Here is a 57,671-nt window from a genome sequence, read left to right on the forward strand (position 1 = left end):
GTGTGTGGCACTGATGACATTGTCTTCCCCACCAAGCAGTGGGATCAACTCTTTCGCTATCTTGTTATAATTCATTATGAGCACCTCTTTTTCCTATTAGTTTTATAAAAAAACAAAAGACCTAAAACCTGCAAGAAGGTAGAGTGGTCCCTACGTGTCCTTGCCTGTTTTAGGTCTTGCCTGCATTACCAGTCACAATCCTGTATATACATGTTAGCGAATACGTTTTCATTTTACGCAGTTGAACAAAGTTCGTCAACAGTCCAACGCTTCTTATTTTCCTGTTAATCTTTGGATGTGGAGCGTGATGTATCCTACCTCTGATAACGGGAAGTGAATGTTATATTCTGCATCCAGAAAGTCCGCGATTTTTTGCGCCGTTCCGAATGCCTTTCCAAATTTCATCTGAAGTAATTCCAGCATTTCAGGGTCCATGGAGTGAAAGGGTTCTCCCTCTTCCACACGGTTAATCGCAAACCTTAGGTGTGTCAGCAGACGTTGATAATTTATGGAGGTTTCCTCAATTGTCACACTAAATTCCTTCTCGATCATCTCAATCGCGTCACGGATGATGGAAGCCAGCTGCATCGTGTTTTCCATGCTTTTTGAGCCCATTTTCGCCGTGTGAAGATGAAGGGCAATATGTCCCACTTCATCATCAGGAATACTGACGCCCAACCGTTCCTTAATCAAACCTTGTGCCCATTGCCCGATTTCATATTCCGGCTTATAAAGGACTCTTATTTCATTCAGCAATTTATTTTGGATGGTGTATCCTTTTTCCAACCGTTCAATCGCAAAAGAAAGATGGTCTGTCAAAGAGATATGGATGTGGTTGCTCAACGGAACCATCAGCTTGCCTTCTGCAAAACTGATAATTTCCTCCGCCACATCGATATGCTCAACAGGAAGGGTGGAAAGCAACTCCTGAAACTTGTCGCTTTCCTCTTTCATCACAAAAATCTTTTCAATTTTGTTGCGGTCCACCAGATCGTTCTTCCGCTTTTGGAAGCCGACACCAAGGCCCATCACAATCTTTTCCTGGTCATCCTCTTTGACGACAACCGAGTTATTGTTTAACACTTTACTTATTCTCAATCTTGTCTCTCCCCAATGTAACCGCCCTATTTTATCTTTTATTATAACCAATCAAACGGGCTATACAAAGCAGTTACATGCTTCCGGGAAAGAAAACAAGACGGCAACGGAAGATTTACGCTTTCAAATTCCAATCCAACAATGCTGTTTCACCTTTTGTAGCTGTTTTGGCAGCATGTTTGGTTACTGTATCAATGATATCTCCGTTTGTCAGGATAACAGGTGTTACAATGCTTTTTGCTTTTTCTTTAATAAGGTCGATATCAAATGTTAAAAGTGGCGTTCCGACTTTTACTTTGTCGCCGACTTCCACAAGTCCTTCAAAGCCTTCCCCTTTCATGCCGACTGTTTCAAGACCTACGTGGATCAGTACTTCCACTCCTGTTTCTGACTTGATTCCGATAGCGTGTTTTGTCGGGAAGAATTGAACGATTTCTCCGTTTACCGGAGATACAACGGTTCCTTCTGTTGGCTCGATTGCGATGCCGTCGCCCATCATTTTTTGCGCGAATACAGGGTCTGGAACTTCTTCAAGTGGAACGATTTTCCCTGTGATCGGTGCTACTAGGATCTCTTCTGTTTTGGTTTCTTCTTTACCGCCGAATAGTTTTTTAAAAAATGACATATGTGTTTCCTCCTATTGTCGGAATTGTGCGGAAATAGAAAAAGACCCAATACGCTACTCTTTTGGGGAGTAAGCGTATTAGGTCTTGCCTGCGTTACCAGTCACAATCCTATATGTGTGTTTATTTATTTATGATATTAAGGTAAGACAGATTAGCATGTTTGTCAATTAATACGTGAGGCTGCCTTTGACAAGTTTCTCCCAGTCCGGGTACAGGTCGTTGCGGCGATCTCTCCAGGTGGTGACGGAGCCGGCTTCCCTTACTTTGTGTAAGAGGGTCAGGTCTAGATCACCTGTAACAATCATATCGGTGTTCAGCTCCCCTTCTGCCACAATCCCTCTTGGCGGGAACGGAACGTCGTTTGGTGAAATGATGGCAGCCTGTCCAAAGTTGCCACGCATAAAGTCTACCGTTGGAAGAGAACCGATTGTCCCTGTCGTCACCACATAGATTTGGTTTTCAATCGTGCGCGCATGACAAGAGTATCTTACGCGGTGGAAACCGTGACGGTCATCTGTGCAGGAAGGGCAGAAAACCACATCCGCACCCATCGCTTTCACAAGCCTTACCGCTTCTGGAAACTCAATATCATAGCATGTCAGCATCGAAATGGTGCCAAAGTCGGTATGGAAGATTTGCAAGTCCTCACCAGGGGTCAGACCCCATTCATACACTTCTGTTGGTGTTAAATGCAGCTTTGCTTGTGTGGCAATGCGGCCATCAGGGTAAAAGAGGTGGGCTGCGTTGTAAAGTTTACCTTCTTTTTCAATGATGTGTGTGCCGCCGATGATATGCATACCAGTTTGCACGGCAATACCGCTGAACAATTGTTGATAGTGTTCGGTGTATTTGGGCAGATCATGAATCGTCTGCTCTCTCCCATCCACTGGAAAAGAAATTAGTTGGGTCGTCAAAAACTCTGGAAACAGGACAAAATCCGCGTCAAATTCAGCGGCGGTTTTCACATAATGAATGACTTGATTAGCAAACTCATCAAAGCTTGAGATCGTGTGCAATGGATATTGCACGGCAGAAGCACGAAACTTCATGACAGCAGGCCCCCTTATATATGTAAATCTATTAGTTTGAATACCGAAATTCTTTTGTTGCAACTAATCTATTATAAGGGATTGGTAGAGAAAGTCTCAATGGTGAGTTTGTGGGATATTATGGCAGAAAAACACCAGCACATCGGTAGTCATTATTACCTAGCAAAAGGAAAGAATTTACTCTAAAATAGAAATACAAGGAATTTTTTGCAGAGGGGCTTGATACATGTTAAGCAATACAACGAGTTTTAATGTGAGTACACAAATACTAGAGGAAAAATCCGTTTTAGCCGCACTTGAAAGAAATCTAGCCATGATAGAGTTTAATTTACATAAAGAGGTTATTTGGGTAAACGATAATTTTGCAAAGGCAATGGGCTATTCTGCTTATGAAATGAAGAATATGTCTCATAAACAGTTTTGTACGCCAGCATATAAAAATAGTAGAGAATACGAAGAACTATGGACAAATTTGAGTAAAGGGCTCAAATTCCAAGAGAAAATTGAGAGAGTGGATAGACGCGGAAATATCCTTTGGTTAGAAGCAACGTATATCCCTGTTGTAAATGACGAAGGACAAGTAGAAGCTGTCCTGAAAATAGCCACCGACATAACAGACCGGGAGAGCAACTCCTTGCAAATATTGTCTCAGTTAAAAGAAATGCCTGTTGAATTAGTAAACATAGTTGTCAATAACTCCAAAGAAAAGTTGGAAGCATTGCAAGCGTTGAATAGTCAAACCGACTTAATCAGCGACGTTTCCAAACTCATTAAAAATATCTCTTCCCAAACAAACATCCTGGCATTAAATGCAGCGATTGAAGCTGCACGTGCAGGCGAACATGGAAGAGGCTTCAGCGTGGTGGCGGAAGAAGTCCGCAAATTGGCCGCCAATGTCGCAAAATCCATCAATCAAGTGAATGAAAATGTAGATAACATCCGAGAAGAAGCCCAAAGAGTCAATCACATTACCGACGACCTGCAAAAACTAATCCGTGAAACAGAATCAAAGTTCCAAACCATCGTAACCGAACTGGAGAATTTGAATAAGTAGAAAAGATTTTGAGAACCGGTTAAAGCCGCTGTTCCTTTCCGCAAATGGCTTCGCTTTCCTAGGGGCGCTGCTGGAGCCTCCTCGGCTTTCGCCTGCGGGGTCTCCACCTAGCACTATCTCCCTCAGGAGTCTTCGCCTTTTGCTCCAAGTCACAGCTAAAAATTACTTTAAAGAATGATAATTCTATTACCTAGGGTTAATAGGTTTTCATTAACCTTAGTTGAATGAAACAACCTTGTTGATTGTAGTGGAAGGCGCGTAGACGCCCGCGGGAGGAAGGGACAGGTGAGACCCCGCAACGGAGTGAGGAGGCTCACAGACCGCCCGCAGGCAAGCGAAGCGCCTGGAACGGAAATCAACAGTTCTATAAATTATCCTTTCTTTTATAAAAAAACCGGGTAGCCCTAAAGCCGCCCGGTTTCACTTATCCAACCTCACTCTTCGCCAGCGCCTCAACGATTGCCTTCGCCACACCGCTATTTACATTCGTATCCGTTACCATATGCGCCTTCTCCTTCACGCCATCCGGTGCATTACCCATCGCAACGGCTCTGCCCACACGCACTAACATCGACACGTCATTATAATTGTCCCCAATTGCCATGGTGTCTTCCATCGAAATCCCTCGCTCTTGAGTGAACGTAGTCAATGCAATTCCCTTCTGAGCGTCCACACTTGTAATTTCCAAGTTGTCCTTACCAGATGAACTCACCGCAACCGTGCCAAGATCCAGCAATTCAGCGCGTGCCGCTTCCAAATTTTCTTTATCCATGGAGAATGCCAGAAGCTTGTAGATAACTTTAGACTCATCCTGCAAAATAGGCTCAAAACTGTCTACCATTTTCACATTCCCATCTTCCATTCTTTCTTGTGCCGCCTTTAAGACTTTATCGTAATCATTATCGTCACTTGCTGACATGAAAACATCCATTATGGTGGCAATCGCCTTATCATAATCCTTTGAGAATGTTCCGTTCTGCGTATAAATCTCAAAGTAGATTTCATGCTTGTCCAATATACGCGCAAGCTCTCTTCCAAGGTCCATGCTAATCGGATTTGTCGCTACGATTTCCCCTTCAGGCGTACGTGCCTCGGCTCCGTTTACACAGATAATCGGCGTATGTATCCCCGCTTCTGCCAAAACATCCTTGGCTTCCGAGTAGGATCTTCCGGTGGCAATCACCACTTCCACCCCATTGTTCCTTGCAAGCTTAATTGCATCCGCGTTCTCTTCACTAACTACATGGTTATTGTTTAATAATGTTCCGTCCATATCTATGGCAATACATTTTACCAAGTGAATTCACCTTCTTATATGTATGATTTTTTGTATATACCCTATCCTAGTTAATCTTTCTTCGTATTACAAACATTATACTGCAAAAGCATTTTGCTAAAAATTTCGAAAAGTATAATTAATCCTGTTTTATATACTGTAAATCCCTTATAATAAAGGTATTACACGCGATCAGGTGAGGTTGAACTCTATGAACATTTCCTCCAATCATATTGGTAAAATTCTAAAAAATGATATTTACTCTTTGTCGGGGAATCTTTTGTTGAAAAAAGGGACGGTCCTGAATGAAAAACATGTAGAAAGCCTGCAAAAGCATGCCTACTACTTTGACCAGGCCTTTATTTTGGACGAGCCCCACCATTTATCTAAAGAGTATTTTCAGCATGTCAAAAATATGTATGAGTCGAGCATCCATACTTTCCAATCCATATTTGCCAATCTTGAAGGGGAACAGCTGCCTCCACTAGAGGAAATTCTAGGAATGTTGACGCCGCTAATAGATAAGCTTGTGGACGATCCTGTTTTCACCCGTTACATAGAACAAGTGAAAAGTTATGACAATTACACCTATACCCATAGTTTGAATGTGGGAATCTATTCTTCTTTAATCGGAAAGCTGCAAGGGCTTGAGAAAAGCAACATCAGCTTACTCGGTCAAATGGGGATGTTTCACGATGTCGGAAAGTTACTTATCGACAAAAGCATTTTACAAAAGCCAGGACGCTTGACGGAAAAAGAGTGGCTGGAAATACAAAAACATACCACCTATGGATATGATTTGCTTAAAAAGAACAGAACCATCGATCCGCATATACTGCAAGGTGCCTTGCTGCATCATGAACGCCTGGACGGAAGTGGTTATCCAACAGGAATCAAACATTCGAAGATTCCATACTTTGTTCAGATCCTATCTGTTGCGGATATGTATGACGCACTTTCATCAGAAAGAAGCTACCGACCGAAGCAAAATATTTTTACCACTACTAAAATTCTTATACAAGAGGCAAATTACAATAGATTGAATCCAGCCATCGTTTATCCCTTTGTCCGATATGTTCTTTCCAATCACCTTCGCGATGAGGTCGTTTTGAATAATGGAAAGCTTGCGGAAATTATTTTCATCCATTCTGATGAACCGCATCTGCCGATAATCAAGGTGGATGACCACTTTATTGACCTTAGAAAAAATAAAGAGTTGGAGATTTTGGATTTTGCTAATTAAGCCTGTAAGCCAGGTTTGCCAACACTAATTTAGGGGTATCCAAGTGAAAGATAATACATAATTCCAGTAACTACCTTTGAAAAGTCCGAGAAATGTATTAAAATAACTAACGTTGCATATTTACGCATAAGGAGATTATTATATTGAAAAACCATTCATCTTTCAGAACAGCAGATAAATTAAAATTCATCATACCTTCTATTATCGGTATTTTATTATTCATGTTTCCTGTTATGTACAATGACGAATTAACGATTCCAATCGCCATTCTAGCTGGGTTGTTAGGGGACCTTTTAGGAAGTAGCATTCCCTACATTATGACAGCGGTTATTACTATCACTGCCATCGCAACGGTAGTGACAAAGCTGGCGAAACCCGCTTTTACAAAAAACCAAGGATTCTTTAACACTTTACTAAACGTCTCTATTTTCTGGACGGTTGTAAGGGTCCTAGCGATGGTCTTGGCCATTATGACCTTATTCGAACTTGGTCCAGAGGTTGTATGGAGTGACGTTACAGGTTCTGTTATTCTGTACGATTTGCTGCCAGTGCTATTTACTGTATTCCTTTTTGCCGGATTATTTTTACCGTTGTTATTAAACTTTGGACTGTTGGAGTTGTTTGGCGCACTATTGACGAGAATTATGCGACCACTATTTAAACTTCCGGGTCGATCTTCTATTGATGCCTTAGCTTCATGGCTTGGAGATGGAACAATCGGGGTACTTTTAACAAGTAAACAATATGAAGAAGGTTATTATACGAAAAGAGAAGCAGCGGTTATTGCTACTACTTTCTCAATCGTTTCGATTACATTCAGTCTTGTTGTTATTACGCAGGTGAAACTTGGGTCGATGTTCATCCCATTTTACATCACGATTGGTGTGGCCGGGCTTGTAGCTGCCATTATCATGCCGCGTATCCCTCCTTTGTCCAGAAAGGCGGATACTTACTATAACGGAGACGAACAGGATGAAAAAGAATTGATTCCTGCCGGCTATTCACCGTTAAAATGGGGCTACACTCAGGCGGTAGAGCGCGCTGCAAAAAATAAAAGCGCAGGAAAGTTTTTCCGTGACGGCGGACGCAATGTCCTTGATATGTGGATGGGTGTCGCACCGATTGTTATGGCATTTGGTACTATTGCCTTGATACTCGCCGAAAACACAGACCTATTCGTTTACCTTGGAATGCCGTTCATTCCGTTGTTAGAATTACTGCAAATTCCAGAGGCGGCTAAAGCGTCTGAATCCCTTATTGTTGGTTTTGCAGACATGTTCCTGCCAGCTCTTTTAGCTTCAGATATTCAAAGTGAGTTAACTCGTTTTGTTGTCGCGGCAGTTTCTGTTACACAGCTTATTTATCTCTCCGAAGTAGGGGGCGTGATTTTAGGTTCTAAAGTTCCTGTCTCGCTTTGGGAGATGTTCGTGATCTACATTTTACGTACGTTGATTACTTTACCTGTTATCGCGCTGATGGCGCATGTGTTTTTCTTTTAATAGTGGAATGTAAAAAAGCTATCCGTAGGGTCCGGTTGGGACTTGCGGATAGCTTTTTTCGTGGGAACCCTCTGTAGAGTGTAGCGCAAGGTGTGAGACTCCTGCGGGGGATAACGGTTGGTTGAGACCCCGCAACGAAGTGAGGAGGCTCAAGCATCGTCCCGCGGAAAGCGAACACCTGGAGCGAAACTCTACAGTTGTTTAACAGATCCCTCTAGCTCTTTGCCGAGTAGTTTGGCTAGCTCCAGCATGCCGTATTTTCCGGCAGCTTTTTCGGCGTCAGCGTTATAATTTGTGTTGGTGTTGACATCATAGGTGAAAATCTCACCCTGACTGTTGCGGATAAATTCAATACCTGCCACCTGGATCTCGTTTTCTTGCAGGAACTGTTCATACTTTTCAATGATTGGGTCGGCAAAGCCTTCCACGATACGGAATTTCGGCTTCTCTTCGACTTCTTCTCCTACCGGGCAAAACAGGTCCCCGATCTGGCAGGCATCGGCCGGGCACAGCTCAAAGCCTTCTGACGTATCGACCTGCACCGCATAAACAAATTTCCCGCCAATAAACTCACAACGGGTAATAAAAGGCTCTGGTGCCTGAATGTATTCCTGGATAAGCGTGATTCCATCTACCGGCTCTTCAAAATCTGGTCCAAACAAGTATTCTTCAAGGGAAGCTGTTGAATGGAATAGCTGTACCCCAAGTCCTTTTCCTGCTCGATTATGTTTGGTAATAAAGGAGTCAGAACCAATTCGCTTTGCCGCCTGCAAGATATGTTCTTTGCCTACCGCCGCAATGGTTTTTGGTGTCTTGACTCCGGCTTTTTCAAGGGCCGTATACTGATTGACCTTGCTTAGTTCCAACTGAAGAGCGCGACTTCCATTCAGGACTTTCCGTCCATGGTGTTCGAGCCATGCAAGCACAGCCCCTGTTAACTCAGGTGCAAAACGATGATCTCTTGTATGAGAAGAAGCGCTCATTCTGTTGTAAAATACGCCTTCAGGTGGCTCTTCCGTCAGAGGTACCACTCCTTCATCTAAGTGCCATTCTTCATATGGCAAACCTAACTCTTCCAATCTAGTTGTTAAATGTGTCGTCCACTCTTTATTTTCATGAATAATATAAATTTTTTCCACGATGATTGCCTCCATTTTATGCATATATAGTAGTGTATTCTCTGCTAGGTTTTATGATTGGGCAAGCTCTTCTGGTTGCGGATGTACTAGGGGCATCACTTTTTTGGCGAAGCGCTCCATTTCTTCAAGCTGCGGGGAAAATTGTAATAACAATAATTCCACGCCAGCTTTCTCGAATTCTTGTATTCTAGTAGCAATCTGCTCCGGCGTACCGATTAGATTTGGACGCAATCCCCTATTTGACACAGAATAATCCTGCAGTTGTATTTGTTGTTCAAGCTGTGATTTGCTTGTGAAGTCCTTAAATCCAGCATACGCATCAGATTCTTTAACAGCTGTAATCCTGGCGAGTTCTGCCTGTGCTTCCTCTTCTGTATCCCTGCAAATAACATAGGCAGCCATCCCAAACGATTGAAATGGAGGATTCGATGTCTTGGCTCTCTTTTCTTTCATATCGTTAATCTTCGCCGCCACTTCCTCCACCGTGCCCCCGTGCATGACATAGGCATCACAGTGCGAGGAGATAACTTCCTTCCCTTTCGGACTTTCGCCGCCTGCATAAAGGATGGGATTAGGGCGTTGTACCGGTTTTGGGTGGAGTTTTGTTTCTTTCAGCTGATAGTATTTTCCCTCATAGGTAAAAGAATCTTCTGTCCATAAACCTTTAAGAACATCAATAAACTCTTTCGTGCGGTCATAACGCTCATCATGCTCGGTAAAGATCCCGCCATACTGACGGGCCTCCTCTTCCCACCAAGCCGACACGACATTGAGGGTGAATCGACCGTTGCTGATGTGATCGATGTTTGCTGTTGCTTTCGCGGCAATAGCAGGGTTATGAAATCCAGGCCTGATCGCCGTCATTATTTCTATCTTTTCGGTTACTGCTGCCAAGGCTGCGGCAGTAGACCAAGCCTCCAATGTGTCCTCTTTCGGGCCTTTAATATCATTTAGGAAGAGCTCCGCAATTAAGGTTGTATCAAACCCAAGCTGTTCTGCCTGCTGAATTACCTTTTTGGCATAGTCAAAAGTCGGAGGCATCTGTTCATCCTCCACATTTCGCAACCAACCGCCGAATATCGGCAACCAAAATCCAAACTTCATCTCACGCTTCCCCCTTTTGATGTTTGTGTATGTAGACAAACAAAAAACTCCTTCGATAAGAAGAAGTTTGAGTACAAGCCCGTAACATCCACTTATCTTCCAAGAACGTTTGTCTTGCTGGAATTGGCACCTATACAGTTGTCCGTACTGTACGGTTGCCGGGCTTCACAGGGCCAGTCCCTCCACCTCTCTTGATAAGAAAACTTACTATTCAATTATTGTTATCTAGACTAATCCTATCACGAAACTTGGGAATGGACAAGTCTTTCGGATAGCTAAATACTCTGGTTATATTACTAGCTTATTAGCTGGGGGAGGAAAAATGAACTGGTGGTTTTGGAGTTATTTAGGGGATTGGGGTGGATGGCGCGGGGATGAAGACACTTTTGAGCTTGTAAACCACTCAGTGAGGTCTTCATCCGCCTTATGAAGACACTTCCAAGCCTAAAATTCTCTCACGGAGGTCTTCATCCGCCTTATGAAGACACTTCTGAGCCTAAAATCCTCTCACGGAGGTCTTCATCCACCTTATAAAGACCTCTCTCATTACTTTTCCTGCTCACTCAGGTCCTCATAGACCCCATGAAGATCCCTTGTGGGTCTAGACTATAAAGTAGACACGGTTTGGAGAGACTTGTAAAAACAAGTATCTGGAACGGAGCGTGTCATGATGAGTAAAAGATATGACCCTGAATTCAAGGAATACATTGCCAAGCTAGTAGTAGAAGAGGGAAATAAAGCAACAGATATTAGTAAAGAAATGGACTTGTCACCAAAGAACATATCACGTTGGGTTAGCATTTATCGAAAGAAAACGCAAGCTGGGGAGAGTTACATTACTCCTAGCGAGTTTAAAAAACGTGAAAAAGAACTATTGGATCAAATAAACGAATTGAAAGAGGAAAATGAAATCATAAAAAAGGCGGCGCACATCTTCATGAAAAGCCAGAAGTAATTTACCGATTTATTTTTCAACATCGGAAAGAGTTTCGAATTGTGAAGATGTGCACGGTATTAAATGTATCCAAGAGTGGGTACTACAAGTGGATTAATAAAAAGGAGTCCCCTAGAAAAAAACGAAAAACGTGGATGATGGCAAAAATTCGTGGTCTATTCTTTCAGAATAAAGAAGTCTATGGGAGTCCTAGAATTACGAGAGAATTGTATAAAGATGGGTTTCTGATTTCAGAGAAAACCGTCGGAAGATATATGCGTGAAATGGGGCTTTGTGCTATACCGGAACAACGTTTTGTGGTTACGACAGATTCCAACCATAATCAGCCAATTTATCCGAATCTACTTAATCGCGAGTTTAATCCAGAAAAGCCTAATCAAGTGTGGGTAACAGATATCACATACATTTGGACGTTAAAAGGATGGTTGTATTTGGCTACAGTAATGGACCTGTTTTCTAGAAAAATTGTTGGTTGGAGTTTGAACAAAACCATGACAAAGGAGCTTCCTTTACAAGCGTTAAACAGAGCTATAAATCAAAGAAAGCCTCCTTATGGCCTGATTCACCATTCTGATCGTGGTAGCCAATATACCTCCAGTGATTACATCGCACGCTTGAAGGAATGTAACATGGAAATAAGTATGAGTCGAAAAGGAAACTGTTATGATAATGCATGTATGGAGTCCTTTTTTGCGACTCTGAAAAAAGAGCTTGTGTATCGAAGAAAATTCGCAACTCGAGAAGAAGCAACGAAGGAAATTTGGACCTATATTATGAGCTTTTATAACGAAAGAAGAAGTCACTCTAAACTAGGATATATATCACCAAATGAATACGAACGAAGCAATACGAAAAAACAAGTACTAGATAAAGAAGCTGCATAAAGAGTAACCCCACTTAGCAACTTTACATGGAGGGGCGGGTAGGATAGCCTACCTGGCGAGCCACTGGTTCCTACCCAGGTGGCTTTGTGGCTCGAGGTCATACCCGCAGAGGCTCCATGTCAAGTTGCGGGACACTGAGAATTCTCTATTTGGGATCTTTCATACAAGATACAAACTAGATACGAGGAAAATAGCTTTTTTAAAAAGTAAAGCTGTACCAATATTGAAAAACATAAGAAGATTCTCTCTAAAAAGTTGTCCACTTTCTTGACAGAAGACCACTTGCGCTAACGGTACCAAAAAACGCCCCCCAAACCAGGAAGGCGTCCACTTAAAACCTATTATTGTATATCCTTTTCGAAATTAGGAGCATGCAAGCCTTCTGCTTCAAACGTTTCTCCTATTTTCTGATGAAAACTCTCCAATGCAGCTGTCACTTCTACACCATCTGAACCTTCAGACAATGATGCGGCACGTTCTTCAAAATATAAAGCCAACAGTTCAATGGAATCCTTCATATCGACCTGAAGATCCTCATCCAAATTCTCAGGGATCTCAATGCCACGAAGTTCATTTGCAATACGGTTGCTAGCTTCCACGGCCGCCTCAAGGTCTCCAGCGCCATCTGACATTTCATAAGATGTTACAGGTTCAAGGTGCTTGCGGATGGTCTGAATCATTTCCATTTGTATATTCATAAGGACGGTTACCGTCTCCCCGCTCTGGTCAGCAGGAACTTGTTTGGAATCGGCAGTGTCCACATTGTTCGCTTCCTCTGTGCATGCAGATAGCACAATTACTAAAACAAGTATCATAGAGAAAATCCACTTTTTCATATCAAGTCTCCTTTTCTTCATACATTACGGAAACAGTGTACTCGTTTTCACCCCACCTGTATATACCTCCACCCAAAGTTGCATTCTTCTATTTATTCTTACATCTCTATTTAGTTTGTTAAAAATTTATTAAAATAATATTTTCTGCTTGCATTGTTTCTTAACATCCCATACAATAAGAAAATGCAAACGGTTGCACCAGATGTGCACTGTTTTACACTAAAATGAATTCGTTTTCAACAAAAAATAGAACTTATATAGAAAGAAGGCTGTTAAAAATGAAGAACTTTTTGTCTTTTGATTTCTGGCAGAAATTCGGTAAAGCTTTACTGGTAGTGGTTGCGGTTATGCCTGCTGCTGGTATTATGATTTCTCTTGGTAAGTTGGTCGGCATGACTGGCGGAGACTTAGCTCTTGTGCAAACGATTGCAAGAGTAATGGAGGATATCGGTTGGGGAATCATCACCAACTTACATGTATTGTTTGCGGTTGCCATTGGTGGATCGTGGGCTAAGGAACGTGCAGGTGGAGCTTTCGCTGCACTGATTGCATTCGTACTTATTAACCGTATCACGGGGGCGATCTTTGGGGTTAACAACGATATGGTGGCAGACCCTGAAGCTACTTTCACTACTCTTTTTGGACAAGAACTTGTTGTTGGTGACTACTTTACTACTGTATTAGGTGCGCCGGCATTAAACATGGGAGTGTTCGTTGGTATCATTGCCGGTTTCCTTGGTGCTAACCTTTTCAATAAATTTTATAACTATAGTAAATTACCTGATTCCTTATCATTCTTTAATGGTAAACGTTTCGTACCATTCGTTGTAATTGGTGGATCTGTAATCGCTGGTATCGTATTAAGTGTTGTTTGGCCGTTCATCCAAGGATTGTTAAACGATTTCGGTGTTTGGATCGCTTCTTCTAGAGACAGCGCGCCAATCGTTGCACCATTCATTTTCGGTGCGTTGGAGCGTCTATTATTACCTTTCGGATTGCATCATATGTTAACGGTACCAATGAACTACACGTCACTTGGTGGAACTTATACGATTCTTACTGGCGGCAGCGCTGGTTCTGTTGTAGCGGGTCAAGATCCATTATGGTTAGCTTGGATTGCCGATCTGAACAACTTCCTTGCTGCTGGTGACACAGAGTCTTATGAAGCGCTGCTACGCGAAGTGGTACCTGCTCGTTTTAAAGTAGGTCAAATGATTCTTTCTTGTGCTGCATTGATTGGTATTGCGTATGCAATGTATCGCAATGTGGACAAGGATAAGCGTAAAAAGTACAAGTCTATGTTCTTATCTGCAGGTCTTGCAGTATTCTTGACTGGTGTTACTGAGCCAATCGAATTTATGTTTATGTTTGCTGCTCCTGTGTTATATGTGATGTATGCAATTATGACAGGACTTGCTTTCGCTATTGTTGATATCATTGATATTCGTGTTCATGCTTTCGGAGTTATCGAGTTACTGACTCGTACACCGATGATTGTAAAAGCTGGTTTATGGTTAGATCTAGTGAACTTTGTGATTGCATGTCTAGTATTCTTTGGATTGAACTTTGCGGTAGCGAACTTCATGATCAAGAAATTCAATTTCCCTACTCCGGGACGTAACGGAAACTATATTGAGCAAGAAGAAGGCGCTGGTAACGGTGCGGCTGCAAGTGTTCAAGCTGATTCTTTGGCACCTGCGATCATCGGATTGCTTGGTGGAGCAGAAAATATTGAAGATGTGGATGCATGTATGACTCGTCTGCGTGTAACAGTAAAAGATAGAGAGAAAGTTGCAAATGAAGCGGCATGGAAAGAAAAAGGTGCACTTGGACTGATTGTGAAAGACCGTGGTGTCCAAGCAATCTACGGACCAAAAGCAGATGTAATCAAATCTGATATTCAAGACTTGTTGGGAGCGTAATAAACGATGAATCTACTAACCCTTAACTGCCACTCTTGGCAGGAAGAGAACCAAATGGAAAAGATACAGCATATCGCGAGAGCCATTAAGGAACAAGCATACGATGTCATCGCTCTTCAAGAGGTTAGCCAAAGTATCGATGCCGAAGTGGTAACGGGTAATATTAAGCAAAACAACTTCGGCCTTGTTTTACAGCAGGAGCTTGAGAAGCTTGGAGTGTCAGACTACGAGTTAGTCTGGGACTTCGCCCATATGGGGTATGATACGTATGAGGAAGGCCTTGCAATTTTGACTCGCCATCCTATTAAAAAGACACATTCCTTCTTTGTATCTAAAAGTACGGACACGGACTTTTGGAAAACACGTAAAATTGTCGGTGTGACCGTTGAAGTGCAGGGGGAGGAGCTGTCCTTTTATACCTGTCACTTGGGTTGGTGGAGTGATGAAGAGGAACCTGCGAAGTATCAGATGGAACAGCTGCTTGAAAAAGTAAAGGGAACAGAACCATTCTTCCTGATGGGGGATTTTAATAATAGCGCCCATATTAAGGGTGAGGGTTATGAATATCTGACTTCTACAGCCGGTCTGCACGATACGTATTTACTGGCTTCTGAAAAGGATTCAGGAGTGACGGTGGAAGGTAAGATTGCTGGCTGGGATGAGAACAAACAGGATCTCCGGATTGATTTGATCCTAGCAAGCTCCCCTGCTTCGGTCACTTCTTCTAAAGTGGTCTTTAATGGGCAAAACAGAGAAGTTGTATCAGACCATTATGGGGTAGAAGTAACCGTGGAAATATAGTCGAGTTTTGACGTATTTACTGGGAAAATGTAAAAAGGTGAACGGCATTTAGGTGCTGTTCACCTTTTTTAATATGGTTATTTTGTAGCAGCAATGGCTTCTATTTCAGCTTGGATTTTCTTGGTCCACTCATCCACTACCCCGTAATCCATTGCCTTAACATAGATCTCTTCTAGGCTGCCATGCCAGCTCTTTGCTTCTGCCAATTTCCCAATGGCCTCCTGCATCGCTTCTGTATAACGTTCTTTTACAAGAGCAATTTCTTTTTCATATCGCTCGTCTGTTCCTGTACGAATCGTAATATCGTACATATCCACGATGGAATCTCCTTCGCGATCTGGGAAATATTCATGTGGGGCCGTGCTGTCAAAAATGGCGAATCCAAGCTCACGGCAGATAATCATATCAAGACTGTATGGATCAAACCCGCAATGATATACTTCCACGTCAAAGCCTTTTTCTTCGGAAGCTTTGGCGAGCTTTTTCAGCATGGTGGATTTCCCTGAACCAGGACGACCTTTTATAAAATAACGATGTGTCAGACCTTCTGTCAGGTTTGGCACGAAATCCTTTGCACCAGCAGGTGTTGCCGCACCGAGGAAGCGATGCCTGACATCTGCTTTTTTATTTAATGTCTTACCTTGGAACAATTGCTCCACGAGATCCTTTGTCAGCTTATTTGCTGCCTCAAAATTCATATTATGAATATAGTATCTTTCCCAATCGTCATGTATTTTCAGGGCTCTCGCGAAGGTTTGATAAGCAGTCTGGAAGGCTTCCTTCTTTTTGGTCGCTAAGTGTTGTATTTCTTCTTTCTGTTCCGCAAGCAACTTGGAGTCCCACGCCTCCCCTAAGTTAACGTATTCCTCCACCGCTCCAGGAGCTTTTGGTTCAATGACATGCGGCGCCGTTCCATCCACAATTCCAATGCCAAGCGCACGGATGACCATCCCGTCCACCGAGCTTGTGTCAGATGAACAATGAAGCAGTTCAATGTCATACCCTTTCTCGTTCCAGACTTTCCCGATCTTTTTGATAAGCGATGATTTCCCTGTCCCTGGTCCGCCTTTTAAAATAAAGATGCGATCCAATCCTTCTATGTTCGACTCGTATAGGCTATAAAATCCACGCGCTGTATTTCCACCAGCATAATAGTTTAAAATTTTCCCTGCCAAGATCTAACACCCTTTCAATGGTAGGTTATCTTACAATTGCGATTCCTTTTAGCCTATGCGGAAGGGGTTGTATGGGTGAAAGCCTAGCTGTGTTGGGCATATAAAAGAGCCGCACTCCTATCCATAGAGTGCGGCCCCGTTGATTATTTCAACTTCAATTTCGCCAATGCATCCGCAAGTGCGGTATTCACAGGCTCATCATTATTCTGTTTTTTCAAGTACTGATTCACATCACGCTTGGATGCCTTCTGGTTGGAATTGTTCTTGCGGCGTTCCTGGAAGGTACTCAACTTCTCGCGGTGTCCGCAAACACATGCGAACATTTGACCTTCCCCTTCCCCACGCAACTCCAGCTTCTTACGGCATTTTGGACAACGTGCATTTGTCACCTTGGAGACATTTTTACGATGACCACATTCTCTGTCCTGACATACGAGCATCTTTCCTTTTTTTCCGTTGACTTCAAGCATTGGCTTGTCGCAGTCCGGGCAACGTTTACCTGTAATGTTGTCATGCTTGAACTTTTGATCCGTATTTTTTATTTCATGAACAATCTGTTTGGCATAAGCCTTCATTTCATTGATGAAGACTGCTTTTTTCAGCTGTCCTTTTGCAATCATGCCAAGCTTCTGCTCCCATTCTCCGGTTAAGGCTGGGGATTTCAAATCCTCTGGTGCAAGGTTCAGCAGTTGCTTCCCTTTAGAGGTGATGTGCAGCCCTTTGCCGCGCTTCTCCATCAGGAAGCTGTTGAAGAGTTTCTCGATAATGTCCGCTCTTGTGGCAACCGTCCCGATCCCGCCTGTTTCACCTAGTGTTTTCACGAGCTTCTGGTCGGTTTGTTCCATGTACTTTGCAGGGTTCTCCATCGCGGAAAGCAATGTACCCTCGTTAAATGGTTCCGGTGGCTTTGTTTTTCCGGAAGTTAATTCGACCTTCCTAATCTGTAATGTGTCGCCTTTATTCAAGCTCGGCAACAGCTGGTCTGTAAGACTGTCGCTTCCATCTTCCTGTTCCTCCATGGAACTGAAGACTTCCTTCCAGCCTTGGGAGATGACCGTTTTTCCTTTTGCCACAAACTGTTCTGTTCCAATAGAAGCAGTGATGTTTGTCTGTTCATATAGGAAAGGCGGTAAAAGAACGGCCAAGAAACGTTTAACAATTAGGTCATAAATCTTGTATTCCTTGTCAGATAGCTTACTTAATAAGACAGTTTCCTCCGTAGGAATGATCGCATGGTGGTCCGTCACTTTTTCATTATTCACAAACGACTTGTTCGCTTTGATCGGTTTCGTGAGCAGCTTGGATGCAATCGGCTTGTAGGAATGCGCACGAATAGCTTCCACACGCTCTTTTAACGTATCCACCATATCAGTGGAAATGTACCTGGAATCCGTTCTTGGATACGTAACAATTTTATGTTGTTCGTATAGACGCTGCAAGATTGATAGCGTCTCTTTAGCAGAGTAGCCGAAGATGCGGTTGGCATCACGTTGTAATTCAGTCAGATCGTAAAGCGCAGGAGCGTAGCTTTTCTTTTCGGTCTTATTTATATCGGTCACCTTAGCATCCTGATTCTTTACTTTGCTGTGCAAGGTTTCCATCGCAGGCTTGTTGAAGTTTCTTCGTTCTTTCGTCTTAGCGTCCTGCCACACGAGCTGAAATCCCTTTTCTGTGATAGCCTTCATTCCGTAGTATTCTTTTGGAACAAAGCTTCTGATTTCTTCTTCCCGTTTTGCAATCATGGCAAGCGTAGGAGTCTGCACTCTTCCGCATGACAGCTGGGCATTGTGCTTAGTGGTAAGTGCTCGAGTCGCGTTCATCCCCACTACCCAGTCCGCTTCGGCGCGGGCAACGGCAGAATAGTAAAGGTTTTCGTATTCTTTTCCGTCACGTAGCTTTGCAAAGCCTTCCTTTATTGCACGGTCTGTGACAGAAGAAATCCATAAACGTTTCACAGGTTTTTGGATACGCGCTTTTTCGAGAATCCATCTAGCAACAAGCTCCCCTTCACGGCCCGCATCTGTAGCAATGACAATATCCTTTACATCTTTGCGGGTAAGTTGAGCTTTTACTGCGCTGTATTGTTTGCTTGTATTCTTAATGACGACAAGCTTCGTTTCGTTCGGCAGCATCGGCAAGTCTTCGAGCTTCCACGCTTTGAATTTAGCGTCGTATGCTTCTGGATCTGCGAGGGTGACGAGATGACCAAGAGCCCACGTGACGATGTACTTGTCCCCTTCGAAAAATCCGTTTCCTTTTTTCGTGCATTTTAATACTCTTGCTATATCTCTACCTACAGAGGGTTTCTCTGCAAGGACGACAGTTTTTGGCATAATAACAATCCTTTCAAGCTTCTTGTCTTCTAATCTTTACATATTGTGTGAGGGTAGTCAAAAGGAGAAGAGCGTTGTCAGGTAAGGCGTTGCCTGTTCCAATCTTTCTTTAGTAGTGAAAACGAATAATGGTCATAGTATTTGCCTTTATACAAATGTTTGTCCCGATATATCCCTTCATTTACGAAACCTAAACTTTCTAATGTATTTGAAGACTTTTTATTTTCCAAAGCGACATATGCATTTATCCTATTTAGTTTCATGTTACTAAAGCCACTCTCTATTGCTGCAGTCAATGCCTCTTTCATATAGCCGCATCCCCAAAACTCATGCCACAAATCATAACCTATTTCTGCTATATTATTGGTTCTGTCCCATAAATGAAAACCACAGGTCCCCATCTTTTCATTGCTGTCTTTTCGTTTAATAATCCATCTATTATACCCTTTTCCTTCTGGATCGTTATACCACTCTATTAATTCGATGGCATCCTCTTTTTTTGTAAATATATCTTCATCATATAAAAACTCACATATCTTTTCATTACTGAAATGTTTGAAGATAAAATCAGCATCCGTATCGTTTACATTTCGTAATTTTAGTCTGTCAGTCTCTAGTTCAGGAAAAAGCCTTTGTTCGCTCATAATAAACACCCTTTACATTGAATTGCTGTTATTTTTCGCTACAGTAGAGAAAAGTTAAAAAGGAATTTTAGGGCTAAAAAGATTGTGATTAAAAACGTTATTGACCCCAACAATACAAATATTAATCCTCGTTTACTATCGGCCTTCCACATATCCGCTCCGTCAATGATCCAACCTATACCCACTAACAAAAAGGCGATATATTTTAATTCGCTGATTTTAAGTACAAATCCTATAAAAAGGAGGTAATATCCAATATACGGTAGTATGTGGAATACTAATATTGGATTCCTTAATTCCTCTTTTAATTGCTCTTTTTCTTCGATTGTAGAGTTCTGATATTCTTTTCTGGCAAATATATAGCCTAACAAAAATGTTAGTAAAATCACCCCGATTTGAACGATAAGCATGTAACTCCCCACTTCTACGTTTAATAAACCACCTTATTCTCTTCAATTCTTTTCCGGTAGCTTCTCCAACGCGTCCACTGCGTCCTCTATCGTCCCAACTGGAATAAGCTCTATATCTAGACCTTCTTCGTTTATGGTCCTTCTCGCAATCGATTCATTGTTTTCCCAACCGTCATCCAACGGGACGATGAAGTAGTCGAATCCTGCATTGGCAGCTCCGATTACCTTTTGTTTTACGCCGCCGATCGGTCCAACTTCCCCTTCAATCGTGATTGTCCCCGTACCGGCAACGGCATTTCCTTTGAGTAGGGAATCTTCCATCATTTTATCTAGAAGTGTGAGCGTAATCATGAGTCCGGCACTTGGACCTCCCAGGTTCTCTATGTTCTGCCACTCAATGTTTTCGTCCTTTGATGTCTCGAATACTTCCTCGAAAAATACTCCAAGCATGGTGTTTCCGTAGTAATCTTTGTGCGGATATGTCGTAACATCGACCTCTATTTCCTTACCATCTCGTACTAACGACAACGCAAGCATGTCTCCTGGTTCTTTTTCTACAATTAGTTGATCTAATTGTTCATACGATTCCAGCTTTTCTCCGTCAATACCTACCAGAAGGTCTGTTACTTCCACATCATCTTTGTTATCCCAATCCGGCAAATAATACACGGGATAGAATCCTTGCAGCTCAAGCTTGGGTTCTTCCCCCAATATGCCGCGTGCTATATATTCCGCCTTGATTTTCGACTGTTCCATCATTAGTTTGTTTTGATAGTCGATGTCTTCTATCGCCATATCGAGTTCTTCTGATACAGAAGGAATAATCTCGACACCCTCTTCCACGAGTTTCGTGATTATCATAAATGGCCAAATGGTATTTTCTATGCTGGCCACATAGGTCATGCCCAAGTCCCCATCCAGCTCTGAGCCGCCTTCATATTGAACAAATTCATCTAAATTAATTGGGTCCCCCGCCAGGAGGATATCAAACCCAGTTGGTATAAATCCGCTTCCTATAATCATTAACAAAACTACTAAAACAATCCACGGTGCCCGTTTCTTCATCCGGTTCCCCCACCATCCTTATTTATCTATTTTTTATTTTATAGTAGATTGGTAGAATTTAGTATGGGAAATCGCAAGTGGAGGAAGAAACTTCTTTCATTTCCCACATAGCCATTCCTAGAAAATTTTAGTATGATGAAAAGTAGATATTTTTTTAGATAGGATGGATACAAACATGAGTTTATTGAGCATAGATGGGTTAAGCCATAGCTTTGGCGACCGTACATTATTTAAAGATGTTTCCCTGCGCCTTTTGGCAGGCGAGCATGTTGGCCTTGTAGGGGCAAATGGAGTCGGTAAATCGACGTTGATGAATATCATCACAGGAGAGATCGTATACGACACAGGACGCGTGGAGTGGACGCCTGGTGTGCATTACGGGTATTTGGACCAGCATACGATCTTGACGCCAGGAAGAACGATTAGAGACGTCCTGCGCGATGCATTCTTGCCTTTATATGAAAAAGAAAAAGAATTGAATGCCATCACCGACAAAATGGGAACGGCCACTCCTGAAGAGTTAGAAGAGTTGTTGGAGCAAATGGGGGAAATCCAGGATCATCTGGATGCAGGTGGATTTTACAACTTGGATATTAAGGTCGAGGAAGCTGCACGCGGTCTTGGTTTGGATGCAATCGGCCTTGAGCGTGACGTTGCTGCGCTAAGTGGCGGACAGCGTACCAAAGTTCTTTTAGCAAAGCTGTTACTTGAGCAGCCTCAAGTGTTATTACTGGATGAGCCGACGAACTATCTGGATGTGGAGCATATCCGTTGGTTGAGCTCGTACTTGAAAGAATATCCGCATGCATTCCTATTGATCTCGCATGATACCGAGTTCATGAATGGTGTGGTAGATGTTATTTTCCATCTTGAATTCTCCAAGATGACTCGCTACACAGCGTCTTATGAAAAGTTTCTGGAGCTTGCGGAAATTAACAAAAATCAGCATATTAATGCTTATGAAAAGCAAAAAGAATTCATTAAAAAGCAAGAAGACTTTATTGCAAAAAATAAAGCACGTTACTCTACGACGGGCCGTGCGAAAAGCCGTCAGAAACAGCTGGACCGCATGGATCGTATCGACCGACCAGAGACAGCTGCTAAGCCGACGTTTGAGTTTAAAGAATCCCGTGCAAGCAGCCGCTATGTAGTCGAAGCGAAGGACCTTGAGATTGGTTACGCAGAGCCATTATTACCGAAGCTTACGATGGAAATCGAGCGCGGAGATAAGATTGCGATTGTCGGGTGCAACGGTGTCGGGAAGTCTACTTTGCTGAAGACAATCTTGGGTAAAATAGATCCTCTTGGCGGTTCTGTGATTCGCGGTGATTTCTTGTTCCCTTCTTACTTTGAACAGGAAGTTAAAGCGAAGGATATCACGCCGATCGATGATGTTTGGAACGAGTTCCCTTCCCTTGATCAGCACCAGGTTCGTGCAATCTTGGCGCGTTGCGGCTTGAAGAACGAGCACATCTCCCGCCCGTTAAGTCAGCTGAGCGGTGGAGAGCAGGCCAAGGTGCGTTTATGTAAGTTAATGATGCATGAGAGCAACTGGCTGCTGTTTGACGAGCCGACAAACCACTTGGATGTGGTAGCGAAAGAGGAATTAAAGCGTGCTATAAAAGCTTATAAGGGTACCATTCTCCTTGTATGCCACGAACCTAGCTTCTATGAGGACTGGGTGACGAAGGTTTGGAACGTGGAAGAGTGGGCCGAGCAGAAGCAGTAAGAGATATGATTAAGAGCAGCATGGGGGAGGGTGATCCCCGTGCTGCTTTTTTGTTGTTTTGAGGAAGTTGAGGGCTGGGGGGCGGCTGCTCTGTTACCGTTTTGCTGGTTCCAGCGGCATTTCGGGCGGAGAGAACGCCCCTCTCCTACCGTTTTGCTGGTTGCGACGGCGCTTCGGGTGGAGAGACGGGTTCTATTAGACAAAACCAACAACCTTCCAAGCTCTTCGGGCGATTAGAACCCTTCTATTAGACAAAACCAACAACCTCCACAGCTCTTCGGGCGATTGGAGCGCTTCTATTAGACAAATCCAACAACTTCCCAAGCTCTTCGGGCGATTGGAGCGCTTCTATTAGACAAAACCAACAACTTCCCTAACTCTTCGGGCGATTAGATCCCTCCTATTAGACAAATCACACCCTTCCAAAGTAATTAAGTCTAATAGAGCTCTACTAAAAGATCCCCACCCCGTTGCTACCTGTCGAATATCACTCTCCCCACCAAACAAAAAAAGACCGCCCCAAAAGGCAGCCACAACACATGCCCTCCAGAACAGCCCCAAAACTCCCCACTACAGCGGTTTCGGATCGTAACTCGACCCCGTCCAGTCCGTTAATTCACAAATCGCTTCCCAAAGCTGAGGATAAAATTCAAACTTAGCTCCTCGCTCCAACGCTTGAGCAGGTATTCCCTTCAAACTCTTCGTATTCAAACCAATCATCCTGCGCACAAGCTGGATGTGGTGCTTGCGGAACGTTTGGAAGTTTTCATCAAAAGCAATCAATTCTTGCATGAGCAAGTACAGCTCATAATTGTCACCTGCCGCCTTGTGAAGCATGAACGGTGTCAGTTGCTTGTCGTTCAACAGTTGTTCAAACGGCCCCCACAACGTCGGTCCAAGCCTTAAAATTTCGTTGAAGCCAGGTGAATCCTGGCCGCTTCCACGTCCAAGTGCGAGTCTGATAGTATGGTAATCTCTTGGACTGATCACTTTTACCATATCAAACACTGGCGGCAGATGCTTTAAGTGCATGTTCACCCTTTGAAGTTGTTGTGTTGCCTGCAAGACTTCCCCGTGCTGCATATTTGCATCCGCTAAGTGAATGTACTGGATGATCAGCTTGAAATGCAGCTCAGCGATTTGGTGAATCATCTGAAACGTGAGTTCGTCATTACAAGAGAGTTCCCCGTCCCCCTTTTGTAAGCTCAATAACTCTTCCGTACGAATATACTTTTCATAATCTGTCACTTTTCTCTCTTCCATTTCTTCTCCTCCAAATACCGGATAAATGGAATGTCGCTAGCAACTAATGTCTTCTATCTTCCATTCACACGTTTATGTAAACCCTTACATTCATGTTACGCACTCGGACAAATAACTGTCAAGCTCCAAGTCAACTTTCCAGCAAGCTTTTATGAATCCAGATGGCCGCTTGTATGCCGTCCCCCATCGCAATAGCAGCTTGTTCGGAGTGAACGGTAATGTCACCCGCAGCCCATACATTCTCCACAGAGGTCATTTTTGTCCGGGGGTCCACAAGGATATGTTTATTGGCTTCCAATTCCACACCCAATTGTAAAGCAAGATCGGTATTCGGTTTATTGCCACCAAAGGCTAAGAACGCAAAACAACAATCAATGCGTTCTCCATTATCAAGCGTTACTCCTTTTAAAGCTGAACAATCCGTATGTATTTCCGAAATCTCATTAGAAACAAGCGTAATCCCTTTTCCAACTAACTTTTCCACTAAGTCAGCATCAATTTCCCCTTTTCCTTGGTTGATAAAAGTAAGCTCCTCTGTCCAATATGTCAGGGTTAACGCCATCGAAGCACCTGCATTGCCTGACCCGATTACAAGGGCTGGCTTATCTAAAATTTCATATCCATCACAATCTGGGCAAACGAATATACTTTTTCCAAGACACGGCAACAAACCTTTAAAAGGCGGAATATTATCCTTGATACCTGTAGCTAGCAAAAGCTTTCTGCCATAAAACTCATGAGATTCAGCCGTCGTTACGCAAAACTTTCCGTCCAACCCTTTCACCGTCTCCACACGCTGCTCCTCAAACTCCACACCAAATCTAAGCGCATGCTCTTTCCCAAGACTCCGAAGCTTTTCCCCACTCACTCCATCCGGCCACCCCAGAAGATTGTGATAGCAATGACACATACTTGAACGACCTTTTCCGTCATCCAAAACGAGCACCTTATGTTGATACCTTCCAAGCTGGATGGCAGCCTGAAGACCTGCAATGCCTCCCCCGATAATGATACAATCATAAACCACAGAAAACTCCCCATTCTTTCATCAGATGCTTACTAGTATTTGAAGTTTTCGGCGTATTATCAAACAAGTTATGTAAGCAAAATAAAAAAATTTTAAAGAGCATGTTTCATTTTCAGTGAGCCGGGTATTTTTATTACATAACCAAGGAGGCGATAGAAAATGAAACCCACTTATAAAGAGTTTCAAAATGACGAACAAGTAGTAGGAGCAGTACAAGAGCTAAAAACTAGAGGTGTTCATGATGATGACATTTATGTCATTACTCACGACGATGACCGTACTAAACGTGTAGCTGATAACGCTGATGCTAATACTGTTGGCGCCGGTGAAGTTGGTTTAGATACTTACGTGAAAAACATCTTCCGCAGCAAAGGTGACGAGCTTCGCGCTCAATTCCAGGAGTTAGGATTCACAGCTCCAGAAGCGGAACAGTTAGAAGAAAAGCTTGATCACGGTAAAGTGATCCTAGTGGTAAAAGATACAACTGCAAGCACGACGTTATAAGACTTGAACGAAGTTTGACTCCCCCCCCTTAAAATATAGAGAAGCGGATGGCCCTAGGTCGTCCGCTTCTTCGTTTTTTCTTTTTTTCTTTTTCATGTTACACTCTATATAAGCAATCTCTCAAAAAGGCGTACGACCAATTAGGAGGGAATTATATGACAAACAAAATGACAAGCATAAAAATTCAGCATGAGAAAAAGCACTTACACCTCACACCTGCAAACCTTTATATGTATCAAGGATTTCAAGTCATAGAAGCTTTTCATCAAGAGCACGCAGAATGTTATTATTTATTTTTCTACAAAGCATCTTACCTCACCGGAAAATCCACATTAAAAATCAAACGTAAATCTCAGCTAAGCACCATTCTTCAAAAAGGTATTCGCTTCTCACCCAAACATCCGCTATTAGCCTTTCTACTCAATCATAATCGAATTCACACATTCCCTAGCCTGACTCCGCTGTGGGAAAAAATACAGAAAAGATACTCGCCGCTTGAAGCTTCCAACATTCTTACCATCTTCGATAACTATATGAAAAAAGAGAAAATCACCAAAGTGATGAAAGAGTTTGCGCTGCAATACCGCAGGGAAGGTCAACTCCTGCACACCTACCAACTTCTGCGACTAATAATCGACATTTACCCAGCCAACAAATGGGCACAGGAAATGTCCAAAAACCTTCAATATCAGTCCTATCAATCACTCTATACATCCCATCCATCCTCCTTGCTTTCCAAGGATCCGCTATATGTAGAGAAATACTGCTACCACCATTTAAAACAAGACGGTTCCACCGCCCTCCTGCTGCAACTCTTGCAAAAAGAAGGCCGGAAAATGGAACAACTCTGCCTATATACACACTTACTTGTCACCAACTCAAACGATGACCACACCTACTATGATCAAATGATAGCCAACTTACCGGTTGATTTCACAGACGATGATAAGGTGAACCTCCTCAGCTATATTTTAAGGAAGCGCACCACTCATCATGAAGGGTTGTATCAGGATTTGCTGGGTTTATTGAAAAAATCCAGTCGGTATGAAGACCTTTTGATCCTTCTTACTAAAAATAAAGCCCTCATCACCGAAAAAGACCTGCCATACGTGCATGAAGCATTGCTGCATATAAACTGGGTGGAGAATTCCGGGTGGCTCAGCGATCTCACCTTCCATTTTGATGAGGACATATCACCCAAACAAGTTCAGACTCTCTTTCAATCCTTTGTGCCAAATCTGCTTCAGTTAAAAGGGCTTGATTATACGGAGCAGTGGATCTCTCCTTATAGCTCCAGGTATCCAGGCATCCCAATCCTGATGAAGGTCAAGAAGATGGCTGCCCTGAAGGACGATCCGGACCAAATGTATGCACTCGGCGAACTATATTATGAGTTTAAACAGTTGTCAGAAGCGGTGGAGTGCTTTAACTGGGAGCTTGAGCTAGATCCGTCCAATACTCGTTCTATTAAATGGCTGTCGAAGCTCTATCTGGAGATGGGCATGGTGGAGGAATCTAAGTCGTATCAGTATATGTTGAGGGATGGTAGTTGAATAGTAATAGGGTCTGTCTGCTGATACAGGCAGACAGACCCTTTAATTTTAGGAAGTAAGTTCTCCCAATTCGTTAGGCAACGAGATGGTGATGGTGGTTCCTTTTCCTTTTTCGCTTTCTACAAAGACATTTCCTCCGTGTGCCAAGACTAGCTGGTGGGCGATGGCCATGCCAAGTCCGGTACCGTTTGATTTATCGGTTGTGCTGCCGCCTCTGTAGTAACGGTCAAACAATTTACTCTGTGTTTCATCATCCATCCCCACTCCGTTATCCTTTATGGTGATGAAGGTGTGGTCAGGGTTTCGTGAGGCACTCAGCGTAATATCCGTTCCTTTTGGGTTGTGCTTTTGTGCATTTGCAAGCAGGTTGGTGAGAATGCGGGTGAACCATTTGGAATCAACCGCCACACGAATTTCCTGTTCCACGTTTTCCATGAGTATTGTCGAATCTGTGTTGTTCAGTGACTTGATGACGTCCTTCATGAGAGGAACAATGTCCTGTATGCTCTTTTCAATAGGCAATGCATTATTTTTCAAACGGTAAGTAAGGTTTAAATCCTCAATTAAGTCGCTCATATAGGAGGCTTTTTCTGTCACGGTGCTACCCATCGCCTGTATTTCTTCTTCTGTCCATTTGTATGACCCTGTTTCCAGTATTTTTGCATAGCCGTAGATGGAGCTTAAGGGAGTTTTCAGGTCATGGCTTAAGCCTGTTATCCACTCTTCCCTTGTTTGATCGACCCGTTTTTGGTATTGTTCGTTCTTTTCTAGTGTGTTGGCAAGTTTACGAATGGAAAAAAGGATGTCGCGGAAAATCCGGAAGCGTTTGTGAAGTTTTCCGTTCTTTTTCCGGAATGGGATTTTCCCCTTTTTGTTCCTTGGTACCGATAAGTCACCCTTAGACATTCTCTTGATCCAGTTCATCATGTAAAGCAAAGGTACCCCAAACGTCCTGCCGTACCAAATAGAGAGCGCGATGATGATCACAAGAAGCACTACTATTACTAGTAGAAAGCTTTTGACCAAAGAGGCACCTACCAGACCGTCCAGGACGTCATCTGGGGCATAATAGGCATTTTCCATCCCAACAACATATACCTTGTCCCCTTCTGGTAAGGTGGAGATGTCGTATGTGTAGTTCCATGGGCTTTCCTTAATGGAAAGGAAGTCCCTGGCTGTAAGTGTAAGATCTTCCGGGGCATTCCATTGCTCGGTTTTTTCCCCATTGGAATCATATACTTGTAACCATGCCTCTTGGTTCTCAAGGAACTTTCTACCTTCCTCTGTAATAGCTGATAAATTGCCTAGTTTTTGCAGCTCAGCAAGTATTCCTTCGCTCAGGTTCTTCTCCCCATATAATACGACAAGGTCACTCTCATCCTTATGTATCCTCCAGTAAGAGGTCCGGTAACCGGGAACGTCAAAATCGGCAAGCTCTTGAAAGGTGTATGCCTCCTTTAAATCTGCAGGAGCATTTACTTCTTTGACTACAACTCCATTTCTATTTATCAATTGAAGCCAACCGTCATTTTGGTGGACAGCTGTTTTGACGGCCTCACTGATATGAATTTCCTCTTCTGACTTTACATCCATTTCAACCTCAAGAAAATATGCGTCCGCCCTTGAAAAGCTTGCTTTCATTTCCGACTCTGTTAAGTGAAAAGCGAAGAATAATAAGGCAGAGGTTAAAGCGATAATGATGATCACCAAGAGGACAAATAATTGTTTAACAAAATGAAAAGCCAGCTTTTTGCTAACATTCATCTTTGAACACCTGCAGCAGGTACGAGTTTATACCCGATCCCTCTAACCGTTTTAATATATTCAGGTTTGCTTGGGTTTTCTTCAATCTTTTCTCTAAGCTTGCGGATATGGACCATGACAGTGTTTTCATCCACTAGGATATTGTCTCCCCAAACGTGGTAATAGAGCTGTTCTTTCGTGAAAATTCTATTTGGATTTTTACAGAAGAATACTAACAAATGATAAAGCTGACCGCTTAAAACGACGCTTTCTCCAAGCACTCTAAGTTCCGCAGATTGGAGGTTTAGCTTGAATCTGCCAAATTCAAGGACGTCCTCTTCTTTGGTTGGAGCGCTCTTCAAATACCGATTTAGTTGTACCTTTATTCTTGCTACTACTTCTAACGGGTTGAATGGCTTAGTGATATAGTCGTCACCACCGTGTGCAAAGCCCGTCAATTTATCAAGATCTGAGGTTTTGGCTGATAGGAAAAAGATTGGGGCTTCTGTTGTTTTCCTGATTGCCTGGCAAATCTCATAACCAGTCATATCAGGGAGCATGATGTCGAGCAAAATCAAGTCATAAGAGTGATGCTTCAGCTTATGTAAGGCCATTTCCCCCGTACTGCATGTATCTACGTGTTGAAATCCCTCTTTCGTTAACACTAATTTCATCATATCTATAATGGATTGTTCATCATCGACCATTAATATCCTTGCGTGTTCCATTTGTGAACTCCTTTTTTAAGGTAATGTTAAGGTTCCCTTAATTTTCTAATAAACTACCATTATTATACTAAACTATGAAGGGAGCGAGATGAAATGTGGGCAATTTGTTTGAATGAATTTAAAGGGCATTTTAAGAGTTTCAAGTCGATTGTTGTGATTGCGATTATTTTTGGTGTTACGTATTTAACTGCTGATTTGATGAGCAACCTGATGGCAAGCTTTCCAGAAGAGGCAGCAGAGTTGGGGACAGATGGATATGCTACAGGTATTGTTATCTTAATCTTTGTGCTTGGTTTTTTCTTTATTACCGGTCTTTCTCATGACATCGTCAACAGGGAAGTCAGCGAGAGAACGATGCGGTTTTTAGTGACAAAGACTACTAGATTGAATGTAATGATGGGTAAATACTTAGGAGTTTGGTTCTTTTGGCTTTTCTGTATGGTTGTCTGTTTTCTGTTAATCACCATTAAATCAAAGGACTTTTTATGGCTCGGTTTATTAGATACCATGCTGTTTCTTTCTGTAGCTTTGGCGTTAAATCTTGTGTTTTCCATTGTCATACCAAAGCCCGGCGTTACAATGTTTGTGGGGATTACTTTTGCTTTAGTGTTTCCGGCTTTAAGCTTTTGGGCAATATTTTCAGGGAAGCTGTACATTACGTGGTTTAAATTCCTCACTCCGTATTACTACTCTTCTCTGGCAGACTATTACATCTTGATAAATGGACTCTATGCGTTCTTATTGCTATTACTTGCTTATTGGTTGTTTAAGAGGAGGGACTTTTGATGAGTGTGATCGAGGCTGGACATTTAACGAAAGCTTTTGGAGGAAAAACGGTTGTAAATAAGGTGGACCTTACCGTTGCAAAAGGAGAGATATATGGGTTTCTTGGTCGGAACGGGGCCGGAAAGTCGACTTTTATCAATATGATTACGGGGATCATCCTTCCCACTTCCGGTACGTTTAAGTTGTTGGGGGAATCTGACCTTCAGAAGGTGCAGAACCGAATTGGAGTCCTTCCCGATTATTCACAGTTCTACGATAGCATGTCTGCTATTGATCATATTAAATTTTTCAGCAAAATAAATGGGTGCAAATTGTCTACCACAGAAGCAAATGCTGTCTTGGATAGGGTTGGTTTGTTGGAGCATGCCAAAAAGAAGGTGGGAAAATTTTCGTTTGGGATGAAAAAGAAGTTAGGGATTGCGCAGGCGATCGCTCATAATCCCGAGCTGATTTTCCTTGATGAACCCACATCAGGTATTGATGCTGAATCCGGGTTGAGCATTCAGCAGCTGATTAGAGACTTGCAGTCAGAAGGTAAGACCATTTTCATGACCTCTCATAACTTGAACGAAGTGGAGAAAATTTGTACGCGGATTGCGATTATGAAAGACGGTACCATCATTAACGAAGGAACACTGGAAGAATTGCGTGCACATTATTCGTCTACCATCGAGGTGAAAATAACACATTCTGCCCTAAAGAACCCAAATAGTGTTGGCCAGATGTTAAAGCGCTTTGCCACACAGATTTCTGCCCAAGAGCAATATACGTCTTTTACGGTAGATTCAGAAGGTAAGATAGCAACTATTGTTAGGGCATTTACGAAAGAAAATATTGATGTTTATAGAATAAATGTGGAAGAGCCTTCCCTTGAAGAAATTTTCTTGGAGGAATCCAGTACGAAGATAAAAGGAGCCAGCTAAGATGCTGACTCCTTTTCCTTATCCTATTCTTTTTATAAACAATACCTTCAGATAGTTCCCTTCCTTGAACTCCTTGATGGTTGCGAAGTCACTTGGCAAGGAGAACTCCTCTACGATTTTGTATTTTACTTTGTTTTCTTTAAACGCCTGGTCGACAAAGCCTTTGAACTTGTCCATGCCGAATGTAGCGGCATTGGTGGAGGCGACAATCAGACCGTTCTTTTCGGTAATGGCAATGGCATCAGATACTAGGCTTGTGTAGTCTTTCTCTGCTCGGAATGTCACCTTTTTAGAACGCGCAAAGCTTGGTGGATCCATGATGACGACATCGAATTTCAGGTTTTTCTTTTTCGCATATTTGAAGTAATGGAATACCTCTTCTACGAGAATCGATTGTGTTTTTTCGTCGATGTTATTTACGTTGAATTGCTCGGTTGTTTTTGGCAGACTGCGTTTGGCCAAGTCTACGCTTGTCGTTTTGACGGCACCGCCTAATGCTGCATAAACAGAGAATGCTCCTGTATAGGAAAATGTGTTAAGTACGGTTTTCCCTTTGGCGTATTTATCTCGGATCGTTTTTCTTACTTCTCGTTGATCAAGGAATACCCCTACCATCGCGCCATCATTTAAATGTACGGCAAAATTGACGCCGTTTTCTTTGATGATAAGGGGGGATGGTGCGCGTTCTCCTTTTACAAAATCATCGTCCTCTACATACTGACCGTCCGTGTTGAAGCGTTTCTTTTCGTAAATTCCTTTGTATTCGATAACCCCTTCAATGGCTTCAAGAATTTCCTCACTGAAGGAGTAGATTCCTTTGCTGTACCAGTTGATTACAAGGTAGCCGTCAAAGTATTCGATGGTAAAGCCGCCAATTCCGTCGCCTTCTCCGTTAAAAAGGCGGAATGCAGTGGTGTCTTCTGCTTTCATAAGGGCGGAACGTTTGTTTATGGCTTTTTGAAGGGCACGTTTGAAGAAAGGGATGTCCATTTCTTCGTTGGGATCTTTACTGACAATCCAGCCGTATCCTTTGTTTTGGTTACCGTAGTAGCCTTTGCCGAGGAAGTTGTTCTGTTCGTCTACCAGCTTTACGAGTGTGCCCTCTTCTTTTAGGTCATTGCCGTTAAGGAGGGATTGTTTAGAGATAAGCGGATAGCCATTTTTATAGGGTTTGGCGAATTTATTTTTCACTTTAAGTGTTAGTTGCTGTCGCATGCTTTCATCCAATCTTTTTGGGTTTTTATTGTGGTTGTATTATAACGCAAATGAGGAGAAAAGCCGAATTTGGGTAAAATAGAGACGAAATAGATAATAAGAACTATCTTGCTCATATGGGCTGGATAATTGTTGAAACTACTAATCTATTATTTTATAATTATGCATATTAATTAATAATTATAAATATGGAGGCAGTAAGATGAAGAAGATACTATTAGTAACTACATTAATATGGATGGTGGCAGTGTCAGCGGTTTCCGCGGCCAATGGAGCTTCTTTGGTACATAACACAGGATCACTTTCCTACAAGCATACACAATACTTGTCTGAAACAATTGGAGCCCGTGTAGCTGCTTCAGATGAAGAAGCCGAGGCAAGGGCTTATATAAAAGGCCAATTCGAAAAGATGGGGTATGAAACGAATGTACAGGATTTTTCTTATACACGCAGAGGAGCATCGTACGATTCTGCCAATGTCGTGGCATTTAAACCAGGTAAAAGCGAGAAAGTATTAGTAGTTGGAGCTCACTATGACTCAGTGGAAGCAGGGAAAGGTTCGGATGATAATGCTTCTGGTGTTGCGGTGATGCTTGAGGCGGCTGAAGTGCTGAAAAAGATCCCAACACCATACAGTATCGTGTTTGTGGCATTTGGAGCGGAGGAAGTCGGTCTGCAAGGGTCGAACTACTTTGTGAGTCAGATGAGTGCGGAAGATATAGAGAATACCGTCGGAGTGATTAACTTGGACAGCTTGGCAGTTGGGGATTATATGTATGTACATGGAAGTCTTGGCAAGGAAGGATTCTTGCGTGATCAGGCCCTTGCGATTGCTGATAAGAAGAAATTGGACCTTCGTATTAACAGAGGATTAAATCCTGATTACCCTGCTGGAACAACCGGGGATTGGAGCGACCATGCACCTTTTAAAGAAGCAGGAATCCCATATGCTTATTTTGAATCAACAAACTGGGAGATTGGGGACTTGGATGGATATGAGCAAACGGAAGAGTATGGCGGAATTTGGCATACTGAGAACGACACATTGGAGTTTATCCAACAGGCTTATCCTGGTAGATTGGAAGAGAGATTATACACATACTCCACTGTCCTGATTGACTTGTTGAAGTTCACGGGTAAAACGAGTACAGCGAAAAAATAAGTTGAAATTGATGCTTCCCTGATGGTTAATTGATGCCATTAGGGGAGTATTTTTATGCGTTTAGATTAGATCTTTGCTAACTTAATAGATTTTTGCTCCCAAAATTGTTTAGTAAGTTTATTTGTTCATTTTCCTCCATATCATTGATGCAATCAGTAGTATAGCACCAACTGAAGCACCAATAATTTGGTCTAATAGAAGTTCACCCGTTCTGAAATAACGGATAGTAAAAGTTCCTCCAAAAATAGCTATAATAGCAATTGCTAATTGAATAAGATATGAGTTAATATTCATCGAATACCTCCAATCTATAGGACCGTCTTAGCACTTCATTATTGAATGTGTCGTATATCTTTTATACGTACTAGAAGTAGGAAGGTTTCAATATTAGACTAAATAGCCTTTGTCACTGAGGTTTTCATCTCGTCGGCGATGAGGACCTCTCTGCTTATTTTTTCTTGCCACTGAGGTCTTCATAACGACTATGAGAACCTCTCTTCTCCTTTTTCATCGTCACTGAGGTCTTCATAACGGCGATGAGAACCTCTCTTCCCCTTTTTCGTTGCCACTGAGGTCTTCATAACGGCGATGAGAACTTCTATTCTCCTTTTTCGTTGCCACTGAGGTCTTCATAATGAGCAGGAGGACCTCAATAATTCCTTTGGCTTAAACGACAAAAAAGCAGGTCTAATTAGTATGCGAATTAGACCTGCTTTTTTAAATGTTTTCTGTTATTGCCTCTCACGATTAGGCTTGGTTAGTTGAATAGGTTAGCGTGAATTTTGGTAAGAGCGGGTAGGGTCAGGCACCTGCATTGGTTTGCTGTGATTCTTTGGTTGTTTGTTTTAGGTGCCAGACCCTTTTTTTTCACTTTAGTTGCTGTAACCAAGCTTTAGAGTTAATCTCTTTTATCCTTTATTTTTTTAATACGTTGGCAACATTTCGTTTTCTTCGCATGCTTTGACCATGAATTCGTATTGGAGTAGGCGTGCTTCGAATAGTTTCAGTGGGTCGTAGTAGCGTTCTGGGCTTGCTTTCATTTGTTCTAGTTTTTTGTTGGCGTTGTGGATGGCGTGTTCTGTGTCTTCCACTGTTTTGTTCAGTTCTGTGAATGGTGCTTCGTAGAACATGTTGATATCGGCTTTTAGGGCCTTTTCAAACAGGTCGAATTCTAGGAAGAACTTATCCACGACGGACTGTGCCACATCTGTGAAGCGTTCGTTTTCAATGTATTTCTTATATTGAGTGAACAGCAGTTGGTTGCTTTGCTGCAAGGATCCGAACAGGCGTCCTGCACCTTTTAGCAAGTATTGAGTGGTGTTCGGGCGGTTGAGGATGTTTTCCTTTTCCACTTCCACTCTGCTTAAAATTCTGTTAATGTCACGACGCCAGTCTTCCATGACCTTAAAGTCACAGTTCAGGTGCATTTTCTCTTCTTTGTAAAGACCGTTGAAAGTTCCACTCATTTCTTGCAAGTACTCTTGGCTGTCAATCAGTTCACGGTTGGATGTGTCCAGCCATAGTTGAAGCTCCTGGCGCAAACGAGGCAACAGGTCGGAATGCATATAAGTCCTGAGTGTCTCATTCATGCGCTCATTCAGCTCGAGATGCAATGTTTTAAAGTTGCTGTCTTCCTTCACATAGCTAGAGCACTCTCTAAGCAGACGAGGAATCGTTTTTGTTGCTTCTCGTTTCATTTCGATCGTCACAGCACGGTAATTTTCTGTGATACTGCGAATCTTTTCTGATTCCGCATCATGCAGGTGATTAATGAAACCACTAAGTCTGCTTAGAATATCTTCATTGAATTCTACCGTGTTGGTCAGGTTATCTTCCATCGCAATGCGGCTGTCCAGCAATTCGGTTAAGGTAGAACGAATCAGTTGCAACAGCTTGGTAGCACGGCGTTCTTCCACTGCTTTTGCACGCAGCTTGAAATTGGCTTCCATGAAGGTTGCCAACCCTTGGTGCTGCTTGCTTGCAGAACGGAGGGAAGAGTAAGGGAATACTCTCGCATCCGGGAAGAATTCGTTAATGCGGTGTTTTGCTTCTTCCACAATCTGCGCTGCTTCTGCTTCGTGGAAGGCAGTATCCATTTTATTGATGACAAAGTGTACCGGCACTTCCGGCGCGCGCTCTTTTATTTTCACCAATACTTTCAGTTCATCTTCTGTAAAAGGTGTTTGCGCATCTAAAATGTATAACAGTCCGTCTGATAACGGGATATATTTCATCGTTTCGTTGTTTTCAATCGCGTCTACGCTGAATTCCGGTGTGCTGATCAGGGAGTACTCCTCGTCTTCAAGGAACTGAGATGGCCATTTAAGATCGATTAACGACTCAGATTTATGCTCACTTATGTCCCCTAACGCAGAAGTGCCCGTAGTGGAAATCTCATTCATCTCCGCAATATCACCGTCAGAAGAGACAAATACCGGAACCGTTTCATCTCCAAGAAGCTTTTCACCAATAATGGAATTGATGAAGGAAGTCTTCCCATTTTGAACGGTACCTGTCACAACTAAATTCTTTCGGTTTAGGTTGCTAAGATGCGAGAATAGCCATTTCTTTTGATGTGCCACTTCAAGATGGTTGTCCTTCGCCCAATTGATTAGTGTTTTGAACAACTCGACCGTATAACTTAACTGGATGCTGTCATGCTCATAGTGGAAAATTCTGTTTTCTGCATCCGCTAACACATGTGCAGGTAATGCTGTTGGGAATACTTCATTCCAGGACATAACCGCTGCTGAAGCAAACAGGGATTTAGATCTGTTGGATACCTTCAGCCAGTTTCCAAGTAGATCCGGTACAATGCCTTGCAGTTCTTTGATCAAGTATTCTCCCTCGATAAGAGATAAATAGGTTCGTTGGTGCAACTCCTCTACTTTTGTCCAAGAGGCCTCCGAATCTCTGTCCAAAGCCATGAATAGATGGTTTGCCGTCTTCACCCAATCTAAATACATTGGATGATTTTCGTAACTGTTCCATAACGTTGCTGTGATTTCTTCAAATTTCCGTTGATTAATCTCGAGCAATTTTAACAGAACTTCTTGAAAATAATCAGGAGTGAATTCTCTTGTATAACCAGCTTCTATATAATTTTTCAAGCAATCGTACCATGCTTCTGAACCGGTTCTCATTGCCTCATTTACAGCCAACTCCACCGCATGTTGACTGTCTTCTTGCTCTTCATAAAAAGTTCGGGCAGTTTGTGTGACATGCGGATAATCCGGATCGATCGCAATTGCTTTTTTAATATTTTTATAGGCATTCTCCAATTTTTCACGTTGAATATATAATGTGAATAGCTGAAGGGCCACTTCTATTTTTAGCGTTTTATTATCTGTATTAATTTTAGCGTAAATATCTTCCGCCTCTACTAACATTCCTAAATCATAGTAAGCATCTGCAATGTTTTTCTTCGCCCAGGGTTCCAATTCATTGTGAACATTCTCCCATTTGTAAATGGCGCTCTCGTAATCTTTGCTATGAAAATATACTTCTCCTTGCGCAAACCGAATAAACGAAAGATCTGACACCTCGTTGTTCTGCTCTGCCAGGAAGGCTTCTCCAAGCACTTGTACAGGATGCTTCGTCTCCACATCCAGCATAAATGTTTCAAAATACGTCTTGCTGATAAATTTGTTTTCCTGTGTCATTTTACCCTCCACCAATCATTTCACATTATTTTCGTAATTAAAATGATCTAGTAACTTCGTCTCTTGCTTCTAAAGTAGTTATTCTGCTATATAGTTCGAATGTCTTTTGGATTTTAGGACCATTCTATTCTATACCCTTTTTACCGAAGCTATAACTAATTTGCTAACAAATATTGACCTCATACTACCATATTTCCCGGGAATAGAAAAAGAGCCTAAATGGTTAGGCCCTTCCTACTTTTGACGCTCTTTTTTTATTTCATTTTCGATATAAACCCACATGATAATATAGGCAGAAAACAGTAAGAGTAAAAATACTGGTACAGACAATACATCCCGTATGACCACTTATCAAACACCTCTTATTACTTGAGACTTTCCCATGGAACAGGGAACATGAATACAAATAGTATTCCCAAAACGATGGAAACTAATAGGGCCCTTACAGGATTTTTATCATGCATTCTTAAAATGACAAATAGAACTAAGTTCAAAATGAAGTTATACCAATTGTTCCACCCATTATCGTACACATACATTCCTTTTAAAGAAAACAACCACTCTAATGCTGTATAGAAGACAACCCATACCGCTAAGTAAATGAATTGATTGCGCCTTTGCCTAGGGAAACGCTGTAAGAAGATGAATAGGCCAGCAGGTACGATGATGAATGTAAAAGCAAGATTAATAATCGTATGGTTCAACCATTCCAATGTAATCCCCCTGAAAGCCCATAATGTATGGTTAAAATAGATCATATTATGTGTCATATTAATAGCAATAAAAAATAACACAGTAGGGTAGTGTTTTCTCCAGTTGGCCCAATCAATGAACCGGTACGCAAATAAAACCCAAACAACTATAACCAATAATAAATACATAGACTCCTGCTCCCGTCTCTAGCTTTTTATTATCAGTTATGGTCATTTTAGAGAGAATCTATTCTTTTTAAAGGAAAAAACATAGATAAAAAGGCCGCTAATTTCATAGCGGCCTTTTGGATCAATCACTTATTCATATGTGAGAGAAAATCTCCCAATATCTTATCGACATCTTCCACATCCAATTCTTCCTCTTCTTCTGTGGATGCCTGCTCTTGTAAAGCTGTATCCCAGTCAAAAGAGTCTAAATCGTCATCATTCAAGTTGTCTTTATCATTCATTTTCTCGTCCACTCTTTGTTCAGGACGGTACTGGGTTTCTTCTTGCAAGTACAAAGCTTGCTCAATATCCGTGGAATTGCTGTTCATAGCAGCCAGAATACTTGTTGCCCGAACAGGATCTGAAAGCAATTGATAGACGATATTGCCGAGCAATGCTTCTGAATGCTGATGCTTCAACCAATCTCTTTGTGTTTTAGATAAAGATTTTGGAAGAGGGATAGAGATGGTCTCTTTCTCCCGCGCATGTGAACTTGTCACACCTTGCAGAACAAATTCCGCTATTTTACTAGAGAAATTCCTTCTTTCCGTCTCTTTAAGACGCTGTAAATGCTTAATTAGATGGTCAGGCGTATCAGAAGGGATACGGAACGAAATAGCTTGTCCCCTCTGAATTCCCTGACTCGAACTGGAATTCTTCATCCAATCACCTTATTTACGCTTTCACAGGTTTTTGTTGATCTTTGGACTCTTTATCCTTGCCTGTTTTCTTTACATAGTCAGCAATCAATTTGTAATAGGCATTTGCCATCATCCAGATGCTTTCCTTTTCATCTTCAAAGAAGTCAATGTTGTAGCCGTCCAAATTGTTGTTTAATGTCTTTAAGTATTCTTTCAACACAGTAGATCCACCGCCGACAAAGTAGCAAATCTCTGTTTGTGAATTCTTCTGCCAAATATTTCTCAACAGACGGTATTGTTTTTTCGCTAAGTCTAAAAGAATGCGGTCCGTAATATCATGCACGCTCGTTCTGCTACCACGTACCATGATGTGGTTGCGGTCATTCTTTTTCGTAATGATTTCTACCACATCTCTTCTGCTGTCAAGCTCAATGCCATGCTTAGAACGAATTTCTTCACGGATTTGCTCAAGCGCTTCGGATACCCCAAGGTTAAAGCCTTGTGCTTTATCATCATCCACATTTCTGTTTTTGATGACAGCGATATCTGTCGAAAGACCGCCGATATCTTGGATAAGGATGCGTTTGTCGATCAAGTCTTTGTTAATGATGTTGCCGTTGTTATCTAATACAAGGTTAATGTAAGCTGCGAAGCCCTCTGGATAAACCTTGATCTCATCAAATTTGATATTTACTTTGATGCCTTGGTATTTAGGCGTAATCAAGAATTCCACCTGATGGACCGAACCTAGAAGTTTAGAACGGTAACCTGCATCCTTTCCTTCTTTCACTTCTCTTAGTGGAAGACCTGTTCCCAATGTGTAGTTTGCATCTACAACATTCTTATTGCGAGGGAATGTTTTCTCATTTTGTGCACTTACTGCATCCAAAGCTAAAGTAGCAAATAGCATTACTAAAGTTTGGTCTTCTTCGGATTTACTGCTACCCGGATCTAATTCTGTCGCATTGTTGCTCTTTGTTGCGAGATTTCCAATACGGTAGATAGCATTATTGTCCATCAGGGCAGGGGAGTGAACGCGTACATGGATGCCATCTAGTGGATCCTTGCTGTCTAACTCTTCAATCCCTATTACTGGGCGATCTTCAATATCTCTAGCGATAACATTTGGAATGTTTAATTCTGAATCCAATTTTCCGAAAATAGCTTTAATAGAATCATTACCTACGTCGACTGCTGCAATTCTTGAATAACTCATTTTCATCTTCCTTTCTTTTCCTCCATGCAATATTTGTTTCCTGTAGAAGAAAATAAAACTAGTAAGTATGTATTAAGCCTACAGAAAGTTTCTCTACTATTCAATCATTCTCAAGAAAAGTAATGAAAGTGTAAAAAATGTTTACGTTAATGTGTACAAATGTATACACGTATACATTTACGTTTACTTGTATTCTTTTTTTGTACACATCCTTATATAACAACATGTATACGCATTTGTATACATGTTTACTGGTTTGTCTACATTTGTATACATTCTGTAAACTTGTATACGATATTTGTAAACTTCTACAATATTCCATTCTCTTTCGTATATTTTAACTGTGATCAACCTTTAAAATTTTCGTTTTACTCCGGGATACACATGGTAAAAAACTAACTTGGGAGTCTTTTTGCTTAGTTGATAAGAAGGAATCATGGTGTTCAGCCTCCCCTTCCACGATGGAAAGTTCACAAGTTCCACAACGGCCTATTTTACAAGAATGCGGAACATGGTATCCAGCTTCCAATAAAACATCTAAAGTGGACTTTTCGTCAGGAACAGACAAGAAACTGCCATTTGTGAGCTTTAAAATGAAAGGACGAGGCTTGTATATGTTAGGTGGTGAAAAATACTCGTAATGAAAACTTGCAGAAGGATAGCCAATGGATGTAGCAGCACGTGAAAAAGAGGAAGTAAACCCTTCTGGACCACATAAATATACATGGGTGCCAATATGTTGATTTAGTAGTATGTTAGTTTCAATTCGCTTTCCTTGTTTGGTGAAGTAGAAATGTGTTTGCTGTGAGTATTCCTTTATTAAATAGGAATAGAAAGCACAGTCTTCCTTTGTTTTTGTAGAATAGTGAAGTTCAAATGAAGCACCCCGATCTTTTAATTCACGCATCATAGATAAAAAGGGAGTAATACCGATGCCAGCAGCAAGGAAAACATGGTGTCGGGCATGAAAACTAAGAGGAAAATAGTTTTTTGGGAAACTAATTTGTAAGATATCTCCTATTTTAGATTTACTATGTAAATAAGAGGATCCTCCAGATGATTTTTCATGGAGCTTGACTGCAATTTGGTAGTTTTCCGTGCTATCCTGACTGCCAATTAAGGAATATCTTCGTTCAAACTCCCCTCCCCTTCCCTTTAAATATAAGATTATGTGAGAACCTGCACTAAATGGTGGTAAGGACTTATTGTCTGTACCCACGAAAGTAAACCGTTTAATACTTGCAGTTTCTTTAGTAATAGCCTCTATCCTTACCTTTAATCTATTTTCTGAGTTCACCAAAATCCCCCCTTCCCTTCCTAAATTTGTGCAACATACCCTAGATAAGCATCTTTGATCGGCGAATAATGATCGGACAACTCGAGCTTCAAGCTGCAAGCAGTACAATTTATATGCTCACCTATATTCAATGTGTTATTAACTCTTGAAATGACGTAGCATCTACAACAAAAAATCCGCTTTTCTTCCTCACCTACTCTAATGTATTGAGCTTCTTCAGAAGAATATCCTAGCTTTTTAGCCGTGCTTACGACTTTTCTAAGCATTTTCCCTTCTGCTGCAACATAAAGGTAAGTCCCCATTTTCTGCCTCTCAAGTTTTTTGTCCACCTCAGAAGGACTCTCCAAAAATAGGTGTATTTCTTCAAAAGACATCTTCTCGTTCGATAAAATCAACTTAATCGGATTCAAGCTATCTAACCCTTCCTCATCTCCACAAAGAACGTAGTGCCTTTTTCCTGGTTGAAAGACCGGCTCGTTCGTTATACCGTTCACAGAACGCCATCCCCTTTCTTTTCGATATACACCAAAACCTTATCCTTATATAACGAAATCCCTTTATATTCTGCAATATGAGACGGCAGCTCCACTAAAATTTGATAGAATTGTCGACGCCACTCAGGAATTTCAATCAGCTTTTCTAAAGGTAATAGGTGTGTATGGATGGTAAACAGGATGGCATTGGAACGAGGCAAACGAAAAAGCTTTTGAACCTCTACTCTTAAATGTACCAACTCCCCTGCATTGTCCACCGTTACCTTCTTTCTGTCCTTTCCCCATACGTCAAAGGTTTCTAAGGAAGTGTCCATTCTGTTCCCAGCCATAAGGGACCAATTCTTCCTTCCCCAGGGGTTCCCCACTTCCAACCTTAAAAGAAATTGTAGAATTCGCTCGTCCAATCCTTCTTCTTTAAACCCCGGGATTGGAAAATGGATATTTTTAAAGCTCATGCCATGGTTAAAGGCTAAAGACCAATTGGCTGGAAAACAAAGCTGGCCGGCATCCAGGTAAAGGTCGCCATCTCGCTGCATCATCAAGATTAAATCCTCCTGCACATGCCTACCAATGAAGTCCAAAGGCTCATTTGGCAGAGTTGTTTCATCTCCCATCTTAAATTCAAACTCTTCTTGAAGAAGGTGGTTGATGAAGATGTGATTATGTCCTTCTCTCTTAAAGGAAAAGTTTTTTGGAAAATAGGTGGCCAAGTCTGTCATGACAAGCTCCAACGCTTCCCACTGCGCTTTATTCGTATGAGGAAAGGATTGAAAACAACGAGAGTGGTGTTCTGATAATAAGGATCTTTTTAGTTGTATTTCCTTCAGATAGCCCTCTGTAATGTCGATGCTACTGGGAGGAGTCAGAAGGGTCGAGTTATTGGAGTAACGGTAAGTGTCACCTTTAAACGGATAGGGAAACCTCTTCATTTCTTCGGTCAGCTTCATATCTCTCACCTCTTTTTCAGAATATTTCTATACTTTTATTCTAAGGAAAAAGACCCGGTTCATCAAGACGAAGGGCCTGGCCAGTTTTTTCAACTGTGGCCAGGCCCTTTTATAGTGACTATATTGTTATTCTTCCCAAAATAACTGATCTAACGTTTTAGATAAGGCTTTGCATATAGAAAGACATAAGCTGAGGCTTGGATTGTATTTTCCGAGCTCGATTAGGCCTATTGTCTGCCGGGAAACCCCTACTATCTTAGCCAGTTCGTCCTGAGACAAGTCCTTTTCCACTCTCGCCATTTTCATTTTTAAGTTTTTCATGTTGATCACCGCTCTATTTCGTCTTCATCTAGTTCTTTTTCTGCCGCCTTTTTGCTACGATTCATAGCTGCAAGGAACGTGCTTCCTGATAGTAAAACTAGGAATGGTATATATATTATCAAGGAAACAAAGAACACCATGAAAAAGTAGGAATATGCTTGTGCAGTCGTGTCCGCATAATTAATGGCGCTGTTTAAGCCGAAGAAAAGTGCTATGATGACACCGAATGCCCCACCCCAAAAAAGATTCTTCCATTTCATCGGCACCTTACTTTTCCGATCATGCATTTCTACCTCGTCTGATAATACGCCCATGCTTGCACCCCTTGACGTGTAATAGACACCTTGCAGAAAAAGTATTGCTAGTTCTGTGTAAATAGAGTTGACACCAAAGCCGTATTGGTAAAACTTAAATCCCATGGAAATAAGACAAATTGCCATTACGAGAAAATAGATTTCCCTGTAAATCTTGTTTTGAGCAGTTACAATCCGCTCATCTTCCACCTTTGTTGTTCCGCCGAAAATATTCATTTCCCTTCACCTCTTTGTAAAATATGGATTATACTTATTATTATACATTTTACATTACTTTATGCAATATATATATGTCATTTAGACAAATATATTTTATTGCTAATGTAACGGGGAGTTTTTCCCAATTGCATTTAGAGGAGCTATTCCACTCAAAAACTTATCGGGCGATTTTACGGGTGTTTCGGGCGATAATTAGATTTTACGGGCGATTCTGCACTGAAATCGGGCGATAATTTCAATTTACGGGCGATTTTCACGAGTAATCGGGCGAAACCTAATATTCGACTAATTCCGCAAGCAAACAAAAAAAAGCCGAGATAAGAGCATCTCGACTTCCGACTTCCAGCAACCTACATCTTCACAATAATCTTCCCTCTTACATGCCTTCCTTGCAGCTCCTCCAGCCCTTCCACTAACTCTTCTCGCGAAAGAACCTTCGTTACAAGGGATTCCAACCGACCATCTTTCACCATGCCCATGAGCTCTTCCGCCATGAAAGCCAGGTTGCTGACTGCTCGATCATCCCCACTAGCGTGTGCAGCCCCCAGAGCCACCTCATGGATCGACGGAGACAAGGAGAATGGTTTGACGCCGGAAAGGTCTGGAGCGCCTGCAATGTACGCCAGATGGCCTGAGAATGCGAGACGTTCTAAATCTTCTGTTGCCACATCTCGGCCAACTGTATTGAGGATCAAATCTGCTCCCCGACCGTTTGTTTCTTCCATAATGCGTTCTGTCACATTTTCCTCTTTATAATCAATGGCGACGTCCGCTCCGAGATTCTTTACCAACTCATGATTGGATTTGGAAGCGGTCGTGAACACTTTCAGGCCCTGCATTTTCGCCAATTGAATTGCAAAACCACCAACTCCGCCGGCACCTGCATGTATGAGAATGTTCTTTTTGTGTGTCGCATTTAATTTTTGAACAACAGCTTCATAAGCAGTCATCCCCGCACATAAAATGGCTGCCGCATCTTCATAAGTGACTTCATCTGGAATACGTCCAGCTGCTCGTGCATCCACGACTGCAAGCTCTGCAAACGCACCTTTTTTAGCAAGGCTTGTATGGATTGCAACCCGGTCGCCAGCTTTAAAGCCGCTAACTCCTTCTCCAACTGAAACCACCTCACCAGCAAGGTCCACTCCCACGATATGCGGATAGTTCCATGCAGGGTTGCCGTTCATAGCTACTTTGTAGTCAACAGGATTCAACGCCACTGCTTTTACTCTGACTAACAGTTCCCCATTTCCTTCTTTCGGGTCCGCAATTTCTCCCCATTCCATATGGTCAAGACTGCCTGCTTCTTTTAATAACCATGCTTTCATTTGGTTTCCCCTCCTGAATTAGTAAGCACCTTCTGAGTAAGTCAGCTCATAGGAGTGCGAGTAAATCTCCACTAAATTACCGAATGGATCTTCACAGTAAACCATGCGATATGGCTTTTCTCCAGGGTAATATTCGCGAATTGGCATGCGTTGTTTGCCGCCATGCTCAACAATTTTCTCTACAAGCCCTTCTACATCAGGGTCTTGAACGCAGTAATGGAAGATGCCTGTCTTCCAATATTCAAAGTTATTTTCCGGCTTTTCATTTTCCGGAAATTCAAATAGTTCAATCCCGATTTTGTCTCCAGTCGCAAGATGCGCGATGCGGAATTTTCCCCATCCTTTTCCGAAGACATCTGTGCACATTACACCAATCGCGGAGTCATCCTCCACCACTTCAGCTGGTTCCATGATGACATACCAGCCCATCACCTCTGTATAAAACTTTACTGCCTGTTCCAAGTTAGGAACAGATAACCCTATATGCGAAAATGTTCTTGGATATCTCATTGTTCTTCCTCCTCAAATAAAATAATTTGCTTATAATGATAGGGTAAAATATAATGCAGAAATAAAAAAGTACGCACTTTTAGGTAACTGACCTTGAAATAGAAAGGACTGAATTATGTGGAACCAACAGAATTCCCCGTCAATCGAGCGCTAACTGTAATCGGTGGTAAATGGCGACCGCAAGTATATTGTGCCCTCGAAAATGGTCCTAAACGCTTTTCCGAGCTGGAAAGAGAAATTCCAGAAATTAATCGAAAAGTGCTGACCGATCAGCTTCGTGAGCTTGAGCAATTAGGCATGGTAAAAAGAACCGAATTTCCAGGGAAAGTGTTGCATGTGGAATATGAGCTGACAGAAGAAGCACTCACCCTGCAACCGACCATGAAGTCTTTGTGTAAGTGGGGTACTGGGAATGCTCAGAAGAACAGTAAAAGCAGCCCAAATTGTAAAAAATCGGGCTGCTTTTTCCTGTTTATTTTAAATCTCTTCCCTATCCCAATGGCGATGAGCTGAAACTGCATCGACAAAACCAGTCACAAACTGTTCTGTATCATCACCGAGTACCACTCCCGGAGCTCCAGATACCTCTAGTTTCTCCAGCCACAGTTTGCCGTCATGGGTAGCGCCGATCGGTTTAAAATGATCGTAGGCTTCTTCCACAAAATAAGTGGTTTCACGGTTAAATTTCTTGTCGACATCTTTGCCGCCAACCACGTAAAGCGCATCAAACAATACCGAATCACATGTCAGGAACGTATGGTCCACCTCTAGCTCGACGCCACCACTACCCTTCACTGTACCTAGTTTGGCACTGATAAGTTCCGGCTGCACGCCCTGTCCTTTCAAAGATTCAAGAACGGATGCTACTTCCTTACCTTGGAAGTCATTTGAAATGATAACCCCCACTTTACGTGTGGCAGGTTTTTTCACCGTATTTTCCTGACTGAGTGCAGGCGACGATTTTGTAACAGAAGACCCTGAACCATTAGGCTTAGTAGCACCAATCGCTTCTGCCACTGCTTCAGCAAGCTCCATGTTCACATTGGCAAACATGTCAACAACCTGTTGCCTCACATCTTCACTCTTTACTTTTCCAAGTTCAAAGCTGAACGCCTGTTTGATATGGTCTTTTTCAGGCTTTGTCATGCTGTTCCAAAATAAAGTTGCTTGGGAAAAATGATCCCTAAAGCTGTCACTTCGCGTTCTCACTTTTCTACCTTCGACCTTTTCTTGATAATGGACATACCCGCCTTCCGCTTCACTTGCCGGTCTCGGGGTATTGGAAGCCAGTGAGTTCTTATGATAGCTTACCGGGCCCTTATTAATCGTTTGACGACCGTAGCCATCACGCTGATTGTTATGGAACGGACATACCGGCCTGTTGATAGGAAGCTCATGGAAATTAGGGCCTCCTAGTCGAATAAGCTGGGTATCTGTATAGGAAAACAGACGTCCCTGTAACAATGGGTCGTTGGAAAAATCGATGCCGGGTACCACATGCCCCGGGTGGAATGCCGCCTGTTCCGTTTCGGCAAACACATTGTCGACATTTCGATTCAGTGTTAATTTCCCAATAATTTTTACAGGCACATCTTCTTCCGGCCAAAGCTTCGTCGGATCCAGAATATCAAAGTCAAACTTAAATTCATCCTCTTCTGCAAGAAGCTGAACACCAAATTCGTATTCCGGGTAGTCCCCATTTTCAATTGACTCCCAAAGGTCGCGACGATGAAAGTCAGGATCTTTTCCGTTAATTTTTTGTGCTTCGTCCCAAACAAGAGAATGCGTACCAAGCACCGGCTTCCAGTGGAATTTAACAAAATGAGCTTTTCCTTCCGCATTTACAAAACGGAAGGTATGAACGCCAAAGCCCTCCATCATCCGAAGACTTCTCGGAATGGCGCGGTCAGACATCGCCCACATGACCATATGTGCAGACTCCTGGTTGTTGGCGATAAAATCCCAAAAAGTATCGTGGGCAGAAGCAGCTTGCGGCATTTCATTATGCGGTTCCGGTTTTAGTGCATGTACAAGATCTGGGAATTTGATGGCATCTTGTATGAAAAACACCGGAATATTGTTTCCAACAAGATCGTAGTTCCCCTCTTCTGTATAAAACTTCGTTGCAAAACCGCGTGCATCACGAACCGTTTCCCCTGAACCCCTAGATCCTGCAACCGTTGAAAAACGTACAAATACTGGCGTTTTTACCGAAGTGTCTTGCAAGAATTTCGCTTTTGTATATTTCTCCATTGATTCATATAGTTCAAACTCGCCATGGGCCGCAAATCCCCTTGCATGGACAATCCTCTCCGGGATGCGCTCATGGTCAAAGTGTGTCATCTTTTCTCTGAAATGAAAGTCCTCCATTAAGGTAGGTCCCCGTTCGCCTGCTTTTAAGGAGAACTCATCCTCTGAGACCTTGACTCCCTGGTTGGTCGTCATGGTCTTCCCTTCATCCTCTACACGGTACTGATCTAATTGGTCATGTTTGCTTTGCTCGTTCACTTTTTTACTCAATTCGCCGCTCCACTCCTTAAATTAGATTATGTAAAAAAAAGGACATACCTTTTTTACGTACCCTGTTAAAAAGAGGAACAAACCAGCAATCAGACAAGTTATTTCACAGCACCAGCCGTCAGGCCATCCATAAATTGCTTAGATGCGACAAAGAATAAGATGATCATTGGAAGGGAGGATAAGGTCAATCCGGCAAAAAGTGTCCCCCAGTCCGCAGAATATTCCCCAAACAGGGAAAGCATGCCGACGGGAATCGTTTTTTTCATTTCATCGGTAATAAAAATTAACGGAAAGAAGAAATCGTTCCATGACGAGATGAAGTTGATGATCATCACGGTCCCCAATGCCGGCCTGATTAATGGAATCAAGACGCTCCAAAGGATTCTAAGATCACTCGCCCCATCCATTCTTGCCGCTTCCTCCAACTCCACCGGCATCGTCCGGAAGAAACCGGTCAATATGAGAATGGATAGTGGAATTCCTCCTGCTGTGTACATAAAAATAAGGGACCAAAGCGAATTCAACAAACCAAGGTCTTTCATCAAAATAAATAATGGCACAATCCCAAGCTTAATGGGAATCATCATCCCCATCAGGAAAAAGAAGAATAAAAAATTGTTCCACCAAAACGTATATCTAGCAATATAGAAAGCTGCCAAAGATGTGGTAACCAATATGAGAAGCACAGATATGACACTGACAAACACACTATTGAAAAAGTAGGTACCAAATGGCACTTCCTCTATCAATCTTCTATATGTATCCAAGCTGAAGTTCTTAGGAAAAGAAAGAGGGTTCATAAATATTTCGGCACTCGGCTTAAAGGATGACAATACCATTAACACAATGGGATACAAGCTGATCGTGGCGAATGCAAAGGCAATAATATAGTATAGCGGTCTCGTCCATAATGTCTGTTTCACCTTTTCCACCTACATTTCCACTTGTTTTTTCTGCATGTATTTAAGTAATAAAGCTGTACATGTTGCGATGAACAAAAACAGTACCACAGCCAGTGCTGAGCCTAGTCCGACTGCAGTTGAGTCACCCGCTGCTGAACCACCAAATGCTAAACGGTAAAAGAATACTGCCAATAAGTCTGTGGAGTAATAAGGCTCTCCTTGTGATCCCTGCATAGCATAGACAAGTTCAAAGGCCTCAAAGGATTGAATGAATGTTAAAACAGTCATGATCATGATCGAAGGTAGCATCAACGGCAAAATGATTTTGGTAATCACATTTGCTCCGTTCGCCCCGTCCAATTTGGCAGCTTCCACTAACTCTTTAGGAATGGATTGTAACCCTGCCAAAAATATCAACATCGCAAATCCGATACCAAACCAGCAGTTAACCAAAATGATGGCCATAAGTGCCGTTTTAGGGTCACCAAGCCATGCTTTCTGTAGGGACTCCATGCCAAACTCCCCTAAGATGACGTTCAGTGCTCCAAAGTTTGGATTCAATATCAGCTTCCAAAGGAAACCTACTACGATGACAGACAATAATCGCGGAAGGAAATAAGCAACTTTTAAGAATTCCGACCCTTTAATTCTTTTATAGATGATAAATGCCAATACGAAAGCAATGCCGTTTTGAACAATCATTTGCACGACAAAATACAATACATTATTTTTGGCTGCATTCCAGAACATATTACTGAATGGTTGCAGGGTGAAGAGGTCGATGAAGTTTGCCAACCCTACAAATGCCCCTCTTGTGATGCCGTTCCAGTCGTAAAAGCTGTATGATAAGGCCGCTACTAGTGGATAGACGATGAAGATGCTGAAGATAAGCAGGGCGGGAATAGGGAAAAGATGGATGGCCCATCTTTTCCAGTTTCTCGTTTTCTTTTGTTTCACAATGGGTGTATTGGTTTCGATTTGCATATTCTCCGCCACCTTACTTATTATTGTGCTGTTTTGCTTGAACACAGCTGTTGATTTCCACAAATGGCTTCGCTTTCCGCGGGGCGACCTTGAGCCTCCTCGCTTCGCTGCGGGGTCTCAACATTGTCGCTACTCCCCCGCTGGAGTCTACGCCTTTTGCTCCAATCAACAGCTTTAAAAACTATCACTTATTATTGAAATGGCTCAAACCAAGCCTCTGTGTTTTCTTGTAGTGTTTTAACGACTCCGTCTACGTCTTGTTCACCGATATACATTCCTTGCAGCTCCGTTTCAATGGTAACTTTGGAGGATGGGTTACCGCCTGCAAAGTAAACAAGCATCATATATGGTGTAGAATAGTCGCTTACTGCTTTGCTAAGGTCGTTCACTAATTCGTTGTCAGATTGAACACCTGGAATGGCGCTGATCATCTTGAAGTTTGTCGTGAACAGTTCACCAAACTCTTCTGTTGTTAAGAATTCCAGGAATTTTTTTGCTTCTTCCTTGTGCTCAGAGTTTGCGTTAATTCCGAATGATCCATCCACCCATGTTGTAAGGGTAGGCTCTCCGCCAACTGCTGATGGCATTGGGAAAAAACCAAGTTCTAAGTCTGGATTCATCTCACGTAATACTTCGATTTCCCAGCTGCCAAGAGGGAACATTGCTGCTTGACCTGTGAAGAAAAGTGTACGAATATCTTCCATGCCAAGTCCCTCTGAGTTGTTAGGGAAATATTCTTTCAGATCTTCCATCACTTGAATGGATTTCACGAATTCAGGGCTTGTAAAATCTGTCTCCCCTTTCGAGATTTTTTCAACAAAATCATTTCCACCCCAATGTGCAGGGCCAAAAATTCCGTGTGCAAGGGATAACAACCAACCTTCTTTCGTTCCGAACGCAAGTGGTGTAACGCCTTCAGACTTTAACTTTTCATTAATGGCAATAAACTCATCCCACGTTTTCGGCTCTTCTAGCCCATGCTCTTTAAAAATTGCTTTATTGTAAAATACTTGTGTTGTACTTAAGTTCAAAGGAACACCATATTGCTTGCCATCTTCCCCTCTGGATGCCTGCAAAGTTTCCTCCGGGAATGTATCCAATCCGTTTAAGCCATCAATTGGCTCTACATAGCCTGCTTTTGCCAATTCAAGACCTGGTGCGTATGGACGAAGGTGAATGATGTCTGGACCTTCTCCTGCTTGCAGAGAAGTATTTAGGATTGTGTTATATTCCGTATTTTTGGACGGTTTGAATTCCACTTTGATTTCTGGGTGTTTTTCGTTAAATGCCTCAATTACTTTTTGATAGTTCGCTGAATCCTCTGTTCTCCAGCTTCCGATGGTCAGTGTGACACTGTCTTCGTCATTGTTGTCGCTGTTTGATCCTCCAGATTCGTTGGAGCATGCTGCGGAAACGATTAGCATTAGCGCCATTAAACTCAATAACCAAATTCTCCCTATACCCTTCACCGTGAATCCCCCTTGTTATTAATAGAATATTTATGAATTCTCCCCTTGAATGGAGGAGTAAATCATTGAGTGCAATGTTTTTCTGATGGTTCTTATGTTGGTAGACCTGCCGTAATGGACCGCATTAGTAAGGAATGCCACGATCAGTTCATTCTGTGGGTCGATCCAGACACTGGTGCCGGTGAACCCTGTATGGCCGAATGAGCCTTTAGGCCAGCTTTGTCCGCATGACAACGGGTCCCCTTCCACGTTCCACACCTCAAATCCTAATCCTCGATTCGATTGCTTATGGAGCGTTGCCATTCGCATCAGAGCTGGTGGTATAACATCTTGTTCCTCTGGATATAAGAAATGTTCAGCGAACTTGGCAATATCTTTGGCAGTGGAAAATAACCCGGCACTGCCGCTCACTCCTCCTAGATGTAAAGCTTTTTCATCATGCACTTCTCCTTGTATGTAATGCGCTCCGAATTTTTCTGTTGATGAAGAAAACGCTTTCATATTTGGAGGGAGTTTATAGCCAGTATTATGTAATCCCCAAGGTGTAAAAATATGTTCGTTCGTAAAGGTATCCAGCGGCTGACCAGCAGTTTTTTCAATGATTTTTCCTAATAAAATCATGCCCAGATCACTATAAGCAACGGATATCCCCGGATCCTGCCGAAGCTCCGTCCGATAGATTCCATCCATCACATCCCTCTGCCCATCCCTTGCTACATACGGAAGGTCTGGGGGCAACCCGGAACGGTGAGTGAGCAGGTCCTCCACCTTCACTTTTTTATGTCTGAATTCAGGCAAGTAATGCTGCACTTGCTTTTCAAGGTGCAAGTCTCCTCTGCTCAACAACAATAGACTTGCAGGAAGAGTCGCCACCACTTTGGTCAGGGAGGCAACATCAAATAAAGTATTCTCCTTTACGGGATAGTTCTGCTCATCTGCCGCAATAAATCTACCGACAGCTTTGTGACACTGAATTTGCTTGTTCTTGCTCACATAAAGGACCGCTCCCGGCAGCTCCTTGTTTTCTATTAAGCTATCAAGATAATTTTCATACATGCCGCTTGGACGCCTCCACTGCTTTACGCGTTTTATCCAACGCTTTGATATTCCGTTCTTGGTCTAGTTTCATCACTCCGAAAAATAATATATCGATGACATTCAACTGGGCAATTCTGGAGCTCGTGGCACCGCTTCGTACATTTCTCTCTAAGCTTGTGGTGTTCAATTTCACATCCGCAATTGCCGAAGTCGGATTTTCTCCTGATCTTGTCAGTGTAATGACAGAAGCCCCGTTTTCTTTTGCTACTTCGAGCGATTCAATGATATCTTTCGTATGGCCGCTATAGGAAATGCCAAATGCTACATCGGCTTCCGATAGATTGGCAGCAATGGTTACTTGGGTGTCTTTATCATAAGCCGCTTCACACCACCTGTTAATGCGGGTTAGCTTCTGTTTAAAGTCCATGGCAATAAGGCCGGATGCTCCGATCCCATAGACAGCAACGATTCTTGCTTTTGAAATCAGCTCAATGGCTTTCTCTAACTCCGCTTCATCCAACACTCCCACCGTGTTATGGATTGCCTGAATATTGTTTTGAGAAACTGAGTGAATCATCGAAGATACCGAATCATCTCTTGGAATATCCTCATAACCTTCTAGATTCTTTTCCGCTTTCGCCTTTGCCAAATCATAGGCAATTTTTAATTTTAGTTCTTTAAACCCTTTGCATTGGAGCGAACGGGATAATCGGATGATGGTTGCTTCGCTGACCTGTGTATTTTCAGCAAGCTTTTGAATGGATATGTTTATCACGTCTGCAGGTTTTTCCAAAATAAATTCTGCTACTTTTCGTTCTGAAGGTTTGAATGTATGCAAACTTTCCTGGATAAAAATTAATTCTCTATTCATATTACCTTCCTCTATTTTCAGATATTTCTTACTATTCATTTTATTAAACAAAGTTTCGTAAATCAATCATTATTTTGTAGTTTTGTTTCACGGGACTTTTGGGCTATGGATGTTGAGTGCATGGAAAAGATCGCAACATAAAAGAACGAAATCGCTAACGGGACCTAAAAACCACTCCTTTGCGCTCATCTTTGACTATTTTAATAGAATCCCTTATCACCATGGGATTCATATTGGCTATGAGGACCTCTCTCCTCCTGATTCCTTGTCACCGAGGTCTTCATAATCCCAATGAGGACCTCTCTCCTCCTGATTTCTCGTCACCGAGGTCTTCATAACCCCAATGAGGATCTCTCTCCTCCTGATTTCTCGTCACCGAGGTCTTCATAACCCCAATGAGGACCTCTCTCCTCCTGATTTCTCGTCACCGAGGTCTTCATAACCTCGATGAGGACCTCTCTCCTCCTTTTTCATCGCCACCGAGGTCTTCATCCCAACGAACAAGAATGACTCAGAAGACTATTCCGACATTCCATTATTTTACAATTTATTTAACAATAAAAAAGCACTACACCGGAAATGAATCCGCTATAGTGCTTCTTTAACCTTACATGCCATTGATGAATCCATGAACCATACCTAGCAATGCAAATATGATGAGATGGTCTCCTACAGCAATATAGAATGCTTTTTTAGTTACCAGTCCAAACAATGTATTTTTTAAATAGACTAGAGTAATGATTATTCCTATAAATAATCCGACTATCAGACCGCTCAGGGTGCCTTCTGCTCCTGCTGCCTGTACGAAAAATGCTACTATAAAAGAGCTGACAAATGCAATCATTATTGACACAACATATTTTAGCGGCCCTTCTGTCTGTTTGAATTGCGTGTCTTTCTTTTTTCCAAGCATGATCGTGTAATAGATTCCTCCATAAACTGCATACAGAAGAGCACCTATAAGTATTGCAACAACATTCAATTCGAACCAATCCATCATTTTTTCTAAACTCCTCTTTTTCGCTTTTACTTTTAATTGAGTTTTATTTCGGCTCAATCGCTAATGCAATAGCCTTCACTTTAACATCTACTTCCAAGCTACCTTTTTTAGGTTTTAAGGTTATTAGCTCCATTGGGTTATCCAAGTATTTATATCCGCTTTTAGGAAGCCAAAAGCTGTACAGCTCCGAGTAGCACTCTATTAGCTTATTCCTTTCAACATAATCTACAGGCTCATCGAACTCATAGACTACATGCTTCCCCCCTTTAAACTGAAAGGTCACTAGAGAATCGTCCATCAACCCTTCCACAGATAGGTGACAATCATATCTGCTCATTTGCGCTGGTGTTATATATGGATTATTTTTAGGCACCCCAAACATGAACGTGTTGTCCGTAATAAGATCTCGAGCTTTTCCCCAATGGTACACCGTCTCCCAAACATCCGGTATCCCTTGTGTGTATGGACCGACATTTTGCTTTTTCACAGTTGTGCACACTGGAAATTCCATGATATTCACTTTTTCAAGATTGAGCCACTGGTACTTATTATATCCCTTGTTGATTTGCTGTTCTTGCTCCATATTGCGAAGCTGTTTAGATTTCTTGCTATTATCAGCATATTCTCGTGGAAATCTCTTTAGATAGGCACCTTCTCTCCAATTAGTGGGACTGCATTGAAAATATGTATGAAAGGAAGTTGTAAAGTAAGAAAGTGAAGTAAAGCCACAAATGAACGCAATTTGCGTAATGGGGATGCTATGTTCATATATTAATAGATGCGCAGCTTTTTCCATGCGAAGGCGTTTCACATAAATAGCTGGAGTTTCCCCTACCTGTGCTTTAAAAATGCGTTGAAAATGAAAGGGAGAGTAAGTAGAAATGGAGGCTAGCTTTTCAAGGCTAAGTGGGCTCTCTAGGTTATCTTCTATATATTCCTCGACTTTATTTATCAGTTTCTCTTGTTCGGAAGTATGCATTGTTTTTCTCCTCATTTGGATGTTCTTTCTCTTTATTATAACCAATAAACGAAAGGAACCGGATATACATCCGGTTCCTTCTCCAATCTTTTATATGGACATATCTCCTACAGCGAAAGAGCATCGTAATACTTCAGAGAGTTTATGTAAGGTGGATACCTGCACATCCAAGGTACCAGCTTCAATGGCAGCGATGGTGTCTGCCGGCAGTCCCGTTAGCATGGCAAGTTGATCAATTTCTATCTCTTGTCTTGTTCTTGCATTCTTTAGTTGATTTCCGATATGTTTCACCCTAATCCCCCTCAAGATTTACATGTAATTGAAAGCGCTTGCAATTAATTATATTAAAATTTTTAGAATTTTACAATATTAAAATAACAGGATACTCTGGCTTTTCACCGCTAGCATCCTGTTATTCATCTTGTTTTAATATCCAGTCCCTTTTCCGCCTGTAACGATGGCGATTCCGGAGCTAGCACCAATTCTTGTGGCACCTGCTTGAACCAGTTTTCTTGCCGTATCAAGGTCACGTACGCATGCAGACGCTTTAACGCCCATATCAGGGCCAACTGCTTCACGCATAAGCTTGATGTCTTCTGCAGTTGCACAGCCAGGTCCAAAGCCTGTAGAAGTTTTGACGAAATCTGCTCCGGCCATTTTTGCCAGAATACAAGCTTTCTTCTTTTCTTCTGTTTCCAAAAGACCTGTTTCGATGATGACCTTAACTGGTGCATGACCTTTAGCAGCAAGCACGACCGCTTCGATGTCTTTTTTGACGGTTTCAAAGTCGCCGGATTTAAGGGCACCGATGTTCATGACCATGTCAATTTCCGTCGCACCACTTGCAATCGCATCGCGTGTCTCAGAAACTTTTACAAAACTGTTGGTAGCACCAAGAGGGAAGCCGACTACAGTCGTAATTCCTACATTGGAACCCTTCAGCTCTTGAGCAGCTGTGGAAACCCAGTAAGGATTAACACATACTGTGGCGAAATTGTATTCTTTCGCTTCCTCACAAAGCTTGACGACCTGCTCTTTTGTGCTTTCCGGCTTTAGCAGCGTATGGTCAATCATTCTTGCGATAGAAGGTCCTGTGATCAGGTTGGATGATGCATTTGTAAAAGAATTTGCGTTTGCTGAAGTAGTATTGGAAGCTGCAGGTTTTCCTTCTGCCAGCTGTTGTTTATTTGTCAGTTGTTCCATGATTTGATTTGTAATTTGTTCCACCAATGCTTCCATTTGCATTGTGTTCACCTCGCATTATATTAATCGGTCGACAATTCCGGCAATGACGGCATCAAAAGAACCCTTTGGATCTCCTAATATATCTCTTGCCGCTCCACCTTCTTCTAGTATCAGCACATAGTCGCCTGCTCCTGCGTGAAAGCGGTCGAAGGCTATCATGGCATCACCACATTCCTTGCCTGCAGCATCTACGGGTATGACGACCATGAGCTTTTTATTTTGATGACTTGGTGTTTTGATCGTCGAAACGACATTTCCAACGACTTTGGCTAGTTTCATAGAGTGGTAGGAAGAATTTTTTCGATATCGGAATGCGGTCTTGGGATCACATGCACAGATAAGAACTCGCCTACACGTTGAGCTGCATCTGCTCCCGCTTCTGTTGCCGCTTTTACAGCTCCTACATCACCGCGTACCATGACAGTGATTAAACCGCCGCCAACTTGCACTTTTCCTACTAACGATACGTTTGCTGCTTTCATCATTGCGTCTGCTGCTTCGATTGCACCTACTAGACCTTTTGTTTCAATCATTCCTAATGCGTTGCTCATTTATATTTCCTCCATTCGTTTTACGTTGTAATAGTCGATGATTCCAAGTATCCCAGCATCCGATGGGACGAGGTCTTTGTTCAATGGCAGAGAGGATTCCCTGCTTTTAGCAAGATAAACAATGTCCCCTTCTCCCGATTGACCGATTGTGTCAATAGCAACAAGTGGTTTGCCTTTATCCTGCAACTGATCATCTACTGGTTGGACGATTAACAGCTTCAACCCTTTCAGGTTCTCGTCTTTATGGGTACAGATCATATTTCCAATCACTTTTGCTACGAACATGTTTTAAACCTGCTTTCAGCGTTTGAGAAAACGACTTTCGATTTCCATCACTTTTGTGACGCGACGGTCATGGCGGCCACCTGCAAATTCGGTTTCCAGCCATTTTTTCACCAATTGTTTGGCAAGGCCTTCCCCCATGAACTGGCCACCGATGGATAAGACGTTAGCGTTATTGTGTTCCCGGCTGTTAATGACGGATGACAGGTCCCAGC

Annotated in this window: 56 protein-coding genes, 1 pseudogene and 1 riboswitch (2 of these 58 cut by a window edge); of the genes and pseudogenes, 13 read left to right on the forward strand and 44 right to left on the reverse strand. The window is 42.3% G+C overall.

Features of this window, described 5'->3' with window-relative positions; all coding sequences use genetic code 11:
• The 4 genes from K7887_RS21095 to K7887_RS21110 all read right to left on the reverse strand — a co-directional run.
• Positions 1 to 75 carry the start of a sucrose-specific PTS transporter subunit IIBC gene (locus K7887_RS21095; protein WP_223491557.1) on the reverse strand. The gene continues 1,311 nt to the left of window position 1, outside the view, so only the first 75 of its 1,386 coding nucleotides appear in the window; its start codon is at positions 73 to 75; its stop codon lies off the left edge, out of view.
• 198 nt (positions 76 to 273) lie between these two features.
• On the reverse strand, positions 274 to 1,098 hold the full coding sequence (locus K7887_RS21100) for a PRD domain-containing protein (RefSeq protein WP_223491558.1): 825 nt from the start codon (positions 1,096 to 1,098) through the stop codon (positions 274 to 276).
• 115 nt (positions 1,099 to 1,213) lie between these two features.
• Positions 1,214 to 1,723: a PTS sugar transporter subunit IIA gene (locus tag K7887_RS21105; protein WP_223491559.1), complete on the reverse strand. Its 510-nt coding sequence runs from the start codon at positions 1,721 to 1,723 to the stop codon at positions 1,214 to 1,216.
• A 168-nt stretch (positions 1,724 to 1,891) separates the two neighbouring features.
• Entirely contained in the window at positions 1,892 to 2,773 is an 882-nt protein-coding gene (locus K7887_RS21110; protein ID WP_223491560.1) for a carbon-nitrogen hydrolase family protein, read from the reverse strand.
• Between the two features lie 226 nt (positions 2,774 to 2,999).
• Here K7887_RS21110 and K7887_RS21115 point away from each other — a divergent pair, with 226 nt between their 5' ends.
• Positions 3,000 to 3,827 (forward strand): methyl-accepting chemotaxis protein, encoded by an 828-nt coding sequence (locus K7887_RS21115; protein ID WP_223491561.1) that lies wholly within the window; start codon positions 3,000 to 3,002, stop codon positions 3,825 to 3,827.
• A 424-nt stretch (positions 3,828 to 4,251) separates the two neighbouring features.
• On the opposite strand, the gene K7887_RS21120 is transcribed toward K7887_RS21115, so the two are convergent.
• The gene (locus tag K7887_RS21120) at positions 4,252 to 5,124 is read right to left on the reverse strand and encodes a Cof-type HAD-IIB family hydrolase (RefSeq protein WP_223491562.1); all 873 of its coding nucleotides are present in this window, start codon (positions 5,122 to 5,124) and stop codon (positions 4,252 to 4,254) included.
• A gap of 262 nt (positions 5,125 to 5,386) precedes the next feature.
• Between K7887_RS21120 and K7887_RS21125 the strand changes: the two genes are divergently transcribed.
• Together K7887_RS21125 and K7887_RS21130 are read left to right on the forward strand one after the other, a co-directional pair.
• Positions 5,387 to 6,346, forward strand: coding sequence for an HD-GYP domain-containing protein (locus tag K7887_RS21125; RefSeq protein WP_223491563.1), 960 nt, complete (start codon positions 5,387 to 5,389; stop codon positions 6,344 to 6,346).
• A gap of 143 nt (positions 6,347 to 6,489) precedes the next feature.
• On the forward strand, positions 6,490 to 7,845 hold the full coding sequence (locus K7887_RS21130; RefSeq protein WP_223491564.1) for a YjiH family protein: 1,356 nt from the start codon (positions 6,490 to 6,492) through the stop codon (positions 7,843 to 7,845).
• Between the two features lie 191 nt (positions 7,846 to 8,036).
• Here K7887_RS21130 and K7887_RS21135 read toward each other — a convergent pair whose 3' ends face one another.
• On the reverse strand, positions 8,037 to 8,984 hold the full coding sequence (locus K7887_RS21135) for an ATP-grasp domain-containing protein (RefSeq protein WP_223491565.1): 948 nt from the start codon (positions 8,982 to 8,984) through the stop codon (positions 8,037 to 8,039).
• Positions 8,985 to 9,035: 51 nt separating this feature from the next.
• A complete protein-coding gene (locus K7887_RS21140) occupies positions 9,036 to 10,088 on the reverse strand; it encodes an LLM class flavin-dependent oxidoreductase (RefSeq protein WP_223491566.1) in 1,053 nt (350 codons plus the stop codon).
• An 89-nt stretch (positions 10,089 to 10,177) separates the two neighbouring features.
• Positions 10,178 to 10,289, reverse strand: a riboswitch (SAM riboswitch).
• 469 nt (positions 10,290 to 10,758) lie between these two features.
• On the opposite strand from K7887_RS21140, the pseudogene K7887_RS21150 reads away from it, so the two are divergent.
• Positions 10,759 to 11,927 (forward strand): annotated as a pseudogene (locus K7887_RS21150) (IS3 family transposase).
• Positions 11,928 to 12,268: 341 nt separating this feature from the next.
• Here K7887_RS21150 and K7887_RS21155 read toward each other — a convergent pair.
• Positions 12,269 to 12,763, reverse strand: coding sequence for a hypothetical protein (locus K7887_RS21155; protein ID WP_223491568.1), 495 nt, complete (start codon positions 12,761 to 12,763; stop codon positions 12,269 to 12,271).
• 278 nt (positions 12,764 to 13,041) lie between these two features.
• Here K7887_RS21155 and K7887_RS21160 point away from each other — a divergent pair, with 278 nt between their 5' ends.
• On the forward strand, positions 13,042 to 14,685 hold the full coding sequence (locus tag K7887_RS21160) for a PTS transporter subunit IIBC (RefSeq protein WP_223491569.1): 1,644 nt from the start codon (positions 13,042 to 13,044) through the stop codon (positions 14,683 to 14,685).
• Between the two features lie 6 nt (positions 14,686 to 14,691).
• A complete protein-coding gene (locus tag K7887_RS21165) occupies positions 14,692 to 15,486 on the forward strand; it encodes an endonuclease/exonuclease/phosphatase family protein (protein ID WP_223491570.1) in 795 nt (264 codons plus the stop codon).
• Positions 15,487 to 15,563: 77 nt separating this feature from the next.
• Here K7887_RS21165 and K7887_RS21170 read toward each other — a convergent pair whose 3' ends face one another.
• From K7887_RS21170 to K7887_RS21190, 5 genes are all read right to left on the reverse strand, one after another.
• Complete coding sequence (locus K7887_RS21170; RefSeq protein ID WP_223491571.1) at positions 15,564 to 16,661, reverse strand: PRK06851 family protein; 1,098 nt, start codon at positions 16,659 to 16,661, stop codon at positions 15,564 to 15,566.
• Positions 16,662 to 16,804: 143 nt separating this feature from the next.
• Positions 16,805 to 18,994, reverse strand: a complete 2,190-nt coding sequence (locus tag K7887_RS21175; RefSeq protein WP_223491572.1) for a DNA topoisomerase III — start codon at positions 18,992 to 18,994, stop codon at positions 16,805 to 16,807.
• A gap of 77 nt (positions 18,995 to 19,071) precedes the next feature.
• Positions 19,072 to 19,638, reverse strand: a complete 567-nt coding sequence (locus K7887_RS21180; protein WP_223491573.1) for a GNAT family N-acetyltransferase — start codon at positions 19,636 to 19,638, stop codon at positions 19,072 to 19,074.
• 38 nt (positions 19,639 to 19,676) lie between these two features.
• On the reverse strand, positions 19,677 to 20,048 hold the full coding sequence (locus tag K7887_RS21185; protein WP_223491574.1) for a hypothetical protein: 372 nt from the start codon (positions 20,046 to 20,048) through the stop codon (positions 19,677 to 19,679).
• Positions 20,049 to 20,090: 42 nt separating this feature from the next.
• Complete coding sequence (locus tag K7887_RS21190) at positions 20,091 to 21,113, reverse strand: S16 family serine protease (RefSeq protein WP_223491575.1); 1,023 nt, start codon at positions 21,111 to 21,113, stop codon at positions 20,091 to 20,093.
• A gap of 175 nt (positions 21,114 to 21,288) precedes the next feature.
• On the opposite strand from K7887_RS21190, the gene K7887_RS21195 reads away from it, so the two are divergent.
• The gene (locus tag K7887_RS21195; protein WP_223491576.1) at positions 21,289 to 22,842 is read left to right on the forward strand and encodes an ABC-F family ATP-binding cassette domain-containing protein; all 1,554 of its coding nucleotides are present in this window, start codon (positions 21,289 to 21,291) and stop codon (positions 22,840 to 22,842) included.
• 570 nt (positions 22,843 to 23,412) lie between these two features.
• Here K7887_RS21195 and K7887_RS21200 read toward each other — a convergent pair.
• A complete protein-coding gene (locus tag K7887_RS21200) occupies positions 23,413 to 24,105 on the reverse strand; it encodes a tryptophan 2,3-dioxygenase family protein (RefSeq protein WP_223491577.1) in 693 nt (230 codons plus the stop codon).
• A gap of 130 nt (positions 24,106 to 24,235) precedes the next feature.
• Positions 24,236 to 25,132, reverse strand: a complete 897-nt coding sequence (locus tag K7887_RS21205; RefSeq protein ID WP_223491578.1) for an NAD(P)/FAD-dependent oxidoreductase — start codon at positions 25,130 to 25,132, stop codon at positions 24,236 to 24,238.
• A gap of 159 nt (positions 25,133 to 25,291) precedes the next feature.
• Here K7887_RS21205 and K7887_RS21210 point away from each other — a divergent pair, with 159 nt between their 5' ends.
• The gene (locus tag K7887_RS21210) at positions 25,292 to 25,636 is read left to right on the forward strand and encodes a YflT domain-containing protein (protein WP_223491579.1); all 345 of its coding nucleotides are present in this window, start codon (positions 25,292 to 25,294) and stop codon (positions 25,634 to 25,636) included.
• 155 nt (positions 25,637 to 25,791) lie between these two features.
• Entirely contained in the window at positions 25,792 to 27,189 is a 1,398-nt protein-coding gene (locus K7887_RS21215; RefSeq protein WP_223491580.1) for a hypothetical protein, read from the forward strand.
• Between the two features lie 48 nt (positions 27,190 to 27,237).
• Here the strand turns inward: K7887_RS21215 and K7887_RS21220 are convergent, their stop codons facing one another.
• Positions 27,238 to 28,953: a sensor histidine kinase gene (locus K7887_RS21220; protein ID WP_223491581.1), complete on the reverse strand. Its 1,716-nt coding sequence runs from the start codon at positions 28,951 to 28,953 to the stop codon at positions 27,238 to 27,240.
• A complete protein-coding gene (locus K7887_RS21225; RefSeq protein ID WP_223491582.1) occupies positions 28,950 to 29,660 on the reverse strand; it encodes a response regulator transcription factor in 711 nt (236 codons plus the stop codon). The genes K7887_RS21220 and K7887_RS21225 overlap by 4 nt, the downstream gene beginning before the upstream one ends.
• A gap of 93 nt (positions 29,661 to 29,753) precedes the next feature.
• Here K7887_RS21225 and K7887_RS21230 point away from each other — a divergent pair, with 93 nt between their 5' ends.
• Together K7887_RS21230 and K7887_RS21235 are read left to right on the forward strand one after the other, a co-directional pair.
• Positions 29,754 to 30,446, forward strand: a complete 693-nt coding sequence (locus K7887_RS21230; RefSeq protein ID WP_223491583.1) for an ABC-2 transporter permease — start codon at positions 29,754 to 29,756, stop codon at positions 30,444 to 30,446.
• Complete coding sequence (locus K7887_RS21235; protein WP_223491584.1) at positions 30,446 to 31,369, forward strand: ABC transporter ATP-binding protein; 924 nt, start codon at positions 30,446 to 30,448, stop codon at positions 31,367 to 31,369. Before K7887_RS21230 ends, K7887_RS21235 begins: the two co-directional genes overlap by 1 nt.
• 18 nt (positions 31,370 to 31,387) lie before the next feature.
• On the opposite strand, the gene K7887_RS21240 is transcribed toward K7887_RS21235, so the two are convergent.
• Positions 31,388 to 32,584 (reverse strand): class I SAM-dependent rRNA methyltransferase, encoded by a 1,197-nt coding sequence (locus K7887_RS21240; protein WP_223491585.1) that lies wholly within the window; start codon positions 32,582 to 32,584, stop codon positions 31,388 to 31,390.
• Between the two features lie 202 nt (positions 32,585 to 32,786).
• On the opposite strand from K7887_RS21240, the gene K7887_RS21245 reads away from it, so the two are divergent.
• Positions 32,787 to 33,746, forward strand: a complete 960-nt coding sequence (locus tag K7887_RS21245; RefSeq protein WP_223491586.1) for a M20/M25/M40 family metallo-hydrolase — start codon at positions 32,787 to 32,789, stop codon at positions 33,744 to 33,746.
• 117 nt (positions 33,747 to 33,863) lie between these two features.
• Here K7887_RS21245 and K7887_RS21250 read toward each other — a convergent pair whose 3' ends face one another.
• The 12 genes from K7887_RS21250 to K7887_RS21305 all read right to left on the reverse strand — a co-directional run bounded on the left by K7887_RS21250 (position 33,864) and on the right by K7887_RS21305 (position 45,615).
• Positions 33,864 to 34,040 carry a hypothetical protein gene (locus K7887_RS21250; RefSeq protein ID WP_223491587.1) on the reverse strand — a complete coding sequence of 59 codons (177 nt, stop codon included), beginning with the start codon at positions 34,038 to 34,040 and terminating at the stop codon, positions 33,864 to 33,866.
• Positions 34,041 to 34,669: 629 nt separating this feature from the next.
• Positions 34,670 to 37,408: a GTP-binding protein gene (locus K7887_RS21255; RefSeq protein ID WP_223491588.1), complete on the reverse strand. Its 2,739-nt coding sequence runs from the start codon at positions 37,406 to 37,408 to the stop codon at positions 34,670 to 34,672.
• 365 nt (positions 37,409 to 37,773) lie between these two features.
• Positions 37,774 to 38,289: a CBO0543 family protein gene (locus K7887_RS21260; protein WP_223491589.1), complete on the reverse strand. Its 516-nt coding sequence runs from the start codon at positions 38,287 to 38,289 to the stop codon at positions 37,774 to 37,776.
• 125 nt (positions 38,290 to 38,414) lie between these two features.
• Complete coding sequence (locus K7887_RS21265) at positions 38,415 to 38,990, reverse strand: hypothetical protein (protein ID WP_223491590.1); 576 nt, start codon at positions 38,988 to 38,990, stop codon at positions 38,415 to 38,417.
• Between the two features lie 13 nt (positions 38,991 to 39,003).
• Entirely contained in the window at positions 39,004 to 40,185 is a 1,182-nt protein-coding gene (locus K7887_RS21270; protein ID WP_223491591.1) for a ParM/StbA family protein, read from the reverse strand.
• Between the two features lie 337 nt (positions 40,186 to 40,522).
• Positions 40,523 to 41,482: a PDR/VanB family oxidoreductase gene (locus K7887_RS21275; protein WP_223491592.1), complete on the reverse strand. Its 960-nt coding sequence runs from the start codon at positions 41,480 to 41,482 to the stop codon at positions 40,523 to 40,525.
• A gap of 20 nt (positions 41,483 to 41,502) precedes the next feature.
• Complete coding sequence (locus tag K7887_RS21280) at positions 41,503 to 41,976, reverse strand: dimethylamine monooxygenase subunit DmmA family protein (RefSeq protein WP_223491593.1); 474 nt, start codon at positions 41,974 to 41,976, stop codon at positions 41,503 to 41,505.
• Positions 41,973 to 42,923, reverse strand: a complete 951-nt coding sequence (locus tag K7887_RS21285; protein ID WP_223491594.1) for a heme-dependent oxidative N-demethylase family protein — start codon at positions 42,921 to 42,923, stop codon at positions 41,973 to 41,975. The genes K7887_RS21280 and K7887_RS21285 overlap by 4 nt, the downstream gene beginning before the upstream one ends.
• A 126-nt stretch (positions 42,924 to 43,049) precedes the next feature.
• Complete coding sequence (locus K7887_RS21290; RefSeq protein ID WP_168864771.1) at positions 43,050 to 43,244, reverse strand: helix-turn-helix transcriptional regulator; 195 nt, start codon at positions 43,242 to 43,244, stop codon at positions 43,050 to 43,052.
• 5 nt (positions 43,245 to 43,249) lie between these two features.
• Positions 43,250 to 43,774, reverse strand: coding sequence for a DUF6773 family protein (locus K7887_RS21295; RefSeq protein ID WP_223491595.1), 525 nt, complete (start codon positions 43,772 to 43,774; stop codon positions 43,250 to 43,252).
• 353 nt (positions 43,775 to 44,127) lie between these two features.
• On the reverse strand, positions 44,128 to 45,105 hold the full coding sequence (locus tag K7887_RS21300; RefSeq protein ID WP_223491596.1) for a zinc-binding dehydrogenase: 978 nt from the start codon (positions 45,103 to 45,105) through the stop codon (positions 44,128 to 44,130).
• 18 nt (positions 45,106 to 45,123) lie between these two features.
• Positions 45,124 to 45,615: a lactoylglutathione lyase family protein gene (locus K7887_RS21305; RefSeq protein WP_063559163.1), complete on the reverse strand. Its 492-nt coding sequence runs from the start codon at positions 45,613 to 45,615 to the stop codon at positions 45,124 to 45,126.
• Positions 45,616 to 45,732: 117 nt separating this feature from the next.
• Between K7887_RS21305 and K7887_RS21310 the strand changes: the two genes are divergently transcribed.
• Positions 45,733 to 46,128 (forward strand): winged helix-turn-helix transcriptional regulator, encoded by a 396-nt coding sequence (locus tag K7887_RS21310; RefSeq protein ID WP_223491597.1) that lies wholly within the window; start codon positions 45,733 to 45,735, stop codon positions 46,126 to 46,128.
• On the opposite strand, the gene K7887_RS21315 is transcribed toward K7887_RS21310, so the two are convergent.
• From K7887_RS21315 to K7887_RS21380, 14 genes are all read right to left on the reverse strand, one after another.
• On the reverse strand, positions 46,093 to 48,135 hold the full coding sequence (locus K7887_RS21315; RefSeq protein WP_223491598.1) for a catalase: 2,043 nt from the start codon (positions 48,133 to 48,135) through the stop codon (positions 46,093 to 46,095). The genes K7887_RS21310 and K7887_RS21315 overlap by 36 nt on opposite strands.
• Before the next feature lie 98 nt (positions 48,136 to 48,233).
• Positions 48,234 to 49,058, reverse strand: coding sequence for a carbohydrate ABC transporter permease (locus tag K7887_RS21320; protein ID WP_223491599.1), 825 nt, complete (start codon positions 49,056 to 49,058; stop codon positions 48,234 to 48,236).
• 9 nt (positions 49,059 to 49,067) lie between these two features.
• Positions 49,068 to 50,021, reverse strand: a complete 954-nt coding sequence (locus K7887_RS21325; protein WP_223491600.1) for a carbohydrate ABC transporter permease — start codon at positions 50,019 to 50,021, stop codon at positions 49,068 to 49,070.
• 191 nt (positions 50,022 to 50,212) lie between these two features.
• The gene (locus K7887_RS21330; RefSeq protein WP_223491601.1) at positions 50,213 to 51,490 is read right to left on the reverse strand and encodes an ABC transporter substrate-binding protein; all 1,278 of its coding nucleotides are present in this window, start codon (positions 51,488 to 51,490) and stop codon (positions 50,213 to 50,215) included.
• 30 nt (positions 51,491 to 51,520) lie between these two features.
• Positions 51,521 to 52,546 carry a serine hydrolase domain-containing protein gene (locus K7887_RS21335; protein ID WP_223491602.1) on the reverse strand — a complete coding sequence of 342 codons (1,026 nt, stop codon included), beginning with the start codon at positions 52,544 to 52,546 and terminating at the stop codon, positions 51,521 to 51,523.
• Positions 52,539 to 53,399 carry a MurR/RpiR family transcriptional regulator gene (locus K7887_RS21340; RefSeq protein WP_223491603.1) on the reverse strand — a complete coding sequence of 287 codons (861 nt, stop codon included), beginning with the start codon at positions 53,397 to 53,399 and terminating at the stop codon, positions 52,539 to 52,541. Before K7887_RS21340 ends, K7887_RS21335 begins: the two co-directional genes overlap by 8 nt.
• Before the next feature lie 607 nt (positions 53,400 to 54,006).
• Entirely contained in the window at positions 54,007 to 54,399 is a 393-nt protein-coding gene (locus K7887_RS21345; protein ID WP_223491604.1) for a DUF1761 domain-containing protein, read from the reverse strand.
• Positions 54,400 to 54,442: 43 nt separating this feature from the next.
• A complete protein-coding gene (locus K7887_RS21350; protein WP_223491605.1) occupies positions 54,443 to 55,378 on the reverse strand; it encodes an AraC family transcriptional regulator in 936 nt (311 codons plus the stop codon).
• A gap of 90 nt (positions 55,379 to 55,468) precedes the next feature.
• Positions 55,469 to 55,669, reverse strand: a complete 201-nt coding sequence (locus tag K7887_RS21355; protein WP_034775002.1) for a helix-turn-helix domain-containing protein — start codon at positions 55,667 to 55,669, stop codon at positions 55,469 to 55,471.
• A gap of 135 nt (positions 55,670 to 55,804) precedes the next feature.
• Positions 55,805 to 56,452, reverse strand: coding sequence for a deoxyribose-phosphate aldolase (gene deoC / locus K7887_RS21360; protein ID WP_223493727.1), 648 nt, complete (start codon positions 56,450 to 56,452; stop codon positions 55,805 to 55,807).
• A gap of 186 nt (positions 56,453 to 56,638) precedes the next feature.
• The gene (locus tag K7887_RS21365; RefSeq protein ID WP_223491606.1) at positions 56,639 to 56,902 is read right to left on the reverse strand and encodes a EutN/CcmL family microcompartment protein; all 264 of its coding nucleotides are present in this window, start codon (positions 56,900 to 56,902) and stop codon (positions 56,639 to 56,641) included.
• The gene (gene eutM, locus K7887_RS21370) at positions 56,899 to 57,174 is read right to left on the reverse strand and encodes an ethanolamine utilization microcompartment protein EutM (RefSeq protein WP_088019922.1); all 276 of its coding nucleotides are present in this window, start codon (positions 57,172 to 57,174) and stop codon (positions 56,899 to 56,901) included. Before eutM ends, K7887_RS21365 begins: the two co-directional genes overlap by 4 nt.
• Positions 57,175 to 57,459 carry a EutN/CcmL family microcompartment protein gene (locus K7887_RS21375; RefSeq protein WP_223491607.1) on the reverse strand — a complete coding sequence of 95 codons (285 nt, stop codon included), beginning with the start codon at positions 57,457 to 57,459 and terminating at the stop codon, positions 57,175 to 57,177.
• Positions 57,460 to 57,474: 15 nt separating this feature from the next.
• Positions 57,475 to 57,671: the 3' portion of an RpiB/LacA/LacB family sugar-phosphate isomerase gene (locus K7887_RS21380; protein WP_223491608.1), read on the reverse strand. The gene runs 259 nt beyond the window's last position; 197 of the gene's 456 nt are visible here — the last part of the coding sequence; its start codon lies off the right edge, out of view; the stop codon is at positions 57,475 to 57,477.

The sequence above is a fragment of the Sutcliffiella horikoshii genome (assembly GCF_019931755.1).
Taxonomy (GTDB): domain Bacteria; phylum Bacillota; class Bacilli; order Bacillales; family Bacillaceae_I; genus Sutcliffiella_A; species Sutcliffiella_A horikoshii_E.

Coding starts and splice junctions, on each gene's coding strand:
- K7887_RS21260 (WP_223491589.1), bottom strand. CDS start 38,289: ATGTATTTATTATTGGTTATAGTTGTTTGGGTTTTATTTGCGTACCGG.
- K7887_RS21190 (WP_223491575.1), bottom strand. CDS start 21,113: ATGAAGAAACGGGCACCGTGGATTGTTTTAGTAGTTTTGTTAATGATT.
- K7887_RS21365 (WP_223491606.1), bottom strand. CDS start 56,902: ATGAAACTAGCCAAAGTCGTTGGAAATGTCGTTTCGACGATCAAAACA.
- K7887_RS21325 (WP_223491600.1), bottom strand. CDS start 50,021: ATGCAAATCGAAACCAATACACCCATTGTGAAACAAAAGAAAACGAGA.
- K7887_RS21160 (WP_223491569.1), top strand. CDS start 13,042: ATGAAGAACTTTTTGTCTTTTGATTTCTGGCAGAAATTCGGTAAAGCT.
- K7887_RS21345 (WP_223491604.1), bottom strand. CDS start 54,399: ATGATGGATTGGTTCGAATTGAATGTTGTTGCAATACTTATAGGTGCT.
- K7887_RS21240 (WP_223491585.1), bottom strand. CDS start 32,584: ATGCGACAGCAACTAACACTTAAAGTGAAAAATAAATTCGCCAAACCC.
- K7887_RS21110 (WP_223491560.1), bottom strand. CDS start 2,773: ATGAAGTTTCGTGCTTCTGCCGTGCAATATCCATTGCACACGATCTCA.
- K7887_RS21220 (WP_223491581.1), bottom strand. CDS start 28,953: ATGAATGTTAGCAAAAAGCTGGCTTTTCATTTTGTTAAACAATTATTT.
- K7887_RS21245 (WP_223491586.1), top strand. CDS start 32,787: ATGAAGAAGATACTATTAGTAACTACATTAATATGGATGGTGGCAGTG.
- K7887_RS21295 (WP_223491595.1), bottom strand. CDS start 43,774: ATGAATATTTTCGGCGGAACAACAAAGGTGGAAGATGAGCGGATTGTA.
- deoC (WP_223493727.1), bottom strand. CDS start 56,452: ATGATTGACCATACGCTGCTAAAGCCGGAAAGCACAAAAGAGCAGGTC.
- K7887_RS21185 (WP_223491574.1), bottom strand. CDS start 20,048: ATGCTTATCGTTCAAATCGGGGTGATTTTACTAACATTTTTGTTAGGC.
- K7887_RS21200 (WP_223491577.1), bottom strand. CDS start 24,105: ATGGAAGAGAGAAAAGTGACAGATTATGAAAAGTATATTCGTACGGAA.
- eutM (WP_088019922.1), bottom strand. CDS start 57,174: ATGAGCAACGCATTAGGAATGATTGAAACAAAAGGTCTAGTAGGTGCA.
- K7887_RS21255 (WP_223491588.1), bottom strand. CDS start 37,408: ATGACACAGGAAAACAAATTTATCAGCAAGACGTATTTTGAAACATTT.
- K7887_RS21235 (WP_223491584.1), top strand. CDS start 30,446: ATGAGTGTGATCGAGGCTGGACATTTAACGAAAGCTTTTGGAGGAAAA.
- K7887_RS21155 (WP_223491568.1), bottom strand. CDS start 12,763: ATGAAAAAGTGGATTTTCTCTATGATACTTGTTTTAGTAATTGTGCTA.
- K7887_RS21375 (WP_223491607.1), bottom strand. CDS start 57,459: ATGTTCGTAGCAAAAGTGATTGGAAATATGATCTGTACCCATAAAGAC.
- K7887_RS21230 (WP_223491583.1), top strand. CDS start 29,754: ATGTGGGCAATTTGTTTGAATGAATTTAAAGGGCATTTTAAGAGTTTC.
- K7887_RS21285 (WP_223491594.1), bottom strand. CDS start 42,923: ATGAAGCTGACCGAAGAAATGAAGAGGTTTCCCTATCCGTTTAAAGGT.
- K7887_RS21225 (WP_223491582.1), bottom strand. CDS start 29,660: ATGGAACACGCAAGGATATTAATGGTCGATGATGAACAATCCATTATA.
- K7887_RS21165 (WP_223491570.1), top strand. CDS start 14,692: ATGAATCTACTAACCCTTAACTGCCACTCTTGGCAGGAAGAGAACCAA.
- K7887_RS21195 (WP_223491576.1), top strand. CDS start 21,289: ATGAGTTTATTGAGCATAGATGGGTTAAGCCATAGCTTTGGCGACCGT.
- K7887_RS21265 (WP_223491590.1), bottom strand. CDS start 38,990: ATGAAGAATTCCAGTTCGAGTCAGGGAATTCAGAGGGGACAAGCTATT.
- K7887_RS21305 (WP_063559163.1), bottom strand. CDS start 45,615: ATGAGATATCCAAGAACATTTTCGCATATAGGGTTATCTGTTCCTAAC.
- K7887_RS21350 (WP_223491605.1), bottom strand. CDS start 55,378: ATGCATACTTCCGAACAAGAGAAACTGATAAATAAAGTCGAGGAATAT.
- K7887_RS21250 (WP_223491587.1), bottom strand. CDS start 34,040: ATGAATATTAACTCATATCTTATTCAATTAGCAATTGCTATTATAGCT.
- K7887_RS21180 (WP_223491573.1), bottom strand. CDS start 19,638: ATGAGCGAACAAAGGCTTTTTCCTGAACTAGAGACTGACAGACTAAAA.
- K7887_RS21115 (WP_223491561.1), top strand. CDS start 3,000: ATGTTAAGCAATACAACGAGTTTTAATGTGAGTACACAAATACTAGAG.
- K7887_RS21270 (WP_223491591.1), bottom strand. CDS start 40,185: ATGAGTTATTCAAGAATTGCAGCAGTCGACGTAGGTAATGATTCTATT.
- K7887_RS21290 (WP_168864771.1), bottom strand. CDS start 43,244: ATGAAAAACTTAAAAATGAAAATGGCGAGAGTGGAAAAGGACTTGTCT.
- K7887_RS21210 (WP_223491579.1), top strand. CDS start 25,292: ATGAAACCCACTTATAAAGAGTTTCAAAATGACGAACAAGTAGTAGGA.
- K7887_RS21175 (WP_223491572.1), bottom strand. CDS start 18,994: ATGCCAAAAACTGTCGTCCTTGCAGAGAAACCCTCTGTAGGTAGAGAT.
- K7887_RS21215 (WP_223491580.1), top strand. CDS start 25,792: ATGACAAACAAAATGACAAGCATAAAAATTCAGCATGAGAAAAAGCAC.
- K7887_RS21140 (WP_223491566.1), bottom strand. CDS start 10,088: ATGAAGTTTGGATTTTGGTTGCCGATATTCGGCGGTTGGTTGCGAAAT.
- K7887_RS21300 (WP_223491596.1), bottom strand. CDS start 45,105: ATGAAAGCATGGTTATTAAAAGAAGCAGGCAGTCTTGACCATATGGAA.
- K7887_RS21335 (WP_223491602.1), bottom strand. CDS start 52,546: ATGTATGAAAATTATCTTGATAGCTTAATAGAAAACAAGGAGCTGCCG.
- K7887_RS21340 (WP_223491603.1), bottom strand. CDS start 53,399: ATGAATAGAGAATTAATTTTTATCCAGGAAAGTTTGCATACATTCAAA.
- K7887_RS21105 (WP_223491559.1), bottom strand. CDS start 1,723: ATGTCATTTTTTAAAAAACTATTCGGCGGTAAAGAAGAAACCAAAACA.